Genomic DNA, 55522 nt, shown 5'->3' with positions numbered 1-55522 from the left:
TGAAAGCCGTTTACACCATCGGCAAGGCCGGGCCGGACTTCGCCGCGTTGCTGGAAGGCCGCGTGCCGGTCGAGCGGTGCGAGACACTCGACCGTGCGGTAAGCGCCGCCGCTACCAAGGCGCAGACGGGCGACACCGTCCTACTGTCCCCCGCCTGCGCCAGCTTCGACCAATATGCCGATTTCGAAAAGCGCGGCGATCATTTTCGCGCGCTGGTGGAGGGGCTGAAGTGAACGTGACCATGCAGCCCTATGTCCCCGGCAAACGACAGCCTGCGCACATGCCCAAGGGCAAGCTGTCACGCTGGTCGGAGCTCAAGATCTGGTGGCGCGAGATCGATCGTGTGCTGCTGCTGCTCGTGCTCCTGCTGATGAGCCTGGGCACGATTGCGGTCGCTGCGGCGAGCCCGGCAACCGCGAACCGCCTGTCGACTGCCAGCATAACGCTCGACCCGCTCTATTTCTTCTACCGCCACTTGGCCTGGCAGGTGCTCGCGCTGGGCACGCTGTTCGGCGTCTCGATGCTGGCGCGGGACAATGCGCGGCGCTTCGGCCTGTTGCTTGCGGCGGGCATGACCGTCCTGTTGTTCCTCGTCCCCGTGCTAGGAGCGGAAATCAACGGCGCGCGGCGCTGGATCAATCTGGGCATGCAGTTCCAGCCTTCCGAATTCCTCAAGCCGGGCTTTGCCATCGCGACCGCATGGATCCTGTCGTGGCGGATGCGCGATCCGAACATGCCCGTCGCCGGCGTCGCCACCGCCTATGTCGCGCTGATCGCCGCGCTGATGATGATGCAGCCCGATTTCGGCGGTACCATCCTGTTCGCTGGCGTATGGTTCGTGGCCATGGTCCTTTCGGGGATCGACATGAAACGAATGGGCGCGGTGATCGGTGCCACCATCGCGGGGCTGACCGCGACCTATTTCCTCTACGACAACGCCCGGCACCGTATCGACAGCTTCATCGGCGGCGGGACGGCCTACGACCAAGTCGATCTCGGTGCGCGCACGCTTACCGCAGGCGGGTGGACCGGTGCCGGATACGGTCTCGGCATCCGCAAGATGAGCCTGCCCGAAGCGCATACCGATTACATCTTCAGCGTCATCGGCGAGGAATTCGGGCTGATCGCCTGCGCGATCATCGTCTTGCTCTACCTCGCCATCGTTGGACGGGTGCTGATGCGCCTGCTCGACGAAGACGATCTGTTCGCGCTGCTCGCAGGCGCCGGTTTGATCGCGATGCTCGGGGGGCAGGCCTTCATCAACATTCTCGTCAATCTGCAGCTCTTCCCCTCCAAGGGGATGACGCTGCCGCTGGTCAGCTATGGCGGCTCGTCGACAATCGCGATCTGTCTCAATATCGGCCTGCTGCTGGCGATCACACGGCGCAATCCCTTCCTGAAAAGCCGGACCATGGGACTTGGCGACAGGCTCGGCTTCGGGCAGATGGCCCCGATGAAAGACCACACCGGTCCCGCACGTCGGGAGATCCATCCATGACCGGCGCCAGCCGCCATTTCGTCCTCGCCGCCGGCGGCACCGGCGGCCACCTGCTGCCTGCTTTCGCGCTGGCGACCGAGCTCGAACGCCGCGGGCACCACGTCGCGCTGATCACCGATGCACGCGGTGCACAGATTCCCGGCAAACCCGACTTCCTGCCCGCGCATGTTCTTCCCGCCGGACGGTTCGGCAAGAACCCGCTCAGTTGGATCAAGGGGCTGCGCGCGGTGCTCGAAGGACGCCGTATGGCCTTGCGCCTGTTCGACAGCTTCGAACCCAGCGCGGTGGTCGGCTTCGGCGGCTATCCTTCCTTGCCCGCCATCCTCGCTGCAACGAGCGCGGGTGTGCCCACCGTGGTGCATGAGCAGAACGCAGTGCTCGGACGCGTCAACCGGCTGTTCTCCGGCCGGGTCGATGCGATCGCCATCGCCTATCCCGAAGTCGAGCGGCTTGCGCCCAAACATGCGGACAAGGTGCATCTCGTCGGCAACCCCGTGCGGGCGGGGGTACTCAGCCTGCGCGACGAGCCCTTCCCGACGCTGGGCGAGGAAGGCCTGCTGCGCGTGCTGATCACCGGCGGCAGCCAGGGCGCGCGCGTCCTGTCCGAAGTGGTGCCCGACGGCCTGTCGATGCTGCCGCCCGCGCTGCGCCAGCGATTGCAGGTGACGCAGCAATGCCGCCCCGAAGATCTCGACGCCGTGCGCGAACGGTATCGCAATCACGGTATTCCGGCCGAGTTGGCCACCTATTTCGAGGACATGGCCGCGCGGCTCGCCGATGCGCATCTGTTCATCGGCCGTGCGGGCGCATCGACCATCGCCGAGCTGACCGCCGTTGGCCGCCCGGCAATCCTGATCCCGCTTCCCATCGCGACCGACGATCACCAGGCAGCGAATGCACGCGAACTGTCCAAGGCGGGCGGGGCGCGCATGATCCGCCAGGAACGCTTCACCGGCAAGGAACTGGCGAAGCAGATCAAGGCGCTGGCGGACAACCCGCAGGGCTTGGCCAAGGCCGCGCACGCCGCGTGGAATTGCGGCCGGCCGCGCGCGGTGGAGGATCTTGCCGATCTCGTCGAAAGCTTCGGCGGGGCGGAGATGATGGATGTCATCCGGGTTGGCGGCAACAACGCGCGCGGCGCCTCGCAGGGCATTCCCGCGGGGCAGGGCGCGACGCGGGAGATGAGCGAATGAGAGGCGTCCCTACCAATATCGGCACCGTGCATTTCGTCGGCATCGGCGGCATTGGCATGTCGGGTATCGCCGAGGTGATGGATAATCTCGGCTACGAAGTGCAGGGATCCGACGCCAAGGAAAGCGCAACGGTCGAACGGCTGCGTTCGCGCGGCATCCGGATCGCCATCGGGCATGCCCCCGAGAATGTCGAGAATGCGGCGGTCGTCGTGACTTCCACCGCGGTCAAACGGACCAATCCCGAAGTCGCCTATGCGCTCGAGAACCGTATTCCCGTGGTGCGCCGCGCGGAGATGCTGGCGGAGCTGATGCGGCTCAAGTCGACGGTCGCGGTTGCCGGGACGCACGGGAAAACGACCACCACCAGCATGATCGCTGCGCTGCTCGATGCCGGCAAGATCGACCCAACCGTGATCAATGGTGGAATCATCGAGCAATATGGCTCGAACGCGCGCCTGGGCGATTCCGAGTGGATGGTAGTCGAAGCCGACGAAAGCGACGGCAGCTTCCTGCGGCTCGACGGGACGATCGCGGTGGTGACCAATATCGATCCCGAACACCTCGACCACTATGGCGATTTCGACGGCGTCAAGGACGCCTTCGTCGAATTCATTCACAACGTACCGTTCTACGGTGCCGCGATCCTGTGCATCGACCATCCCGAGGTGCAGGCGGTGATCGGCAAGGTGCGCGATCGCAACGTGGTGACTTATGGTTTCAACCTGCAGGCTGACATTTGCGGGGTAAACATCCAGCCCGATGCGGGCGGCAATGTCTTCGACGTGATCGTGCGCCGTCGTGGCCAGGAAGATCGCCGGATCGAGGGCGTGCGTCTGCCGATGCCGGGCCGCCACAATGTGCAGAACGCACTGGCCGCGATCGCCGTCTCGATCGAGATGGGATGTCCCGACGAAGTGATCTGCAACGGCTTTTCCGCATTTGGCGGGGTGCGGCGGCGCTTCACCAAGGTCGGCGAAGTCCCCAGCGGCGACGGCGTGGCCACGATCATCGACGATTACGGCCACCACCCGGTCGAAATCCGTGCCGTGCTCGGCGCGGCGCGCGAAAGCGCGGGTGACGGGCGCGTGATCGCAGTCGTCCAGCCGCACCGCTACACACGGCTGCGCGACCTGATGGACGAGTTCCAGAGCTGCTTCAACGAGGCCGACGAAGTCTACGTCACCCCCGTCTACGCCGCGGGCGAGGACCCGATCGAGGGCGTCGATGCCGATGCGCTTGTCGGCGGCCTCAAGGCCCGCGGGCATCGCGCGGCGCAAACGGTCGAGGACGAGCAGGATCTTGCCTCCAAACTGGCCGACGACCTGCGTGCAGGCGATCTTGTCGTCTGTCTCGGTGCCGGCGATATCACCCAGTGGGCAGCGGGACTTGCCGATGGCATCGCCCGCGCCAGCACCGCGTGAGCACGATGACCGCGCCTGTCGACACTGCTGGCCTGCGCGGCAAGCTGACCGCCGATGCGCCGCTGGCCAAGCTGGTATGGTTCAAGTCTGGCGGAGTAGCCGACTGGCTGTTCGAGCCCGCGGATCTCGCCGATCTCGAGCTCTTCCTAGATCGGCTCGATGGCCGATTGCCGGTGATGGCTCTCGGGCTCGGCTCGAACATGATCGTGCGCGATGGCGGTGTGCCGGGCGTCGTCATCAAGCTGGGCAAGCCCTTTGCCGGGATTACGGTAGAAGATGATCACGTGCTGTCCTGCGGGGGCGGCGCGCATGGCATCCTCGTCGCCTCGACTGCGCGAGATGCAGGGATCGCCGGGGTCGAATTCATGCGCGGCATTCCCGGCACCGTCGGGGGCTTCGTACGCATGAACGGCGGTGCCTATGGCCGCGAAGTCAGTGATGTGCTGATCGATTGCGACGTGGTGCACGCGAACGGTAGTCTGGTGACGCTGCCGGCCGCCGAATTGCATTACAGCTATCGCCATTCCGACCTGCCCGGTGGCGCGGTGGTTGTGCGCGCCCGTTTCCAGGGCGAGGCTGGCGATCCGGCAGAAATCGGCGCGCGGATGAATGCAATCGGCGAAGCGCGCGAGAATTCGCAACCGCTGAGGACCAAGACCGGCGGCTCCACCTTCAAGAATCCGCCCGGTAAAAAAGCGTGGGAATTGGTGGACGCTGCGGGATGTCGCGGATTGACGATCGGCGGGGCTCAGGTGAGCGAGAAGCACACCAATTTCCTGCTCAACGTCGACAATGCGACCAGCACCGAGATCGAGCAACTGGGGGAAGAAGTGAGGCGCCGCGTGCGCGACCATTCGGGGGTCGAACTCGAATGGGAAATCCAGCGCGTGGGGCGAATCTGAGGACCAGAAATGAGCGACCTTCCCAAACTCCATATCGCCGTGTTGATGGGCGGCTGGGCCAATGAACGGCCGGTCAGCCTGATGTCGGGCGAAGGCGTCGCCAAGGCGCTCGAGGCGCGCGGCCATCGCGTGACGCGGATCGACATGGACCGGCAGGTTGCCGCGCGCATCGCCGAAGCGGCGCCCGATGTCGTCTTCAACGCGCTCCACGGTGTCCCGGGCGAAGACGGCACGGTGCAGGGGATGCTCGACCTGATGGGCGTTCCCTATACGCATTCGGGCCTCGCGACTTCGGTGATCGCGATCGACAAGCAATTGACCAAGCAGGCGCTGGTGCCGCAGGGGATCCCGATGCCGGGCGGGCGGATCGTCAAGAGCGCCGAATTGTTCGAGCGTGATCCGCTGCCGCGTCCTTATGTTCTGAAACCGGTCAACGAGGGCAGTTCGGTCGGCGTGGCGATCGTCACCGAGGATGGCAATTACGGCAACCCGATCGCGCGCGACGCCAGCGGACCGTGGCAGGATTTCGGCGAATTGCTGGCGGAACCCTTCATCAAGGGCCGCGAGATGACCACGGCAGTCGTCGATTTCGCAGATGGTCCGCGTGCGCTCGCCGTGACCGAGCTCAAACCCAAGAGCGGATTCTATGATTTCGATGCGAAGTATACCGATGGGATGACCGACCACGTCTGCCCGGCACAGGTCCCTGAAACCATCGCCGATCTGTGCCGCGAATATGCGCTCAAGGCACATCGTGTGCTCGGCTGCCGCGGAACCAGCCGCACCGATTTCCGGTGGGATGAAGAGCAGGGCGAGGACGGCCTGTTCGTGCTCGAAACCAACACGCAGCCAGGCATGACGCCGCTCAGCCTCGTGCCCGAACAGGCGCGCTACGCCGGTCTCGACTATGGAGAATTGTGCGAACTGGTGGTGGCCGCGGCATTGCGCGACCACGCGCCGAAACCGGGAACGGGCGATGGCTAAGGTCAAGCGCAAACCAACCGGTGTCCGCCGCTCCGCCGCCGCGCATAACCGCAGCCAGAAGGCGCGTGCCGCCAAACGGCATACCAGCGGGTTGCTCGATCGGGCGATGGCCGCGCTGCCCTTCACCGAAGAGCAGTGGCACCGGTTCTTCCTTGTCGCGATCATTGCCGCAGGCGCGGCAATCGCCTGGACGATCGCCAGCTTCGCGGGCATGCCCGAAATCGCGCGCACCGAACTGGCCAAATCCGCCTCGCGTTCGGGTTTCGAGGTCAGCCGCGTGCGCGTTTCGGGCGTCGAACGGATGAACGAACAGCTGGTCTACGAACGCGTGCTGGGGGAGCAGGACCGCCCGATGCCGCTGGTCGACCTGCCAGCCATACGCGAGCGGTTGCTCGACCTGCCGTGGGTCGCCGATGCGCGCGTCTCGCGCCAGCTGCCCGACACGCTCAAGATCGACATCGTCGAACGCGTGCCGCATGCGGTGCTGCGCAAGCCCGACCGGCTGATGCTTATCGATCCATTTGGGAACGAACTCGAACCGATCAGTCCCAAACAGGCCGAAGGCAAATTGCTGATCGAAGGCCCGGGTGCGGCGCGGCAGGTGCAGGAACTCGGTCGCCTGCTCGATGCGGCACCCGCGCTCAAGCCGCAGATCGCTTCCGCCGAATGGGTCGGCAACCGTCGCTGGAACCTGACCTTCAAGACCGGCCAATTGCTGGCGCTTCCCGAAGGCGATCTCGGTGCGCCCGCATTGGTCAAGTTCGCGCAGCTCGACGGGATGCATCGGCTGATCGGCGGCAAGCCGGTGGCGATAGACATGCGCGTGCCCGATCGCGCCTATCTGCGTTGCGCCGAGGGGCCCTGTCCCAAGCAGATGGCGTTGAACGGCAGGGCGAACTGATGGCGACGCAGCAACCGCGGATCACCCGCGTCTTCGGGGCAGTGAACATCGGTTCGTTCCGTGTGTCGGCGATGATCATGGGGCAGGCCGAGGGCGGCGAGATGATCATCCTGGGATCGAGCCACCGCGCCAGCGAGGGGATCAAGCGCGGCTATGTCACCGACATGCGCGCCGCGAGCCACGCGATCCGCACGGCGGTCGAGAAAGCCGAGGCCAATGCGAACACTTCGGTCCAGAGCGTCTGGATCGGCTGTGCAGGGGCGGGTCTGTCGAGCAAGATTTCGAGCGTCGAGATCGCTATTGGCGGACGGCGGATCGAGGAAGACGATATCGAGCACCTGCTCTACGCGGCGCGCGACCACCTGCATCCCGACGGGCGGATGGTGCTGCATGCGCAGCCCGCGCATTACACGCTCGATGGCGCGCATGGCGTGGCCAATCCCAAGGGCCTGCATGCCGAGGCCCTGGGGGTCGATGTCCATGTGACGCTGGCCGAGGGCGCCCCGGTCCGCAATCTGATCGAGGCGGTGCAGACCGCGCATCTCGATGTCGAAGGGGTGGTCGCAAGCCCGCTCGCCGCGGCGCATGCCTGCCTCTCCGGCGAAGAGCGCGACCTCGGTGTGGCGCTGGTCGAGATCGGCGCGCAGGTCACCAATGTTTCGGTCCATGCTGCGGGCATGCTTCTGGGGCTCAAGTCGATCCCGATCGGTTCCAACGACATCACCGATGCGATCGCTTCCTCGCTGGGCATCCGGCGCAGTCAGGCCGAGCGGCTCAAATGCGTGTCGGGATCGGCGATCGCCACGCCGACCGATCACCGCGAGATGATCGCCGTCAACGGACCTGGCGAGGAACCCGGCGGGCCGCTGGCGCGGGGCGCCGATGAGCAAAACCGCATTGCGCGCGCAGAATTGGTGGCGATCGTAACCGACCGATTGGGCGTGGCGACGGTGGAAATCGGCAAGGCGCTCAAGGCGATGGGTTTTACCGGCGCGCAGGGCGGGCAAGTGGTGCTGACCGGTGGTGGTGCGGAGCTTCATGGCATTGCCGAGTTCATGCAAGGCGCGCTGGGGCGCCCGGTGCGGATCGGAAAGCCGCCGGTGCTGCAAGGCCTGCCCGAAGCGCATGCGACCCCGGGCTTTGCGACCCTTGCCGGGCTGTGCCTCTACGCTTCCGAAGACCCGGTCGATATCCGCTCGGTCGGGCCGCGCTACCAGCCGACAAGGCGCTATCGCGGCATGGGTCTGATCAACCGTGTGTTTCAAGCGGTGCGTGAGTATTTCTGAGGCTTGATGTGCGGCGCAATCCCGCCTTTAGGCCTTGTGGATAAGGCAGGCGAGGCTTCGACCTGCGATTCGCTTTGTGCCAGAGTTGTGACATAAAGCCCGCAAGTAACTTTCGAATACCCAGGGGACTCTAGATGAGTATCAATATCGGACCGGCATCGGACGACGATCTTCGTCCCAAGATCATGGTTGTCGGCGTCGGCGGCGCCGGTGGCAACGCCATTGCCAACATGATGGAAGCCAAGATCGAAGGCGTCGATTTCATCGTCGCCAACACCGATGCACAGGCGCTCAGCACGTCCCCGTCCGAGAAGCGGATCCAGCTCGGTCCGGACATCACCGGCGGTCTCGGCGCAGGCGCGCGCCCCGAAGTGGGCAAGGCCGCTGCCGAGGAAACCGTACAGGACATCGAAGACGCGCTCGACGGTGTGAACATGGTGTTCATTGCAGCCGGCATGGGTGGCGGCACCGGCACGGGCGCGGCCCCGGTCATCGCCGAAGCGGCGCGCAAACGCGGCGTGCTCACCGTGGGTGTCGTGACCAAGCCTTTCCTTTTCGAAGGCACGCGCCGCATGCGCGCGGCCGAAGCGGGCATCGACGAGCTGCAGAAGCATGTCGACACGCTGATCGTCATTCCCAACCAGAACCTGTTCCTGGTCGCGAAGGCGGAAACCACCTTCAAGGAAGCCTTCCAGCTTGCCGATGAAGTGCTGCAGCAGGGCGTGCGCTCGATCACCGACCTGATGGTCATGCCGGGCCTCATCAATCTCGACTTTGCCGACGTGCGCTCGGTGATGAGCGAGATGGGCAAGGCGATGATGGGCACGGGCGAAGGCGAGGGCGACAACCGCGCGCTCGAAGCCGCCGAACGCGCGATCGCCAACCCGCTGCTCGACGGTGTCAGCATGACCGGCGCCAAGGGCGTGATCATCTCGATCATCGGCGGCGAGGACATGAAGCTGCTCGAGGTCGACGAAGCCGCCAATCACATTCGCGAACTGGTCGACGAAGATGCCAACATCATCTGGGGTTCGGCCTTCAATCCCGACCTCGATGGCAAGATCCGGGTTTCGGTGGTGGCGACGGGGATCGAGCCCGATGGCTCGGTTGCCGCAGCGCCAGCGCGCGCCTTTACGACCCGCGAAAGCAGCGCCCCGCGGCGTCCGGTACTCGACCTGCCCAGCGAAAGCGTGGCCGAGGACGAGCCGTTCGAACTGAGCGAGGGCCTGTCCGCCGAGCCGGAGCCCGAGGCCGGGCCGCAGCCTACGCCGGCACCCGAGTCTGCGGCGCAGCCCGCTCCGATGCAGGCGCAGGGCGATGCCCTCGACCTGACCGACGAAGCCGAGGACGACGTCACCGGTTCTTCCTTTGGCCTGTCGCCGGCATCTTCGGGTTCCTATGGCGAAGACGAAGACGAAAGCTACGACGATGTCGACGGCATCGTCGACCCGCTGGCCGGTCTGCGCAACGAGCACACCGAACGCTTTGATGCCGGTGACGATGATGCCGGGCAAGGCGGCAATTTCGCGGGTTCGGATGGTGACGGCTGGGCGCAGCAGTCCGCCCCGTCGCAGCGCGAGCCGCTCGACCTTTCGGGCGACATGCGCGAACCGTCCGCATCTCAGGACGAGTTCGAGCTTGGTGACGAGCAGGGGGCGGAGAGCCCCTTGGCCAGCAAGCCCGCGCGCAAGCCGTTGCAGCCCGGTGAAGGCGGCGGCGAACAGGGCGGCAAGGGGGGCTCCGCGGGAGGCTCGTTGCCGGGCAACACCTTGTTCGAGCGCATGGCCAATCTTTCGCGCGGCACCAGCAGTAGCGATGGTGACGCGGACGATGAGGATGACGATGGCGACAATGGCGGCGGTCTCAACATCCCGCGTTTCCTGGGTCGTCAGAACAATCAGTAAGCAGCCGTTTCAGCGCGGGTTAACGCCCGCGCTGCAAAGGGAGCAGGAATGATTGCGAAGGGTCGATATGCAGCGGCTGTTGTCGCGATGGCGGCGTCGGCCACGCTTGCGCAACCCGCGGCCGCACAGCGCGAAATCGTTCAGCCACTGCCTGCGGAAGGTGAAAGACGGCTGAGTGACGCGCTGTCGCGCCTGGCGCGCGATACCACCGATGTCGATGCCGTGCTCGATGCGGGAGAGGCTGCACTCGAACTCAACGATATCGATGCCGCGATCGGTTTCTTCGGTCGGGCCAACGAGCTGTCCCAGGGCAATTCGCGGACCAAGCTGGGTCTCGCCCGCGCCTATCTGCGTTCGCGGCGCCCGGTCGAGGCGCTGCGGCTCTTTGCGGAAGCCGAAAAGGCAGGCGTGTCCGAGGCCCGCATGGCCGAAGATCGCGGGCTGGCCTTCGATCTCGTCGGGGACGCTGCCAGTGCGCAGGAACTCTACCGGCTGGCGTTGGCCAATGGCGCCGGGGAGGAAACGGTCCGGCGTCTCGCTCTCAGCCAGGCCATCGCAGGGGATCGCGAGAAGTTCGAGGCAACGCTGTTGCCCTTGCTCGAGAAGGGCGACGTCGCGGCCTTCCGCACGCGAGCTTTCGGTCTGGCGATCCTGGGCAATCCGGCCGAGGCGAAGCAGATCGCCAATACCATGCTCCCGGCGGGGCTGGGCGCGCGAATGGCGGCCTATTTCGATTACATGCCGCGGCTGACTCAGGCGCAGCAGGCAGCGGCGGGCAATCTGGGGATCTTCCCGCGCACCGCCAGTATCGGCACGGACGATGCCCGCATCGCCGGTTACGAGCGGACCGCGCGGCGGTCGGCCCCCGCGCCGACGCCATCGGCGGTCCGGATTGCGCCCGCCGCACCCGAAGTGGATCCGCGAGCGAGCCAGGCGCGGCGCCGACCCGATTTGACGGGTAGCCCCGCGTCGGTCCCAGCGCCGTCGACCGCCCCCGAAACCCTCATGGCTTCGGAAAGGGCGGAAAGCAGCGCCGAGGCCCCGACCCCGACACCTGTAAGTTCGAACCCGGCCCCGGTTCCGACAATCGCCACCACGCTCGATGTTGCAGCCCAAGCTCCGCCGCTGCGCGAGCCGATCGTCATCGCGCGGGTCGATCCCTCGCAGGCGAGCACTGCCGCCGAAGCGGAACCTGCCGCCAGCGGCGAGCCGGCCCCTCCAACGCGGACGACTGCCTCCTTATCGCCAGCGCCGGCGGCGCAAGAAGACTCGCCGCGTTCGGTTGCCGATGCGTTCGACGGGTTCACACTCGCTCCCGCTCCGCCGCCGGCCTCTGCGAGCGGCGCGGTGGACATCACGCGTATCGCCATCCCGCGCGAAAAAGCCGAACCCAAGCCTCCACCGCCGCCTGCGCACCCCGCACGGCATTGGGTACAGGTGGCCACCGGCAAGGATCGCGATGCGCTGAAATTCGACTGGCGGCGGATCGCGCGCAAGGCCGAGGGCTTGCTCGACGGGAAGGGGCCCTTTGTTACCCCCTGGGTGGAAGCCAACCGCCTGCTGTCGGGCCCCTACGATAGCGCGACCAAGGCGCGTGAAATGATGAACCAGCTCAAGGCTTTGGGTGTTGATTCCTTCACATTCACCAGCGCTGAGGGCGAGGCTATCGAAAAGCTGTGAACCCGAGGCAGGGTTAATCGCCCACGGAAGTTTGTTCACAAGCTTTGCACAAGCCATACGGGTTCTCCCCAGTGCCGCGCGGCCAGCGCATTGCCAAGACCGACCGCAATTCGGCATCTCGAATGCATGACGGGTTCGGGACAGCTTCGATGAGATCTACGCAGGAACGCTACGAGGCGGAGCATGACGCGGCCCCCCTCGACATGCTCATGGCGCTGTTCGAAGCCCGCGGATGGCCCTGCGAGGCGACAGCGAGCGAAATGACGGGCGAGGTCCAGGGTAGCTGGACCACCTATCAGTTGCGCGGCATCTGGCGGCCCGAGGACATGGTTCTGCAGATCCTGTGCCTGCCCGAAATCCGCATTTCGAAGGACAAGCTGCCGCACGCGCATGAACTGGTCAGTCTCGTCAACGAGCAACTCTGGCTTGGCCATTTCGACATCTGGTCGAATGGCGGCGTGCTGCTTTACCGCAACGGTACCATGCTGGGCGATGACGGGATGCTCAGCCTCGACCAGGCGCAGGCACTGGTCGAGATCGCGGTTGAGGAATGCGATCGGTTCTATCCCGCGTTCCAATTCGTCCTGTGGGGCGGGCGCACGCCGAGCGAAGCGCTCGAGGCGGCGATGGTCGATGCGGCGGGTGAGGCCTGAACCCGCTTCGCGCTTCGTGTGACAGGCGTCGATAGAAGGTTAATCGACGTTCACCGATCGCGTGCCGGTTTCGCTTGAAATTGCCCGGTGAAATGCCGATATTCCCGACAGGAGCGGCGTGTATTTCCGTGCCGCCAATAGGAGTTGCTTAAGATGGCCAATTGGAACGACACCGACCAGAGGCAGGGCTTCGGCTCGGTGCCGCGCGCTGGCGACGCCGTTGCCAGGCAGGAAACTTTCGATGCGGGCCTGCGGGCTCACATGCTCAAGATTTACAATTACATGGCCTCGGGCGTTCTGCTCACCGGCCTTGTTGCCATGCTTACCGCGCGTAGCGGACTGGCGCTCGCATTCGCCAGCGGTCCGCTGATGTGGCTGGTGGCGTTGTCGCCGCTCGCTTTCGTCTTCGCCATGAGCTTCGGCGTCAACAAGTTCAGCCGCGGTACGCTGCAGATCATGTTCTGGGCCTTCGCCACGGTCATGGGTCTGTCGCTGTCGACGATTTTCCTCGTCTATACGGGCGAGAGCATCGCTGCGACCTTCTTCGCAACGGCAGGCGCCTTCGCGGGCCTGAGCCTGTTCGGCTACACCACCAAGAAGAACCTGCAGGGCATGGGGACTTTCCTGGTCATGGGCGTGATCGGCCTGATCATCGCCAGCGTGATCAACATCTTCCTGCAGTCGAGCACGCTGACGCTGGCCGTCAGCTTCCTGGGCGTGCTGATCTTCGCCGGCCTGACCGCCTATGACACGCAGCGCCTCAAGCGCGAATATCAGTACCTGCGCGGTACCGAATTCGCGGGCAAGGCCGTGATCATGGGCGCGCTGAGCCTGTATCTCGACTTCATCAATATGTTCCTGTTCCTGCTGCGCTTCATGGGCAGCCGCGAGTAATCCACTCGTCGCATACAGGATTCGCTTGAACGTGCCCGGGGCGTAACTTTCGCCCCGGGCATTTTCTTTGCCTGCGGCTGGCGCTAGGCAGCGCTTCTTCATCCTCCGTCAACACAGGGCGCGGCAGGATGGGCAGGATTATCGAGGAGGGTCACCCGCCATGAGCCGCGGTTCAAACATCACTATTCGCTTCACAACCGCCGCTGTCGGTCTCGCCGCACTGGGCGCCTGCGCCACCCCGCCGCCGCCGCCGCCTCCTCCGCCGCCCGCTGTCGAAGCCGTCCCGGTGCGCCCGCTGCCGCCCGGTCAGGCGTCCTATGTGATGAACATTCCGGAAACGAACTCGCTGGGCCTGCGCGAAACCGTCAATCTGGGTATTTCGGACGACGAGAAGGTCTGGCACTTCCGTTCGGCTTGGAACGTCGCGGCGCTCAACTGCCTCGATCCGCAGTATCAGCCGATCCTCGATGCCTATAGCAGCTACATCAAGGATTACGCGCGCCCGCTCAAGCAGGTCAACGATCGTATCGACGCCGAGTATCGCAAGGAATACGGAGCGCGGCGCACCGCGATCCAGGCACGCGAAAGCCAGATGACGATGGTCTACAACTATTTCGCGCTTCCGCCCGCCCGCGCCGACTTCTGCCGCACCGCGCTGGGCGTATCGCAGCAATATCTCGCCTCGCAGCAGGTCGATCCGCTGGCCTTCGCATTGGCCAATTTCTCCGCGCTCGAAGGGCCGTTCGAGCGCTTCTTCGTCGCCTATGAGCAGTATGAGCGGGAATCGGCAGCCTGGGATGCGCGCTACGGTGAGCGCTATGGCGCTTCGCAACCGGGCTATGTGGCGGTGAAGAACGCGCGCGGCTACCAGACGCCCCAGCCGGGTTCGGACCCGGCCTCGCTCAGCGCAACACCGCTGCAGGAAACCAAAGTCATCGATCCCGATACGGGCGCGCAGATCCCGGTCGCGCCGGTCGATGAAACGCGCTCGTCGGTCCCGGTGGTTCAGCCGATCCCCAATGATGCTGGCAACGACGACACGCCGCAAAGCTAAGCGGGGTCTTTTCAGGCGCGCCGGCTTTCGCTAAACGGCGCGCCTCGCATCCACCATGCGATGCGCCGAAAACCTGGAACGGGGCCGTAGCTCAGTTGGGAGAGCGCGTCGTTCGCAATGACGAGGTCAGCGGTTCGATCCCGCTCGGCTCCACCAGGATGCTTTCACCATTTGCCCTGTACACCGGCCCCGCCTATCGCGGCGCGCATGGATTTGCAGGCAATCGTCACCGATACGTGGAATGCCCTTGCCGACGAGCGCGGCGGGGGCACGCCCGCGCGCTATATTCCCGCCCTCGCAGCGGTCGATCCATGCAAGTTCGGGATCGCGCTGGCGACCGATGACGGACAGGTCGCCTGCGCCGGCGATGCGGACGAGAAGTTCTCTATCCAGTCGATTTCCAAGGTGTTTGCACTGGCGCTAGCGCTCGAGCGAGAGGGATCGGCGCTGTGGGACGCGGTGGGTCGCGAACCGTCGGGCGATGCCTTCAACTCGATCGTGCAGCTCGAGAAGGAGAAGGGCATACCCCGCAATCCCTTCATCAATTCGGGCGCCATCGTCACCACCGATCGTTTCATCGGCCGGCGCGGGGTGGACGAAGCGGTGCGCGACCTGATCGATCGCCTGCGGCGGATGGGACGCAATCCGCAGATCGATTTCGACCAAGATGTCGCGCGCAGCGAAAGCGAGGCGGGCGAACGCAATCGCGCGCTGGCATGGTTCCTCGCCGATTTCGGGCGGCTGCTGAACCCGGTGGAAGAGGTGCTATCGGTCTATTTCCGTCAATGCGCGCTATCGATGAGCTGTCGGCAGCTGGCCGAAAGTGCGCTGTTCCTGGCGTTCGACGGCACTGACCCGGTGACGGGACAGAAAATGTGCTCCGCCAGCCGCGCGCGGCGCATCAATGCGCTCATGCTGCTGTGCGGCCACTATGACAATTCGGGGCAATTCGCTTTCGAGGTCGGCTTTCCAGGCAAATCGGGCGTGGGCGGGGGAATCCTCGCCAGCGTTCCGGGCCGTGCCGCGATCGCGGTCTGGTCGCCCGGGCTCAATCGTGCGGGGACGAGCCTGCTCGGCGCCAAGGCACTGGCAGAAATCGCGCGGAGGACCGGCTGGTCGGTCTTCAGCGGGCAATTGCCCGAGATCTAGAACGCGCCGAAGGTCCAGCCTTCCGTGCGGGCAAGATCGGGGGTTAGCGCCCATGGCGCCCAGCGCTCCGGTTCGTCGGCTACACGCCGCAACCATGCCGCGGTCAGGAGTGCGTCGGAGGAGTGATCGTCGATCGGACCATGGCCATTGACGGGCATGCTGCCGAGACTAGCCAGCGCAGCGTTGAGTTCCTCGTGGCTGCGCATCTTCGCCTTGGCCGCGCTGCGACCTGCCTCGCGTGCGGCGAGGCTGGTGTAGATCTCGACCAGAACCGACCCTTGGCCGGGGAGAGGGTCGACCGGCCAGACCGGCAGATGATCACGCAGGCGGTGCAGCATGCGCATCCCGGTAAGGCTCGACTTGCCGACCTGCGCGGCGCCGACCAGATTGAAATTGGAATAGGGTTTGCACCCCATCTGCGCCTGCGCGTGCTCGGTTACGCGAAAACGGCCCCGCCCGTGTGCAGCGCCATCGCAGCCGAATTGCGCGCCGGTCAGGGTGCCGTTGCGAAAGTAGGGCGCGAAGTCGGGATGATCGACAAAGCTCTGCGCGGCGAGGTTCGCGTCGTCAGCACAGATCTCGTCGATCAGCGCCCACAGCTCGGGTGCATCGGGCAGCAGCACGTCGCGCCCCGGGAAATAGGCACCGCAATCGGCAAAGGGCAGGGCAATACCCAGATCGACACCGACCAGCGTATCGCGGGGTAGATCCTCGCGCAGCAGCGCCAGAACGTCGCTGCGCGACCAGCCGCGACCGCGCTCGACCAGCACGGGCGGCCCGCCGGCACCATCGGCCAGGGCGAGCGCGATGCCTTTCTGTACGGGACCTTTAGCTCCCGACCAGTCGATCGCTAGAAATTGGCGGAAGCGCGCAGTCATGGTCACTCGCGCTCGCGGCGCAGCTTGTCCCAATAGTCGAGCCGCTTCTTCACCTCGCGTTCGAAACCGCGCTCGACCGGCTGGTAATAGGCCTGCCGTTCCATCTCCTCGGGCCAGTAATCGTCACCCGAGAAGCCATCGTCCGCATCGTGATCGTAGCTGTAACCCGAGCCGTAGCCGATGTCCTTCATCAGCTTGGTCGGTGCGTTGAGGATGTTCTGCGGCGGCATCAGGCTGCCGGTTTCCTTGGCCGAACGGAACGATGCCTTCTGGGCCTTGTAGACCGCATTCGATTTGGGCGCGGTGGCAAGATAGGTACAGGCCTGGACCAGCGCGAGTTCGCCCTCGGGACTGCCGAGGAACTCATAGGCATCTTTCGCCGCCATGCATTGCACCAGCGCCTGCGGGTCGGCCATGCCAATGTCTTCCACTGCCATCCGGATCAGGCGTCGCGCGAGAAAGCGCGGCTCCTCACCCGCAGTCAGCATGCGCGCGAGGTAATAGAGGCTCGCCTGGACGTCGCTGCCGCGCACTGCCTTGTGCAGCGCAGAAATGAGATTGTAATGCCCTTCGCGATCCTTGTCGTAGACTGCGACGCGCCGCTGGAGGAACGCACCCAACCTCGCCGGGTCGAGCGGTTCGCCGATCTTCGCGTTGTAAAGCGTCTCCGCTTGGTTGAGCAGGAACCGCCCGTCGCCATCGGCGCTGGCAACGAGCGCGTCTTTCGCTTCGGCAGTGAGCGGCAGCGGGCCTTCGAGCGCCTCTGCGCGGTCGAGCAACTGGCCCAGAGCATCGTGATCGAGCCGCTGCAGGATCAGGACCTGCGCGCGGCTGAGCAGTGCCGCATTGAGCGCAAAACTGGGATTCTCCGTGGTCGCGCCGACCAGCGTCACCGTGCCGCGTTCGACGAACGGCAGGAAGCCGTCCTGCTGCGCACGGTTGAAGCGGTGGATCTCGTCCACGAACAGCAGCGTACGTTGCCCCGCTTCGGCCGCCTTGTCGGCTGCGGCGAAGGCCTTCTTGAGATCGGCGACACCGCTGAACACCGCGCTGACGCTTTCGAAACGCATGCCGACACTGTCCGCGAGCAATCGTGCGATAGTCGTTTTGCCAGTGCCGGGCGGCCCCCACAGGACCATGCTCGACAGGCGGCCCGCCGCGACCATCCGGCCGATTGCGCCTTCGGGGCCAGTCAGGTGTTCCTGCCCGATGACATCCTCCAGCGTCGCCGGCCGCAGCCGGTCGGCGAGTGGAGCGTCTTCGCGCGGCGCATCCGGGGACTGCGGTTGCGGTAGTTCGTCGGGAAACAGATCTGCCATTGGATCGCCGATGTAGGTCTTGGTCGAAGCATTGACGAGGGTCTTGTATTTCGACGTATCTACGATATATCGTAGACCTATCAGAAAGAGGAATTTTGCTATGCAACACGATCAATGTGGAGGACGCCGCCGCAATTGGCGCGTCAGTTTCGATCCATCGGCGTGGGCCGGAAAAGGCGGCTTCTTCGGCCAGAACGGGCCTTTTGGGGATCACGGACCTTTCGGTGACAGCGGCCCGTTCGGCCCCGACGGCATTTTCGGCGAAGGGAGCCGATGGTCTGGCGGCCGTCGGCGCGGGAAAGGCAGGATGTTCGCCAGCGGCGAATTGCGTTTGGTGCTGCTCTACTTGCTCGCTCAGCAGCCACGCCACGGCTACGAACTGATCAAGCACATCGAGGAGCTGACCGAGGGCGCCTATGCGCCAAGCCCGGGTACGGTTTATCCCACGCTGTCGCTGCTGGAGGACGAAGGCGCGATCGCGCACGTCGCCAGCGATGACGCGAAAAAGGCTTACGAGGCTACCCCGGCGGGTCTCGAGGAACTGAAAGAACGGGAAGACGAGGCCGAAGCGCTGCTTCATCGCCTCTCCGGTCACGGCGAGCATCGCCGGGCCTATGCCACGCCCGAGATGTTCCGTGCGGTCGGCAATCTCGCCAGCGTGCTGAAGAACCGCGCGCGTTCGGGCAAACTCGACGATGATACGGTGCGCGAAATCGTCGATCTGGTCGACGAGCTTGCCAAGAAGATCGAGCGGCTCTGACCCCTGCCATTTGGCGATCCGCGGGCAGGGCGCTAGTCTTGCCGGCGAGGTCGCCACGGAGGAGGATTGGTCATGACGAGCGCTATCAGAACGCCCTGGCATCTATGGGTGGTGGGGATTGCCACGCTGCTGTTCAATGCGATCGGCATTTACAGCTACACGATGACGCAAACGGGCAGTCTGGCGGATCTGGGCATGACTGCCGATCAGATCGCTTATTTCGATTCCTTTCCCGCTTGGGCTGACGGTGCCTGGGCGCTGGGGGTCTGGGGCGCTTTCGCGGGATCGATCCTGTTACTGCTGCGCCGCAAGATCGCATTCGCCGCATTCCTGATTGCGACGATCGGGCTTGTCGGGACAACCTATTTCGAGCTGGTGGTGTCGCAGATTCCCGAAAGCCTGCGGAACCCGGTGCTCATGGCAGCCATCTGGATCACGACGCTGTTTTCGCTGTGGTACTCGCGCCGCATGGCGGCTGCGGGCGTGCTGCGTTGAGCTAGGACCCGCGGCGACCGGCAATCAGGCGCAGATAGGTGTCGAGCACCGCCTGATTGATCGCATCCCACGTGTAGGCGCCAGCGGCTTCCTCGCCATTGGCACCATGGAGAAGCCGCAGGTTGTCGTCCGTGCAATAGGGAGCCAGCGCCTCCGCGCATGCGGGTGCGAAGACCTCTGGCCTGTCCGGTGGCACGAGGCGACCGGTCGCGCCGTCCTGCACGAGGCTGGCCGCCCCGGTTGCGCCCGCTGCGACGACCGGCAACCCGCAGGCCATGGCCTCGAGCGTGACGTTGCCGAAGGTCTCGGTGATCGACGGATTGAAGAAAATATCCCCGCTTGCCAGCGCCTGGCCCAGGTCTTTCCCGGTCTTGAAGCCGGCGAAGATCCCGCCCGGCAAGGCCTTCTCGAACCATTCGCGCGCCGGACCGTCGCCGATCACCAGCACCTTGTGCGGGACCTGCCGCTGGCGGAGCTGGACGATCGTTTCGGCGAAGACATCGAGGCCTTTCTCCATCACCAGCCGGCCGAGGAAGACGATTGCGACATCGTCATCCGCCAGACCATGCGCGCGGCGCCACTTGTGGTCGCGCTTCGACGGATGAAAGACCGTCCGATCGACCCCGCGGGACCAGATCGAGATATCGTCATGCATCCGCTGCGCACGCAATTCTTCGATCTGGCTCTGCGAGGGGGCAACCAGCGCATCGCACCGCTGGTAGAACCGCCTGAGGATCGCCTCGACCGCGGGTTCGAGGAAACCGAGTCCGTAATATCGGGGGTAGGTCTCGAACCGCGTATGGACCGATGCAAGGACGGGAATATCGCGCTCGCGCGCCCATTTCAGCGCGGCATGCGCGACAGGATCGGGCGAAGACAGGTGGACGAGATTCGGCTTGAACGTGTCCAGATCGGCGCGGACGCGATCGTCGATCCGCAGCGGGAGGCGGTATTCGCCCCGGCCCTTCACCGGCATGCGGACGTTGGGCACGTTGACCAGATCGCCGGTCGGCCGGAAATCGGGCTCGGCGACCACGGGCGCGTAGACACGCAGCCCCGCGCCGCGCTTGAGCAGGTAGCCTGCCAGGCGGTTGAGGGCTTGGTTCGCGCCGTCGCGGGTGTAATTGTAATTCCCGCTAAACAGAGCGATGCGAAGATCGGTCACATCCATTTGGGCGCGCTTTAGGGAAGTTGTGTTGTGGCGTCTATCCGCGACGATGGGCCGCGTGGCGTGTGTCAGTCGGGGCCATGGTTGGCATCGCACCGGTCGTATCACGGGTCCGCTTCATCGCAGTAAAGCTGTTTCGCATTGACTCCCCACCGCGCAACATTAGTGCGGGCGACGGGCCACGCGGTCCCAACGCCGCGCGAGCTCTCTGCAAGGAGAGAATACATGACTGCCGAACCAACGCTCAAACCCGAGCGCCCTTTCTTTTCGTCCGGTCCGACCGCCAAGCACAAAGGCTGGTCTGCCGCCAATCTCAAAACCGAATCGCTCGGCCGCTCGCATCGCAGCGCGCTCGGCAAGTCGCGGCTGAAATATGCCATCGACCTGTCGAAGGAGATGCTCGGCGTGCCTGAGGATTACCTCGTCGGGATCATGCCGGCTTCGGACACCGGCGCGCTCGAATGCGCGATGTGGACCATGCTGCGCCCCGATCGCCCGGCGACCGTCGCGGCGTGGGAAAGCTTCGGCAATGTCTGGATCCAAGATGCGGTCAAGCAGCTCAAGCTGCCGAACCTGCAGGTAATGGACGCCGATTACGGCGAGATTCCCGACTTGGCGAGCATTCCGCAGGACAATGACGTCGTGTTCACCTGGAACGGGACCACGTCGGGTGCCAAGATCCCCAATACCGACTGGCTTGCCCCGGGCCGCGAAGGCGTGACGATCAACGATGCCACCAGCGCGGTCTTCGCGATGGAGATGGACTGGGCCAAGCTCGATGCCACGACCTACAGTTGGCAGAAGGTGATGGGCAGCGAGGCGCAGCACGGTATGCTCGTCCTCAGCCCCAAGGCGGTGCAGCGGATCGAGGACTACGATCCCGAGTGGCCGCTGCCCAAGCTGTTCCGCCTGAAAAAGGGCGGCAAGATCAACACCGGCATTTTCGAAGGTGCGACGATCAACACCCCGTCGATGCTGGCGACCGAGGATTACATCGAAGCGCTCGAATGGGCGCAGGCGATGGGCGGGCGCAAGGCGATGTTCGAACGCGCCGATGCCAATGCCAAAATCGTGCTCGACTGGATCGAGGCAACGCCGTGGCTGCGCAACATGGTTGCCGATCCGGCCAAGCGCACCAACACCGGTGTGTGCTTCGTCTTCCAGGGCGAATGGTACGATGGCCTGTCCGACGACGATAAGGCCGCGGTGCCGAAAAAGATCGTCAAGCTGCTCGAAGATCGCGACGTCGGTTACGACTTCAACGGGTATCGCGACGCCCCGCCGTCCTTGCGCATCTGGTGCGGCGGCACGGTCGAGCAGGAAGACCTCAAGCGTCTCCTGCCGTGGATCGAATGGGCCTACGAGCAGGTGAAAGCGGCATAATCGGCGTCGTCCCAGCGAAAGCTGGGACCGCTATCCGCTCGCTCCGACCAAATCGAAAGCGATTCCAGCTTTCGCTGGGATGACGAGAGAAAAAATCATGACCAAACCCAAAGTCCTCATTTCGGACAAGATGGACCCGAACGCCGCACGCATTTTCGAAGAGCGCGGCTGCGACGTAGACGTGAAGCCGGGCATGACGCCCGACGAACTCAAGGCGGTGATCGGCCAGTACGATGGCCTTGCCATCCGCAGCGCGACCAAGGTCACGCCCGAGATCCTCGACGCTGCCGAAAACCTCAAGGTCATCGGCCGCGCCGGCATCGGCGTCGATAATGTCGATATCCCCTATGCCAGCGGCAAGGGCGTGGTGGTGATGAACACGCCATTCGGCAATTCGATCACCACGGCCGAACATGCCATCGCGATGATGTTCGCGCTGGCGCGGCAGATCCCTGCCGCCAATGTCCGCACGCAGGCGGGCGAATGGCCCAAGAACGACTTTATGGGCGTCGAGGTAACCGGCAAGACGCTGGGCCTGATCGGCGCGGGCAACATCGGCAGCATCGTCGCCAGCCGCGCGCTCGGCCTGCGGATGAAGGTCGTCGCCTACGACCCCTTCCTGACCGAGGATCGCGCGGTCGAAATCGGTGTCGAGAAGGCCGATCTGGAAACGCTGCTGGCAAGGGCCGATTTCATCACGCTGCACACGCCGCTGACCGATGAAACGCGCAACATCCTTTCGGCTGAGAACCTGGCGAAGACGAAGCCGGGCGTACGGATCGTCAACTGCGCACGTGGCGGGCTGATCGACGAGGCGGCGCTGGCCGACGCACTCGACAGCGGCCAGGTTGCCGGGGCCGCGCTCGACGTGTTCCAGAGCGAACCGGCCAAGGACAGCCCGCTGTTCGGCAAGCCCAATTTCATCTGTACCCCGCACCTTGGCGCCAGCACCACCGAGGCGCAGGTCAACGTCGCGCTCCAGGTGGCCGAGCAGATGGCCGACTATCTCGTCAATGGCGGGGTGACCAACGCGCTCAACATGCCCAGCCTCAGCGCCGAGGAAGCGCCCAAGCTGCGCCCCTACATGGGTCTTGCGGAAAACCTCGGAAGCCTTGTCGGTCAACTTGCGCATGGCAATCTGACCAAGATCTCGATCGAGCGCGAAGGCGCGGCAGCCGAACTCTCGGGCAAGCCGATCGAGGGCGCGGTCCTCGCCGGATTGATGCGCCAGTATTCCGACACGGTGAATATGGTCAACGCGCCCTACCTGGCAAAAGAGCGCGGGCTCGATATCCGCTCGATCCGCCATGAGAAGGAAGGCGCTTACAACACGCTGCTGCGCGTGACCGTGGGCACCGAGGCGGGCGACCGTTCGGTGGCCGGCACGCTGTTCGGTGCCGACGCGCCGCGCCTGACGGAGATTTTCGGCGTGCGAATCGAGGCCGAGCTCGAAGGGCACATGCTCTACATCGTCAACGAGGACGCGCCCGGCTTCATCGGCCGGATCGGTTCGCTGCTGGGTGAAAACGGCATCAATATCGGCACGTTCAATCTCGGTCGCCGCACGGCGGGTGGCGAAGCGGTGCTGTTGCTCAGTGTCGACCAGCCGATCCCCGACGAGGTGGTGAAGGCGGCCTGCGCGCTCGAAGGCGTCAAGACCGTCATGCCGCTGGCATTCTGACGAACGATAGGGCAGGGGGCGCGGCATCATGACCAGCCAAGACGACCTCCTGCCCGTCGGGCTCGAAGACGCGCTGCCTGCGCGGGCCCGGACCATCACCAGCGCAATGCGCGCCGTTCTCGATGCGATGGATGCGCATGGTTACGACCGCGTGCGCCCGCCGCTGGTCGAGTTCGAGCATTCGCTGGCCGGCCGCATGGATGGTGTCGCCACGCGGCGGATGGTCCGCTTCACCGATCCCGACAGCTTGCGCACTCTGGCGCTGCGTTCGGATATGACCGTGCAGGTCGGGCGCATTGCGGCGACCGGTATGGCAGCAGCCCCGCGGCCGTTGCGGCTATGCTATGCTGGCGATGTTGCGCTGCTGCGCGCCGACCAGCTGGACCCTGCACGCCAGCGATTGCAACTGGGTGCCGAACTGATCGGGGCCGACAGCGTCGCGGCGGCGAGCGAGGTGGTTTCGGTAGCGATCGACGCGCTGCGCGCTGCCGGCGTTACAAACATATCGATCGATTTCACGTTGCCCGATCTGGTTGATACTCTGGCCGCCACGTCGCTTCCGCTCGATGCGGACAAGCGCGCAGCGGTGCGGCGCGAGCTCGATACCAAGGATGCGGGCGGGCTGCGCGAAGCGGGCGGCGAGGCTTACCTGCCCTTGCTCTATGCGACGGGTCTTTTCGACGAAGCGATCGACAAGCTTTCCGCACTCGACGCGGGCGGTGCCCTGGCCAGCCGGATCGAGGGGCTACGGGCGATTGCCACGACCATCGGCGACCGCGCGCGCGTCACGCTCGACCCGACCGAACGGCACGGCTTCGAATATCAGAGCTGGTTCGGCTTCACGCTGTATGGCGAAGGAGCCCGCGGCGCGCTCGGTCGCGGCGGGACCTATACCATCAAGGGCAGCGACGAACCCGCGACCGGCTTCTCGCTTTATATGGATCCGCTGCTCGATGCGCTGGGCGGCCCAGAAGCGGATACGCGCGATCGACTGTTCCTGCCGCTGGGGCACGATCGCGATGTCGCCGCGCGGTTGCGCGCCGTTGGATGGCGGACCGTGGCGGCAGTGTCGGATGGCGACGATGCAGCCGCTCTCGGTTGCTCGCACCGGCTCGACGGGGCAGAACCCAGGCCGCTCTAGGCCGCTTTCCATTGTGCGTGCTTCGCCATCACGCCGGTGAACAATTCGGATGTGATCAGCCGTTCCAGCCAGTCTTGCAGCCGGGGTAACGACTGCGCGTCGAACCACGTGCGATCGGCATTGGCGAACTGGCGGATGAACGGGAATATCGCGATATCCGCGAGCCCGCGCTTCGCGCCGCACAGATATGTATCCGACTTCAGCCGTGTTTCCAGTCGCCGGAGAATGTCGAGCGCGGCCGACCGGTGTTCTTCCGGGTCCACCTCGGCATAGCGGGTCGCGTATTTGTACCGGTCGAGATGATGCTTGAACGGTCCGTCGTTGGCCGCGACCAGTTCGGGGTCGTCGCGCTCGAGCCAGCCTTCGGGGTCCTCCACCGCCAAGGCATGGCGCATGATGTCGAGGCTTTCCTCGATGACCTTGCCTGTCTCGGTCACCAGCACGGGCACGGTGCCCTTGGGCGAGACCTCCAGCATTTCCGGCGGCTTGTCCCGCAGCACCACCTCGCGATGTTCGTACTCCATGCCACTGCTGCTCAGCGCCATGCGCGCGCGCATTGCGTAGGGGCAGCGGCGGAAACTGTAGAGGAGCGTTTCAGCCATCAGTGGTTGGCTCCTCGCGCCTGCCGATGTGATCTTCCCCGCGCGATCGGGCGAGCTCCGCCTGACGGTGCCGTTCGGCATAGCGGGCGCGCTGCTCGTCGCTGCGTTCCGGGTAGCAGCGCGGGCAGGAAACGCCTTCGACATAATGCGCATGCGCCATGTCGTCACGGTCCAGCGGCCTGCGGCAGGCGCGGCACAGGCCGTGATCGCCCGGTGCGAGACCATGGCCCACGCTAACGCGCTCGTCGAAGACAAAGCATTCGCCGCGCCACAGGCTTTCGTCTTCGGGCACGTGCTCGAGGTAATTCAATATCCCGCCCTTGAGGTGAAAGACATCTTCCACCCCCTCTGCGCGCGCAAAGGCGGTCGACTTCTCGCAGCGAATCCCGCCGGTGCAGAACATGGCGATCTTCGGGCTGCGACCTTCGGCTTCGAGCTCGGCGCGCTTGGCACGAAACCATTCGGGGAATTCGCGGAAGCTGGTGGTCTGCGGATCGATCGCTCCCTCGAAGCTGCCGATCTGGACTTCGTAATCGTTGCGGGTGTCGATCACGATCGTGTCGGGATCGGAAATCAACGCGTTCCAGTCCTCGGGTGCGACATAGGTGCCGACGCCTGCAAGCGGGTCGAGATCGGGCTGGCCCATGGTGACGATTTCCTTCTTCAACCGCACCTTGGTGCGATGGAAGGGAAGGCCCTCGGCGCGCGATTCCTTGACCTCGATCGCATTGCAGCCGGGCAGAGCACGAATATGGCGGAGCACCGCCTCCACGCCGGAATCGCTGCCCGCAATGGTCCCGTTGATGCCCTCGCGCGCAAGCAGCAGGGTCCCGCGTACCCCATTTGCCTCGCACAGCGCGAGCAGCGGCGCACGCAGCGCCTTGGGGTCATCGAAACGCGCGAATTGGTACAGCGCAGCAATGCGGATCGGCAGGTTGGACATGTCCGCGCCCCGTTAGCAGGGCTTGCCGCCGCATACACCCCCGTGCATCAATCGAGCACGACCTCCGCCTCGACCGGGGTGGCATCGCTCAACATGCGCAGATAGCGCTCGTAATGCGGCACATGCGATGCCCCGACGATTGCCAGAACGCGCTTGCCGCCACCAACGACCACACGCAGATTTGCGATCATCCGCAAATTCCGCGTCTCCCAATAGGCGAGATATTTGCGCCCGGTGTTGCCCGGCGATTTGGAAGCTGCGGCAGCCCCGAAGTCGCCGCGCATGGCCAGTTCTGCCATGCGATCGGAATTCATTTGCCGGTACCAATCGATCACCGACAGGGTTTCGTCGACAACCGCTTCCTGCAAGCGTTCGTGCGCGGCGCGTCCTTCGGCAGCGGCCTCGTTATCCCAGATCGCGCGCATCTCGCGGCCGTAGACCTCGGGGACGATTGGATGGGCGGCAATGTCACCGGTATGGTCGTCGACCGGATAGACGCGCTCGTGACCCAGACGTGCCGCGAGATGCGCGCCGATCAGGCTCGATTCGTTCAGCCGGGTCTCGCGCTGCTCGAGCATGGCCGCTAGTTCCGCGGTCAATGCACCCTCGGCATGCCGTTCCGATGCGGGCAGGCGAAGCCATTGGACGAGCGCGGATTCGGGTTCGCCGATGGCCAGTAACAGGACCGCAAGCCTGCGCCTTTGCGCCGGGGGGCGCTCCGCCATTGCGTCGGCGAGGATTTCGCCGATCTCGCGGTCTGCCTGGGGGGCGGTCATTGCCAGCGCATCGCGTGCGGGTGCTGGATCGGGGCAGTATGTGTCTGCCGTATCGATGTGATCGTGCGCATATGCGCGCAGGAAGTCGCATTGTGCGCCGCCCAAATTCTCGATCGCGACGGCCTCGGGCTGCCATTCGGCCAGCCGGTCCATCAGCGGTTCGAAGCGCGTCCGGTCGAAGTCGTCGGGCAGCGAGCTGAGATGCGACGTGCCCAGAACGAGGACCTCGCCCTTATCGCCGCGTTCTTGCGCAGCGGCGTCCACGATCTCTACGGGATCGCTGGGTGCGGCGACGGTTTGCGGGGTGCCGGCCATGAGCACCGCCAGAATCAAGGACATGACATTCTCCCAGTTACGGGTCGGGAGGTGTCATGTCCTCATAATACAGTCAAGCGAGGGGAGATCAGCCCTCGAAATTGCCCGGTTCGGGCCCGATGCGTCCTTCGGGATCGTCGAGCGCGTCGATACGGCCCATCTGGTCGTCGGACAGTTCGAACTTGAGCGCGGCGAAATTGGCTTCGATGTGGTCGCGGCTCGATGCCTTGGGGATGGGGCACAGCCCGTGCTGCAGGTGCCAGCGCAGGATCACCGCGCTCGCAGGCTGGCCGGTTTCGCCCGCAATCGCTTCGATCGTGTCGTTCTCGATCCCAGCACCCTGGCCCAGCGGCGACCAGCATTGCGTCACGATGCCCATGTCCTCGTGCACTGCGCGCAGCTCGCGCTGCTGGAAGGTCGGATGCAGTTCGATCTGGTTGAGCGCGGGCACTACACCGGTTTCATTGACGATGCGCCGCAGGTCTTCGGCGCGGAAATTCGAGACGCCAATCGACTTCGCCTTGCCTGCATCGCGCAGTTCGACAAGCGCTTTCCAGGTGTCGACGAACTGGTCCTTCTGAGGGCAGGGCCAGTGGATGAGCAGCATGTCGACATGATCGCGGCCAAGCCGTCCGAGGCATTTGTCCGCCGCCTTGAGCGTCCGGTCGTAGCCTTGGCTGTCGTTCCAGATCTTGGTCTGCAGGAAAATGTCCGACCAGTCGCCGACGCCTTTGCCGACGCCTTCCTCATTGCCATAGATCGCTGCGGTATCGACCAGCCAATAGCCGACATCGAGCGCGGTCTTGACCGCTTGGGGGGCGTCGGCATCGTCGATCTTGTAAGTGCCGAAGCCAAGCTGCGGGATCTGGCGGCCATCGTTGAGCGTGAGCGTGGGGTAATCGGTCATGATGTCTCCTTTGGTTCACCAATGGTCGACACGGCGCATGTTTCCGCGGCTTGACGGGGCAGGCTCCGCCGCCTAACCCGCGCCCCGCATTTGAAGCGGGTGCCCGCTTCTCCATTCCATCCCTTGGTCGAGTCCTGTCGAAGGACCTCGTGGATCCCCGGGCAGGGGAAAAGGCGTACTCATGGCAAATGTTACGGTAATCGGCGCTCAATGGGGCGATGAGGGCAAGGGCAAGATCGTCGACTGGTTGGCCAGCCGTGCCGATGCCGTCGTGCGTTTTCAGGGCGGACACAATGCCGGCCATACGCTGGTGATCGACGGCAAGACCTTCAAGCTCTCGCTGCTGCCCTCGGGCATCGTTTCGGGGACGCTCAGCGTCATCGGCAATGGCGTGGTGCTCGATCCCTGGGCGCTCAAGGCTGAAGTCGAGAAGCTCGAAGGGCAGGGCGTCACGATCACCGACGACAATCTGGCCATCGCCGACAATTGCCCCCTGATCCTTCCGATCCACCGCGATCTCGACGGGCTGCGCGAAACCGCGGCGGGTTCGGGCAAGATCGGCACCACGGGGCGCGGCATCGGGCCGGCTTACGAAGACAAGGTCGGTCGCCGCGCGATCCGCGTATGCGACCTTGCCCATCTCGATGCGCTCGAACCGCAGCTCGACCGCCTGTGCGCGCATCACGACGCGCTGCGCGCCGGGTTCGACCAGGACCCGGTCGACCGCGAGCAATTGCTTGCCGAGCTGCGCGAGATCGCGCCCTTCGTGCTCAAATATGCGCAGCCGGTGTGGAAACGGCTCAAGAAGGTCCGCAAGGCGGGGGCAAAGATCCTGTTCGAAGGCGCGCAGGGCGTGCTGCTCGACATCGATCACGGCACCTATCCCTTCGTCACCAGCTCGAACACGGTCAGCGGCACCGCCGCGGCGGGCAGCGGGCTGGGACCGAACAGCACGGGTTTCGTTCTGGGAATCGTGAAGGCCTACACCACCCGTGTGGGCAGCGGCCCGTTCCCGACCGAGCTCGACGACGAGATCGGCAAGGGCATTGGCGAGCGCGGCCACGAATTCGGTACCGTCACCGGCCGCCAGCGGCGCGTCGGCTGGTTCGATGCCGTGCTGGTGCGCCAGACCTGCGCCATCAGCGGTGTCACCGGGATCGCCTTGACCAAGATCGACGTGCTCGACGGGCTCGATGAGGTGAAGATCTGCACCGGCTACCGCCTGCGCGGGCAGGTGTATGACTACTTCCCCAGCCACTCGGCCGACCAGGCGGCGGTCGAGCCGATCTACGAGACGATGGAAGGCTGGAAGGAATCGACCGCCAGCGCACGCAGCTATGCCGATCTGCCCGCCAATGCGGTGAAATACATCCAGCGCGTGCAGGAACTGATCGAAACGCCGGTGGCGCTGGTTTCGACCAGCCCCGAGCGCGACGACACCATCCTGATGCGCGACCCGTTCATGGATTGATTGCAAATGCGCGCTATGGTGATCGGCATCGTGCGCGCATTTCTCGGTTTCTGGGCGATTCTCTGTACCGCGCTGCTTCCCGCGGGGGCGGCACAGGCGCAGCAGGCGCGCGCGGGCGAACGCGCCGACTTCCTCCTGATCGACAAGTCCGATCGCCGGTTATGGGTCTATCAGGACGGGAAGGTGATCCGCTCCTATTCGGGCCTGCAATATGGTGACCAGCCGGTTGGGCACAAACGCTTCCAGGGCGACGAGCGCACGCCCGAGGGGCGCTATACGATCAGCTACGGCAACCCCCAGTCGAGCTATTACCTCAGCCTGCACATCGATTATCCCAATGCGCAGGACCGCGCCTATGCGCGTTCGCGCGGACGCTCGCCCGGGGGGCTGATCTTCCTCCACGGCCAGCCCAATGGGCTGCCCTACGAACAGCGGATACCGGGCGACTGGACCGATGGCTGCATCGCGCTGTCGAATGCCGAGATCGCCGAACTGTGGAGCCTGGTGCCCGACGGCACCCCGATCGAGATCCGGCCCTAGTCGCGACCCTGCTCGAGCAGCGCGAGTTGCAGTTGCAATCGCTTCACCTCGGCCAGGACCGTCAGCATGTTCATCCGCGCGAACATCCATTCCTTGAGGAAGCCCTGCATGACCAGCAGCGCAACACCGGTGAGGCCCCAGCCTACCAGCGCCTCGAGGCTGTCGTAGGTCAGCGCGCGATAGAAAGCATAGGCCAGCGCCAGTCCGATCACGACAGCGATTGCGAAGCTGAACTTGGCCCAGCCGCCCAGCGGTCCGTGCATGCTGTCGCCCAATTGCCTGAACATGCCGCGATCACTGTCGAGGCTGGCAAGGAATGCGTGGTCGTCCTCATCGAGGGCGCCGCGAATGCGGTTGTCGATATCGGTCATGTGTCGTCTCCTGAGAGGGCCGCCTTCAGCTTTCGGCGGGCGTGGAACAGGCGTGTTTTCGCGGTGCCGAGCGGGATGCCCTGCACTTGTGCGATCTCGGCGAGGGTGAGGCCTTCGACGAAGAACAGTTGCGCGGCGAACCGCTGGTCCGTCGGCAGCGCGGCGAAGGCGTGGCGGATCGCTACGGCATCATCGGGAGCCGCGCAGTCCGCGGGCTCGGAGGTGAGCTCGCCAACGTGCGCACGCGCGCGTTGCGCGGAGCGGATGTGATCGGCGCAGCGCCGACGCAAGATGCCAAAAGCCCATGGGGCGAAGCGGGACGGATCGCGCAACCGCCCGATGCCGCGCAGGATCGCGATCCAGCATTCCTGTACGGCGGCGGGGGCTGCTTCTGCGTCCCCCAGCAGGCGCTGGGCGGTGCGTGCGAGACGCGGATGCCAGCGGCGCGCCAATTGGTTTGCTGCCGCGCGGTCGCCCGACTGGACCATCACGACGAGCCATTCGTCATACAGTTGCGCCGCCGGCGGCGTGGCGTTCTTTCGGCCCGTCATGCAGGGATAGTCGCCGCACAAGGCCAATTGGTTCAATGGCCTACCGCGCTTTTTCGCCCCCGCTTGACCTGATCCGCATTTGTTCTCATCATGTTCTTGTTGTGTCGTACAGGGAGCGCGAGTCGATGCAGGCGGATTTCAATTACGACCCGGTGCGCGATGCTGCCGGATGCCAATTGTCGGTCACAGTGCTGGCGGATCGCGATCATATCCGCGCCGAAATGGGCGAAGACGCGCTCGCCGCGGGGTTCAGCATTCGCGAATGCTGCAGTCTCGAAGAATATGCGCAGGGGCCGCTGGCCGCACTCGGCGATCTGGTGCTCGTCGATTGTGCGGAAGCGAGTGCGGATGCCATGGCCCTGCTGTCCCGGCTCGACATGCGCGGGGGCAAGGCGGGCGCGCAACTGGTGGTGTCGACCACCATGCCCGCGCTCGACAGCGTGTTCGGCTGCTTCTCAATGTCTGCGCCGCAAATCCTCGTCGATCCGGGTCGCGCCGAACGGATCATCGCGATCGGTCAGGTGCTAGCGCGCGTGCCCAACCTGCGCCTGCGCGAAATGGGCGAGGAAGACCGGCTGATGCTGCTGCGGTTGACCGAACAGGTCGGCCGCATCGCCGAACGGCTGGAAAAACTGTCACCCGGCCAGCGCGAAGGCGGCGGCGCCTTCCGCTTCGAATCGCCATCACCGGCATGGCACGGGGATGACCGGGCCCATGCCGCTGGCCAAAGCGAAAAGGCGCGGCCGCTGCTTCCCGACGGCCCCGTTCTGCGGCGGTTGATTAAGGCGCGGCAGATGCGGCTGCGGTACTTCGATGGCTCGCTGTTCGCCGATCCCGCCTGGGATATCCTGCTCGATCTCGCTGCCGCACGCGCTGAACGGCAACAGGTATCGGTGACATCGCTCTGCATCGCGGCGGGCGTCCCGGCCACGACGGCGCTGCGCTGGATCGGCCAGATGGTCGAGGCCGGTCTGCTGGTGCGCCTGTCCGACCCGCACGACCGGCGCCGCGCCTATATCGCGCTCGCGGACAGCACGGCAGACGCGATGGCGCGCTATTGCGCTGAGGTAGGCGCAGCAGAACTGGCGGTGGTTTAAGCGCGCCTCAGGATAACGGTCAGCCCATGTGCGGGTGGATCGGCGGGCAGGGGATGGCGTGCAGCATCGGCGCGGGCGCGGATCAGGATCGATTCGGGCGTGGCGGGATCGTGCAACACCGTGTCGGCGCGGCCCAGCGCGCGTGCCTGACGCAGGGTAAGGTCTTCGGGATCGTCGCTTGTCAGCGTGATGTCGACGACTTCCGCCTCGGTCCGTGTAGTCGCCGCGCCCAGCCACTCTTCGAGCCGATCCACGCCGCCTTGGGCAAGCGGATCGAGCGGCCCGCCTTCCTGCAGGGCGAGGTCGATCGCCCGGCGGCGATCATCGCCATCGGGGAATCGTTGGCGGATCCGGTCGCGCGCGGCAGCCAGCGTGCTCGCCAGCATGCCGAGTGATTGCGGCAGCATCGTCTCGAGCCGCAGCCGCAGATGCTTGGCCAGTCCGGCGGAGGCGCCACCCGTGCTCACCGCCACCAGCACCGGATCGCGGTCAAGCAGGCTGGGCAGCGTGAAATCGCACAGCTCCGGACGGTCGGCGACGTTGACCAGCAGACCCATCCGCTTGAGACGCAGGGCAGCGGCCTCGGCCGCGCGGCCATCTTCGAGCGCGACGAAAGCGAGCCGCGCGTGGTGCGCTTCGGTTTCGGCGCAGGTCACGCCGCCCGCGCGTTCGACCAGCCGTGCCTTGGCGGCGGCCATGTCGCCTTCGCCGACCACCACCACGTGCGCACCGGCGATACGATGGAAGAGCGGCAGGCTATGCATGGCGATGAGCCGTCACGTCAGCCAGTCGGGGACGCGTTCGGCGTCCATGATCGCGTCGGCTGCGATCCGGTCGGCGACGACCGCATAACGATCGCCGTCGACCAGCGTCTCGGCTACGAAGCCGCGCGAATTGTAGGACGAGGCCATGGTCGCGCCATAGGCGCCCGCGGTGCGAAAAACGGCGAGATCGCCTGCGACCAGCGCATCGCATTCGCGGTCCATCGCGAAAGTGTCGCCGGTTTCACAGATCGGGCCGACGATATGCGCGGTCATCCGGTCGCCGGTCGGCTGTACAGCATCGAAATCGTGCCACGCGCCATACATGGCGGGCCGGGCGAGATCGTTCATCGCCGCGTCGACCACGACGAAGGGCGGGCCGTTGCCACTGCGCTTGGCGCGGATCACGCGGGTCAGCAGCACGCCGGCATTGCCCGCGATCACGCGGCCCGGTTCGAACATCAGGCGCACGCCCCAGTCCTTGGTGACGCGCGCCACCATAGCGCCGTATTCAGCCGGGGAGGGCAGTTCTTCGCCCGCCTTGTACGGAACGCCCAGACCGCCGCCGAGATCGGCATGCGTCACGCTGCAGCCGGCGGCCCGCAGCTCCTCGATCAGGGCGCCGACCTTGCCGAAAGCGGTTTCGAGCGGTTCGAGCGTGGAAAGCTGGCTGCCGATGTGCACCGCGACGCCGCGCATTTCGAGCCCGTCTTCCCGTGCGAGGCGTGCATAGATATCGGCCGCGCGATCGAGTGGGACACCGAACTTGTTTTCGCTCTTGCCCGTCGAGATCTTCTCATGCGTGCGGGCATCGACATCGGGGTTTACCCGCAATGCGCAGGCCGCGCGCTGGCCATGCCGCTGCGCGATGGCAGCAAGCTCGTAGCCCTCTTCCTCGCTCTCGATATTGAACTGGCCGATCCCGGCTTCGAGGCCCTGCAGCAGTTCGGCATGTGTCTTGCCGACGCCCGAAAAGACGATGTCTTCCGGTTTCATCCCGGCCTTTAGCGCGCGGGTCAGTTCACCGCCCGAGACGACATCGGCACCATAGCCTTCGCTGGCGAGGATGCGCAGCACCGCAAGATTGGGATTGGCCTTCACTGCGAAGGCGATGTGCGGATTGTCCAGCGCGTCCAGTGCGTCGCGAAACACGCGTGCGTGGCGGGCCAGCGTGGCGCGCGAATAGATATAGACGGGCGTGCCGACTTCCTCGGCAATGCGCCGCAGCGAAACGTCTTCGGCGTGCAATACGCCGTCCTTGAGCTGGAAATGGTCCATGGCAGGCCCCTGCCCAAACCTCCGGGGCTTGTCGAGCAAGCCTTGCTTGCTCGTTTGAAATCACTCCGGCGGGAGATCGAAGGGATCGTCCTCGCGCTCTTCGGAGCGGGTCCGCAATTCGACGCTGCGATCGGGCGCAGCTTCGGGGTCAAGCGCGAGCAATTCGTCGGCCGTCGGTTGCACTTCGGCACCGTAGGGCGCGGGCGGCAGGCTGTTGCCCGCAACCGGTTCGAGCGCGGATTTCTGGCCGCATGCCGCCAACATGGCGAGCGCCGCGAGAGCGATGGCTGTGCGCATCATTCCTCCATGCCGAGGCGCTGCTTCGCCGCGGCCACCTGCTGCCTTACGCGAACTGGCGCAGTCCCGCCATAGGAGGCGCGCGCGGCAACCGAGGCATCGACCGACAACGCATCGAAGACGCGCTCGTCGATCCGCGCGTCGATCGCTTTCAGATCGTCGATCGTCAGACCGTCGAGCGCGACGCCCTTCTCGTCCGCCAGCTTGACCGCCGCGCCGGTGATGTGATGCGCCTCGCGGAACGGGATGTCGGCCTGCCGCACCAGCCAGTCGGCCAGATCGGTGGCGGTCGCGTGTCCGGCTTCGGCCGCCTTGCGCATGCGGGGGGTCTGGAATGCGCTGTCGGCCACCATTCCCGCCATTGCGGCAAGGCTCAAATCGAGCAGCCCCGCGGCTTCGAACACCGGCGGCTTGTCGTCCTGCATGTCCTTCGAATAGGCGAGCGGGAGGCCCTTCATCGTGACCATCAGCGAGGTCGTGCAACCGATTACGCGGCCCGCGTGCCCGCGGACCAGTTCGGCGGCATCGGGATTGCGCTTCTGCGGCATGATCGAACTGCCGGTGGACAGCGTGTCGGGCAGCTTGACGAAGCCGAACGGCTGGCTGGCCCAGATGATGAACTCTTCCGCCAACCGGCTGAGGTGGAGCGAGCACTGGCTGGCCGCGGTGAGATAGTCGAGCGCGAAGTCGCGGTCGGAGACCGCGTCGAGACTGTTGCGCGTCGGCTGAGCGAAGCCCAGCGCTTCGGCGGTTATGTCGCGGTCGAGATCGAAGCCGGTGCCTGCAAGCGCGGCGGACCCCAGCGGGCATTCGTCCATCCGGTCGAGCGCATCGGCGAAGCGCGAACGATCGCGCATCAGCATTTCGAAATAGGCGAGCAAATGGTGACCGAGCGTAACGGGCTGCGCGGTCTGCAGATGCGTGAAGCCGGGCATGATGCTGTCGGCATGTTCTTCGGCGCGCGTCACGAGAGCGCCGAGCACTGCATCGATCCCCGCGATCGCGCGCTGGTTGGCGGCGCGCACCCACATGCGGAAATCGGTCGCGACCTGGTCGTTGCGGCTGCGCGCGGTGTGGAGCCGTCCGGCCACCGCACCGATGATTTCGGTAAGTCGCGCTTCCACGGTCATGTGGATGTCCTCGAGGTCCCAGTCCTCGGGCACGCCGTCGCGCTCGTATTCGGCGGCGATCTGCTGCAAGCCACCGTCGATGGTGTCGGCGTCCTGCTGCGAAACGATACCCTGCCTTGCCAGCATGGCGACATGCGCGCGACTGCCCGCGATGTCCTCTCGCCACAGCACCTTGTCGAAGGGGATGGAGGCGTTGATTTCGCGCATGATCGCGCTAGGTCCTTCGGCGAACCGTCCGCCCCACATGCTGTTGGAGTTCTTGGTGTCCCGCTTGTCGTTCACGCTTGCCATCGTCCTCGGTCTTGCTGTCGCGGGCTGCGATAGGGGCGCACCCGATGCGGCGCAAGAAAGCAGCGCTACTGCTGCGCCAACCGGGCAGATCGACTCCGCGCAGGCGGGCACGCTCATGCCCGCGCTGAACGTCAGCGATCCGTCCGGGCGCAACCTCAATCTGGGCGCGCTGCAGGGTACGCCGGTGCTGGTAAACCTGTGGGCGACATGGTGCGCGCCCTGTGTGAAGGAAATGCCGCTGCTCGATACGCTCGCCGCCGATTACGAGGGGCGGCTGCGCGTGCTCACTGTCAGCCAGGACATGCAGGGCGCCGAAAAGGTCGAACCCTTCTTCGCGCAGGCGGATTTCGCGCTGCTCGAACCGTGGATGGACCCGGGCAACGAACTCGGCTTCGCGATCGGTGGCGGAATGATGCCCACGACGGTTCTCTACGATGCGACGGGCAAGGAAGTGTGGCGCGTGCTGGGCGATTACGACTGGGGGTCGAGGGATGCGCGTGCCGCAATCGATGCGGCAATCGCGGGCTGACCCGCAGCGCTGACGTATCGGACGACTGTCGGGACGTGGTGGGCGCTGACGGGCTCGAACCGCCGACCCTCTCGGTGTAAACGAGATGCTCTACCAACTGAGCTAAGCGCCCCTACCACGGGGGCCGCCGATCCGGCGGTGCGCTGCACATAGCGTGCAAATCGGCAAAATCAATTGCCCAGATGATGGCGCGGGCGCTAGGCGGCGCCCATGACCAGCAGGCTTACCGTCCTCGCCACCGGCGGCACGATCGCGGGAATCGCGGGTTCCGCAATCCGGCACGAATATCGTGCAGGCGAAATCACCATCGACGAATATCTCGAAACGGTTGGCGGATTGGGGCTGGGCGCCGAACTGTCGGGCTCGCAGATCGCCAATATCGATTCGGCGAATATCGGTCCCGTGGAATGGCGCGCGCTGCATGGTGCCGCATCTACGGCTCTGGGCGATGGCGCCTGCACCGGCGTGATCGTCACGCATGGTACGGATACGCTTGAAGAAACGGCTTTCCTGCTTGATCAGACGCTGCCCGCGCACAAGCCGGTCGTCGTGGTCGGCGCGATGCGGCCTGCAGATGCGGTCGGCTATGACGGTCTGCGCAATTTTGCCAATGCAGTGCGCGTTGCGAGCGATCCCGAGGCGGCCGGGCGCGGAGTGCTGGTGGTCATGGGCGATCGCGTATTTGCAGCGCGCGACGTCTACAAGGTCCGGACGCGGGGCACCGAGGCTTTCCGCGGCTTTCCGCGCGAATCGGTCGGGCTTGTCACCCCGGCCTCGCTCGAATGGTTCGGTGCACCGTGGCGAAATGGCACGGCGGCGGCCTTCGCATTTCCGCAGCGTATGCCCGATGTGGCCATCGTCTACGCCTATGCCGGGCTCGATGCGACAGGGGTCAGGCGTCAGCTCGGCGAAACGACGCGGGGCGTGGTGATCGCCGGTGTGGGCGAAGGCAACATGTCCGATGCCGTCCGACAGGAACTGGTCGCGCTTGCTGCCGAAGGGGTATGCGTGGTGCGCGCAAGCCGTGCGGACGAGGGGCTGGTCGACCGCGAGGACGAGGACGATGCCAATCGCTTCGTCGCGGCGCGCGCGCTCAATCCGCAGAAAGCGCGCATCCTTTTGCAATTGCTGATCGCCAGCGGCGAAAGCGATCCCGCCGCGATCCAGCGTGCCTTCGACGGACGGTAGGGCGAGATACTCCGCGCTTATGTGTGGTCACAAGCGGTGGGGGCGAACACAAGATTACAGGTCTGGTGACGGAGGGCGGGGGTGCTCCACGGCCCTCCGCCACATTGCCTCCGGCGCCGTGCAACCTCCCCATCCGGCTGCCCGAATGGGGAGGATCGACGGGATCAGCCCTGCGGCGTAACGAGATATTTCTCGCCGGTCTTCATCTGCCGATAATCGAGGATCGCATCCTTGGTCAGCATGCCTTCCAGATCGACCTTGGTCTTGTAACCGCTGGCGAAGGTGGTGCCGAGGTTGTCGAGCACGCGCTTGCGCATCCGCATCACCGTTTCCATTCCCGCACTCTGCAGGAACGGCGTCAGCAGCCAGCCCGACAGCGTCCAGCCGAAGCCGTAGGACGGGGTCAGCGTGGTCGGCCCGAAGTCGAGACGGCCGTAGATGAACATGCGCTTCTGCTGGTTCGATCCGTAGCGCGAATATTCGCTCATCTTGCCGACCGCGACCTGCTCCATCGCCTTGAAGCAGGTATCGACCATCTTTCCGCCGCCGATCGGGTCGAAGCCGTAGAAGGCATCCGTTTCATCGATCGCCGCCTTGAGCTGTTCGAGGAAATCGTCGTCCGACGAGTTCACGACATGCGTCGCGCCCTGGTCCTTGAGCAGTTTCGCCTGCTCTTCCTTGCGGACGATATTGACGAGGCCCATGCCGTCTTCGAGGCAGATGCGGTTGAGCATCTGGCCGAGGTTCGACGCACCGACGGTGTGCAGGATCGCCTTCTGGCCATCCATTTTGGCATTCTCGACAAAGCCCAGCGCGGTCATCGGATTGACGAAGCTCGAGGCGCCTGCCTCGGCGCTGTGGTCGCCCAGCGGCAAGCACATCGCGGCATCGGCGATCGCATATTCGGAAAAGGCGGTGCCGGGGACGCAGGCGACGCGCTGGCCCATCAGCGCCTTGGCCATGTCGCTGTCGCCGGTGGCCACGACGGTGCCGGCACCCTCATTGCCGGCGGGCAGGCGCTGGCCGTGGCGGGCTTTCTGCCCCGAATTGAACGGCTCGGGCATCTTGGCGACGACCTTGCCTAGCGAATAGTCGGCATTCTCGAAATCGGCCGCGCCGGTCAGTATCGCGAGGTCCGAGGGGTTGATCGGCGCGGCTTCCATCTTGACCAGCACCTGGTTGCCGGTGGGATCGGGAAACTCGCTCTGCGCGATCTCGACGGTCAGCGTACCGTCGCTTTCAAGAGTGGTGAAAAGCTGCTTTCCGGTAGTGGTCATCTGCATTCTCCCAATTCGATTCTTAACCGATCGGGCCTATCGCTAGGCGCGCGAGAAGCGCTTGGCTAGGGTGACGTTGGGTCAATTATCCGCGGGGTAGCTCGCCGCTACGAAATACAGGCCGTGCGGCGGCGCGTTCAATCCCAGCTCTTGCCGGTCGCGCGCGGCCAGCGCTTCGGCCATGCGTTCGATGGGCCAGCGGCCCATGCCGACCAGCGCGAGGCAGCCGACCATCGAGCGGACCTGGTGATGCAGGAAGCTGCGCGCAGCAGCGTGCACGCGGACTTCCTCGCCCTCTCGTTCGACATCGAGCCGGTCGAGCGTCTTGACCGGGCTGTCCGCCTGGCAATGGACCGAGCGGAAGGTAGTGAAGTCATGCAGCCCTACCAGCGCTTGCGCCGCTTCGTGCATCGCCGCGTGATCGAGATCCTGCGACACCAGCCAGGCGCGATTCTTGTCGAGCGTGAGCGGGGCGCGCCGGTTGGCTATGCGATAGACGTAGGATCGGCCGACGCACGAAAAGCGCGCATGCCAATCGTCGGGCACCACTTCGCACCGGGTGACCGCTATCGGTTCGGGGCGCAGGTGCGCATTGAGAGCTTCCATAAGGCGGAAGGGCGCGATGTCCTTGGTGATGTCTAGATGGCTACGCATGGCGAGCGCATGCACGCCCGTATCGGTGCGGCCCGCGCTGTGCAGTCGCACCTCTTCTCCCAGCACGCGAAACGCGGCTTCCTCTACCGATTGCTGCACGCTCGGCCCGTCCTTCTGCCGCTGGAGGCCAAAGAAGGGCGTTCCGTCGAACTCGAGAGTGAGCGCGAAGCGGGTCATCGGGGGGGCGTACTCCCCAGGCCCGTCATTCCCGCGCAGGCGGGAATCCAGCCGACGTTGCGGACTGGCGAAAGGGTATCTGGACCCCCGCCTTCGCGAGGGTGACGGGCACAGTCGGCAGTCATTCGAGAATGCTTCCCTCGGCCACCGCATTGCCGCGCAGGAAAGTGTCGAGATCCATCTTCGGCTTGCCCGCGCGTTGCAATTCGATCGGGCGGATCGCGCCGTCACTGCACGCGATCGCGAGCCGGTCGTCTAGCACTTCACCGACATTGCCCGTTCCTTCAGCCTCTTCCGCGCGGAGCAGTTTCACGCGCTGGCCGGCCAGGTCGAACCAAGCCCCGGGGAAGGGGGACAGGCCGTGGACATGGCGCACCACTTCCTGCGCCGGGCGGTCCCAGTCGATCCGCGCCTCGGCCTTGTCGATCTTGGCGGCATAGGTCGCATCGGCATCGTCCTGCGCGATCGGCACGTGGATCTTGAGGTCACGCAAGGTGCCGACCATCAGCTGTGCGCCGAGTTCGGCCAGCTCCTCGGTCAATTCGCCCGTTGTCTTGTTCTCGATGGGGGTGCGCGCCATCGCCAGCATCGGCCCGGTGTCGAGCCCGGCCTCCATCTGCATGATCGTGACCCCGGTCACATTGTCCCCCGCCATCACCGCGCGGTGGATCGGCGCCGCACCGCGCCAGCGCGGCAGGATCGAGGCATGGACGTTGAGGCAGCCGTTGACCGGCGCATCGAGCACTGCCTGCGGTAGGATCAGCCCATATGCGGCGACCACGGCGACATCGGCATCGAGCGCGGCGAAGGCCGCTTGCTCCTCGGCCGACTTGAGCGATTTGGGATGGCGCACCTCTATCCCGAGGTCGCTGGCGCGCTGGTGGACGGGGGTCGGCGTCAGTTCCTTGCCGCGACGGCCACCCGGTCGCGGAGGCTGGGTGTAGACGCACACCACTTCATGCGCCGCATCGACCAGCGCCTGCAGCGTCGGCACCGCGAAATCGGGCGATCCCATGAAGATAATGCGCATGTCGGCCTTTCTCTGCTTCGCGCAGGCCCCTATCTGTCGCCCCATGGCATCGCAAGAGATCGAAACGCTCGCCGCGGCACTGGCGCGGCTGCCCGGACTGGGGCCACGCTCGGCGCGGCGCGCGGTGCTGTGGCTGGTCAAGCGCCGCGAAAGCGCGCTGCCCGCGCTGCTCGAAGCGCTCGCGACGGTGGGCGAGGCGCTGGTCGAATGCGACACCTGTGGCAATGTCGACACCACCAACCCATGCGGGATCTGCCGCGATCCGCGCCGCGATCTTAAATCGCTCTGCGTGGTCGAGGATGTCGCCGACCTGTGGGCGCTCGACCGTGCGAAGCTGTTCACCGGGAAGTATCACGTGCTCGGCGGCAAGCTGTCCGCGCTCGATGGCGTGCGGCCCGAAGACCTCAATATCGCGCAATTGCTGGCGCGCGTGGAGGCGGGCGGGGTGGACGAAGTGGTGCTGGCGATGAATGCCACGCTCGAAGGGCAGACCACCGCGCATTACCTCGCAGAACGGCTCGAGGAATTCCCGCTGCGCATCACCCAGCTCGCCCACGGCCTGCCGGTGGGCGGCGAACTGGACTATCTCGACGAGGGCACTCTGGCGCAAGCGCTGCGTGCGCGGCGACCTTTGGTTTGATCATGGGTAAGATACAGAGGTTCTTCCAGGCCATACTACCCGAGCGCATCGCGGCGGAGATGCAGTGCGAATCCGAATCCTATCGCGGAACCTGCAAGAATTGCGGAGGCGAATTCTCGATTTGGGGTGCTGGCGGCATTCGCTACAAGGCGTCGAATGCGAAAAAACACAGCTCGGCGCGTTGCCCCCTTTGCAAAACTGTACAGGTGGTTCGCTTCGAGCGTGTTTCACCCCGATCAGACTGATCGGCTTGCCAAGCTTGCGGTCGCCGCCAAGCGACACTAAATCGGCACTCATGGCTATCCGCGAAATCCTCGAAGTGCCGGACCCCCGGCTTAAGACCGTGTCGACGAAGGTCGAACCCGACGAGTTCAACGACGAACTGAACGAGCTCGTCTCCGACATGTTCGAAACGATGTATGCCGCGCCCGGCATCGGTCTTGCCGCGATCCAGGTCGGCGTGCCCAAGCGCGTGCTGGTGATCGATCTCCAGCCCGAGGACGAGGATGCGGAGCCCGAGCCATGCAATCATGACGGACACGAACACGTCCACTATCCGACGAAAAAGGAACCGCGGGTTTTCATCAACCCCGAAATCCTCGACCCTGCGGAAGATCTGGCCAGCTATCAGGAAGGTTGCCTTTCGGTCCCCGACGTCTTTGCCGATGTCGACCGGCCCGCGACCTGCCGTGTGCGCTACCAGGACCTCGAAGGCGAAACGCATGAAGAGGACATGGAAGGCCTGATGGCCACCTGCATCCAGCACGAGATGGACCATCTCGAAGGCATTCTCTTCATCGACCACCTCTCGCGTCTCAAGCGCAACATGGTGCTGAAGAAGCTGAAGAAGTTGCGCGAAGCGGCTTAACCCTTTGCCGTTCCCACCTTCGGCGTCATTCCCGCGAAGGCGGGGATCCAGCCAAGCTTTCGCCTTTGGGACAAGGCATTTGGGCCCTGCCTCCGCAGGGGCAACGCAAGCTGTTGATGGCGATAACAGATCTCTGGCGTTCACCCTCCGTTCTGCGTAGGGTCGGGCGATGGATCCCACACTTCTCGCCCTTCTCGCAATCGTGCTCGGCCTCGCGCTGGGCTATTTCCTCGGTCATCGTTTCGGCTCCGCGCCAGTCAAGGACTGGCAGGCTCGTCATGGCGAGAGCGAGGCGCGCGCGAAGGAACTCGATGAGAAATTCCGCCAGGCGATCGTCGATCTGGAAAATGCGAGCGTGCGCGCCGAGCGTGCGGATGCGCTGGACGGGGAATTGCGCGATGCCCGTCGCCAGCACGAGGCGGCGATGGAAGAATTGCGTCGTAGCAACGGGGCGTTGAGCGCCGAGCTTGCGACGCTCAAGGAAAAGACCGCCAATTTCGACGAGCAGAAGCGTCTGCTGATCGAGGCGCGCGAGGAGTTACTCAAGGAATTCCAGAACACCGGTTCTGCGGTCCTGACCAAGGCGCAGGAGGCCTTTCTGGAACGTGCCAACGAACGGTTGGGACATTCGGAGAAAACGTCCGAAGCCAAGATTCGCGAATTGCTGCAACCGGTTGGCGACCGGCTCAAGAAATACGAGGACCAGGTCGCCGCGCTGGAGGAAAAGCGCACCAATGCCTTCTCTTCGCTGGCAGCCCAGATCGAACAGATGCGGCTGGGCCAGGAGGAAGTCCGGCGGGAGGCGCAGCGGCTTGGCAACAGCCTTACCAACGCACCCAAGGCACGCGGTCGCTGGGGCGAGCGGGCGCTGCAGAACGTGCTCGAACAATGTGGCCTGTCCGAGCACACAGATTTCAATCTCGAACATTCGATCGACACCGACGAGGGGCGCCTGCGCCCCGATGCGGTGGTGCATGTTCCCGGACAGAAGAAGCTGGTGATTGACGCCAAGGTCTCGCTGAACGCCTATCAGGCCGCGTTCGAGGCCGATGACGAGAACGACCGCGTGCGGCATCTCGACCTGCATGCCAAATCGATGCGCGGGCATGTCCAGACGCTGGGCTCGAAGAGCTACCAGAGCCAGTTCGACGATACGCCCGATTACGTGGTGATGTTCGTCCCGGGCGAGCATTTCGTCGCTGCCGCGCTCGAGCACGACCCCGAATTGTGGGATTTCGCGTTCCGCAACAAGGTGCTGCTGGCCACGCCGACCAATCTGGTCGCCATCGCGCGTACGGTCGCGCAGGTCTGGCGGCAGGACAAGATGGCAGACGAGGCGCGCGCGATCGGTGCGATGGGGGCCGAGCTCTACGATCGCCTTCGCGCGGCGTCGGAACATCTCAAGCGTGTCGGTGGCGGGCTCGAAAGCGCGGTCAACAATTACAACAAGTTCGTCGGCAGTTTCGAGCGCAACGTCCTTTCGTCGGGGCGCCGGATGGCGGAGAAAGGGGTCGAGATCGGCAAGGCCGAGATCCCCGATGTGCCGCTGGTCGAAGCCACTCCCCGCTACAACGCCGATGACGCCGCCCAGATCGAGGATGCGAATACGTAAGGTTGCGAGGGTTTCTTAGATCGGAACCCTCTTTCCCCCAATTGCGTTGCTCATACGAACCGGCAATCCCCTTTCTTGCGTGGATCGCCAGCAGCGACGCAATTCGAGGAACGATTTCATGCAACGCGGTGATGGTGGAGGTGCGCGAGACACCTTCGATCAAGCCCAGCAGACAGGCCGGGGTTTCAGCCCCGAACACGATAATTTCGAAGGCTCGTCGGGCCTGCTGTTCGAGCAGGCGATGGCGCAGACCCGCATGGCGGTGTGCCTGAGCGACCCGCGGCAGGAAGACGACCCGATCGTCTTCTGCAACAAGGCGTTCGAGAAACTGACCGGCTATCGCCAGGACGAGGTCATCGGCCGCAACTGCCGCTTCCTGCAGGGGCCCAAGACCAATCAGGCGCAGGTCGCCAAGCTGCGCGAGGCGATCCGTACCGAAGACGTGCTGGTCGTCGAACTGCTGAATTATCGCAAGGACGGTTCGACCTTCTGGAACGCGCTCCACCTTGGGCCGATCTATGACGAGCAGGGCGAGCTGCGCTATTTTTTCGGCAGCCAGTGGGATGTCACCGACATCCATCTCGCGCGCGCCGAAGAAAAGCACGCCAAGGCGATGGCCCGCGAGGTCTCGCACCGGCTGAAGAATGTGTTCGCGGTAATTGGTGGTATCGTGAATATCACCGGCCGCGCGATGGATTCGCGGTCCGTGTCGAACAAGATCAACGAACGCGTACAGGCGCTTGGCCGCGCCTATGAACCGACTCTCGATGAAGCTGCCTTCGGCACGATCGAAGTGGGGCAGGCGATCCGTTCGGTGCTCTCACCCTACGACCCCGAGGGCGACCGCTTCATCTTCGAAGGCAATGGCGCGCGGACCGAACCCAATGCCGTTTCCGCAATGGGGCTGACACTGCATGAACTGGCGACCAATGCCTCCAAATACGGCGCATTGTCGGCCGAAGGCGGGACAATCGCCGTATCGTGGCACCACGAGGAAGACCGCCACGGGCGTCAGGCGTTGATCATCGACTGGAAGGAGACCGGCGGTCCGGCGATTACCCAAACGCCGACGTCGACCGGGACCGGTTTCGACATTGCCGAACGCTTGCTCGCCTATTCGCGCGGGACGCTCGATCGCAATTGGGAAGGGGATGGTTTGCGGGCTCGTATCTCGCTGCCGCTGAAAGCATGAAATCTGTTCTGATACTCGAAGACGAACCGTTCATCGCGATGGACCTGCAGCTGGCGTTCGAAGACGCGGGAGCCGAAGCTGCAGTTACCGTTTCATGCGACGAAGCCTTTGCCGCACTTGCCGAGCGCGCGATCGACGGTGCGGTGCTCGATGTGAACCTCGGTCATGGGGAGACCTGCGAGCCGATCGCGGTGGAACTGCGCAAACGCAGGATTCCCTTCCTGTTGCACACCGGGGATCTCGACCGGGCGGGCGAAGCACTGCGCGATTTCGAAGCCCCCATCATGGCAAAACCCAGCGGATCGGACGATGTCGTCGCGCGGCTGTTCGAATTGCGGGGAACGCACGAAACCGCCTGAACGAACTCAGCTTTCCAGCGAAGCGAGTACCTCATAGCCCAGTACCGCCGCAGCCACTGCGGCGTTGAGGCTGTCCGCACGGCCCTTCATGGGCATGGTGACGCGCAGGTCGCAGGCCATTTCATAGTCTTCGGGAAGGCCGCGGCTCTCATTGCCGACCATCACGAAACAGGGCGCGGCATAGGGCGCCTGGCGATAGGGCTGGGCCTCGCGCAGGCTGGCGGCCACCAATTGGCCGGTCCCGTCACGCAACCAGCCTTCGAACTCCCCCCATCGTGCCTGCGCGATGCGCTGGGTGAAGACCGCACCCATGCTGGCGCGCACGGCTTCGACGCTGAAGGGATCTGCGCAGTCGTCGATCAGGATCAGGCCGCCCGCACCGATTGCATCGCCGGTACGCAGCATCGTGCCCAGATTGCCCGGATCGCGCAGCGCTTGTGCAACCAGCCAGATATCGGCGCTCGCGCGCTCGATTGAGGCCAGGCCGGTGTCGAACTCGGCGAACACGCCGGCCACTGCCTGCGGGTTATCCTTGCCCGTGATCTTGGCCAATATGTCGGGGGAAGTCTCGATGATCTCGCCGCCACTGCCTTCGACTGCTTCCTCCAACGCAGCCAGCAGCGGGTGCGGGTCGCGTCGGTCGGACAGGACCAGCGTTTCGGGGACATGGCCGCATTCGCGCGCATCGGTCAGCAGCCGCAGCCCCTCCGCGAGGAAACGACCCGCAGCCTTGCGGTGCTTCTTCTCGCGCAGGGCGCGCAGACTTTTGACCGTGGGGTTGGAAAAGCCGGTGATGTGGCGGCGCTCGGGGCTCACCTCAGGGTTCCCCGAAGCCGTCCTCGACCATCGCGGCGAGATCGGCGAGCACGGCCTCGGCATTGTCGCCCGTCACGATGATATCGATCGAATCGCCCTTGGCCGCGCCCAGCATCATCAGCCCGAGAATGGATCCGCCCGCGGCTTCGTTGTCGCCCTTGGCCACGCGCACCGCGCAACCGTCGGGCAGTTCGGCTACCGCATTGACGAACTTCGCGCTGGCCCGCGCATGCAGGCCGCGCTGGTTGACCACCTCGATGGTGCGCCGGGCCTCGCTCAAGAGGCTTTCCGCGCGCTTTCGAGATCCTGTCCCAGGAACTCGCTGGCCACTGTGATGTAGTTGCGCCCCGCGGTTTGCGCGGCATTGACCGCTTCGACCACGTTCATGCTCTTGCGCGCACCGGCAAGGCGAATGAGCATCGGCAAATTGATCCCGGCGATTACCTCGACATGGCCGGTATCGAGCAGCGAAATCGCGAGATTGGAGGGGGTGCCGCCGAACAGATCGGTCAGGATGATCGCGCCCTGGCCATCGTCGACTTCGCGGATGGCATCGGCGATGTCGGCACGGCGCTGTTCCATGTCGTCATTGGGGCCGATGCAGATGGTGGCGACACCGTCCTGCTTGCCCACGACATGCTCCATCGCGTCGATGAAATGCTCGGCCAACCGGCCGTGGGTGACGAGGATCATGCCGATCATGCAGCTTCTGTTCCGTTACGATGCCCGAAGATTATGCCAGCGCGGCACTTAACCATTCCTTGCCCCCGGGTCTAGCGCCGCTCAAGCGGGTCGGCTGGTCGCGAACCAAGGTTTCGGTGGATGACCGTGGGCGAAAACCCCGCTTCGCGCAAGGCCTCGGCGGCGCGCTCGGCGCTGAAGACCGAACGGTGTCTCCCTCCGGTACAGCCGAACGCGATGTTGAGATAGCTGCGACCCTGCGCCGCATAGCGCGGCAGAGCCTCGCGCAGCAGGTCGAGGATACGGTCGAACACCGGGGCGAAACCGGGATCGGCCACGATGTGGCGACCGACTGCTTCGTCGAGGCCGGTTTGCTCGCGCAATCCTTCCACCCAATGCGGATTGTCGAGGAAGCGCATGTCGAACACCAGATCGGCCACGGGGGGCATGCCGCGAGAGAAGCCGAAGCTGGTGACGGTAATGCTCATCCGCGGCTCGGCCTCGTCCGAAAAGCGCTCGCGCACCACCTGCTGCAAGTGATTGGTCGAATAATCGGTGGTGTCGATCAGCACGTCGGCCCAGCGACGCAGCGGTTCGAGCAATTCGCGCTCGGCCTTGATCCCATCCATTGCTGTCCGCCCGCGTGCCATAGGGTGCGGTCGGCGGGTTTCGTTGTAGCGCCGTTCGAGTTCGCCGCTGCCACAATCGACGAACATGGTGGTGACCGAGACATCCTCGCGCTGTTCGAGCTTCTTGAACAGCGCGATGATCTCGGCGGGCGCGAAACCACGCGTGCGCGAATCGACGCCGATGGCAAGGCGTGAATTGTCCTCGCTCCCTCCGACGAGGCGTTTGAGCAGCCGGATGGGGAAATTGTCGATGGTTTCCCAGCCGAGATCCTCGAGCACCTGGAGCGCGGTGGATTTCCCCCCGCCGGATACGCCGGTGACCAGCAGAATTTCTTGTCCGGGTTGCGAATCGTCGACCATGGCCGCGTGCCTATGCCTTTTCGCACGCTTTGGGGAGGGGGAGCCCGTGCCGTTGGAGCGCTGCTTCCGCGCGCAGCGCCTGCACCGCATCGCCGGGGACGAAGGGAAGCGTGGGAACAGCAATCCCCGCCAGTGTGCGTTCGGCAATTTCGAGCGGGAAACGCGCCGCGGCGGGGTCGAGGGTAAGGATCAGGGCAACCGGACCATGCGTCGTCGGCATTTCCACGATGCCGACATTACGAATTTCGACCAGCCCGGCGGTGGTGGGTGGCGGAAGTGCGTGAACAGCTTCCCCGCGGCGGTCGAGCGTCACGGCATCGTCGCCCACCAGCGTTGCGCCGCGATCGATGAGCGCCAGAGCGAGCGACGACTTGCCCGCACCCGGCGGCCCCTCGATCAGCAGCACGCGCCCGCCGATGGCCACGCCGGTGACATTGGCAAGCACGGTCTCGCTCATCGCCGCGCGGGCAAGCCGAGCTGGAGACAGGCACCCGTCGCGCCATCGGGCCGCGAAATGGCGACCAGCGTCCCGTCATGCGCTTCGGCGATCGTCCGTGCGATGGCGAGGCCAAGCCCCGAATGGTTGCCGAAATCCTCTTCGGCAGGCCGATCCGAATGGAACCGCTGGAAAACCTTTTCGCGCTTCTCTTCCGGGATGCCGGGGCCCTCATCGCAGATGGTCAGCGTAACCCAGTCGTCGCCGCGCGCGATTTCGGCCCGGATGCGGCCTGTGGGCGGCGAGAAGGACACCGCATTGTCGAGCAGGTTCTGGATCACGCGTTCCAGCCTGACGGGGACCCCCATGACCCGGGCGGGCTTGCCGGCCCCGGTGATCTCGAGCTGCCGACCGTCGTTCTCGTCGCGAGCCGCGCGGCTCTCGGCAATCGTGCACAGCAATTGCGCGAGGTCGACTTTCTCGAACTCGGTGCGCGACATTTCCGCATCGATGCGGCTGGCGTCCGAGATCTCGGTCACCAGCCGATCGATCCGCCGCACGTCGTGCGTCGCGATCTCGAGCAATTGCGCGCGCAGGGCCGGATCTTCGACTTTGCCGAGCGACTCGGTCGCGCTGCGTAGGCTCGCGAGCGGGTTCTTGATCTCATGCGCCACATCGGCGGCGAAATGCTCGACCGCGTCGATCCGCTGGCGCAGCGCCGCGGTCATGTCGGAAATCGAGCGCGCGAGCATGCCGATCTCGTCGCGCCGCTGCGGCAATCGCGGCACTTCGACCTGCCGGTCGCGACCCTGCCGCACGCGCACCGCGGCGTGCACCAGTTCGCGCAGTGGGCGCACGATGGTCTGCGCGAGGAACAGCGACAGCAGCGTCGAAATCGCCAGTGCGAGCAGCACGATCAGCGCCACGGTGGATCGCGCTGCGCGCACGCTTTCGGTGATGTCGACCGGGTTGCGGGTCAGCAGCAGCGTGTCGCCATCCAGCCCGACCGGGGCTGCGGCATTGATGACATGCGTGCCGTCGGGCGCGTCGCGCAGCACGATCTGCGTCAGGCTGTCTTCGCGCGCTCGGGTCAGTTCGGTCCAGTCGCTCGCATCGTCGGTTTCGGGCTCGACATAGTCGGGCAGGGCAGGGGCGCCGACCACGCGGTCGAACCAGCGATCGAGTTTCAGCGCGAAAGCGTCCTGATCGATATCCTGCGCCTGCGGCAGGGTGAAGCTGGGCGGGGCGAGCTTGAAGCTGTCGGCTTCGAGCTTGCCGTCGGGGCCATAGACGCGCAGCCGCAGGCGCTGCTCCTTGCCGATCTGGATCAGCAGCGCTTCCTGCCGTTGCGGCGTCGCGCCGGCGAGCGCCTCGGCGGTGATCTGCGCTTCGACGAGCGCCAGCTTGAACCGTTCGTCGAGCAATTGCTTGCGATAGGCATCGACATAGATGACGCCGCCGCCCAGCAATACCAGCGGCAGCACGTTGACGAACAGGATGCGACTGGTGAGCGAGAGCCGGCGCGACCAGCGCAGCTTCTCGAGCCGCGGGTCGCCTTTGAGGACGCTGCCGGTCTCGGACATGACGCGGCCCCGCCTCAGCCTTCGTTGAAGCTGTAGCCTGCGCCGTAGAGTGTCTCGATCGCCGAGAACCCCTGGTCGACACTGCGGAATTTCCGGCGCATGCGCTTGATGTGGCTGTCGACCGTGCGATCGTCGACGAACACATCATCGGGGTAGGCCGCGTCCATCAGCTGGTTGCGGCTCTTGATCACGCCCGGGCGCGCCGCCAGCGCCTCGAGCAGCAGGAATTCGGTGACGGTCAGCGAGACCGGCTCGCCTTCCCACGTCACGTGGTGACGCGCGGGGTCCATGAACAGGCGGCCGCGTTCGAGCACTTCGCCCGGCTTGTCGTCGAATTGCTCGGACAACAGCAAGGGATGGTCGCCCCCGCTGCGCCGCAGGATCGCGCGGATACGGGCGAGCAGCAGGCGCAGGCTGAAGGGCTTGGCGATATAGTCGTCAGCGCCCATTTCGAGGCCCGCCTGCTCGTCGGTCTCGTCGTCCTTGCTGGTCAGAAAGATCACCGGCAGTGCCGATTTCTCGCGCAGCCGCCGCAGCAATTCCATCCCGTCCATCTTGGGCATCTTGATATCGAAGATGGCCAGATCGGGCGGGTTCGACAGCAGCGCGCCCAGCGCGGCTTCGCCATCCGAATAAACGCGCGTGTCGAAGCCCTCGGCCTGCAGCGCGATCGAAACGGTGGTGAGGATGTTGCGATCGTCGTCGACCAGCGCAATGACCGTGCGGCTGTGCCCGCCCTGCGATGTCGCTTCTGCGCCGGTGCTTTCCATTCCCCGCTGACTAGCCGCATTGGCGGGGCAAGACAACGCGCCGCGATTTCTTGCCTCAGGGTACTATTCGTCGCGTGCGTTTGACGCCGGGGCCCGCCCGGACTATTGGCAGGACAAGCGCTCACGCATTCGTATGCGCGGGCGATTCCCGGACGAACCCGCATCACGCGCTGGAGAATTCAGTGACCTTTCCGCTTTCCCACTCGCTCGCCGCGCAGGGCATCGAGACTTCCGCCACCATCCACCCCAACTTCACGTCGGAAGAACTGACCGCGGCCGCGCTGGCCAATGGCGAGGGGCGCCGCGCCAAGGACGGGCCGCTGGTGGTCGAGACGGGCAAGCACACGGGCCGCAGCGCGAAGGACAAGTTCATCGTCCGCGACGCCGAGACCGAAGACACCGTGTGGTGGGACAACAATGCTTCGATGACTCCGGCGAATTTCGCCGCGCTCAAGGAAGATTTCCTCGCCGCGGTTGCCGACAAATCCGACCTCTACGTCGCCGATTTGTTCGGCGGTTCGCAGCCCGAGCACCGCGTCAACGTCCGCGTGATCAACGAGCTGGCGTGGCACAACCAGTTCATCCGTACGCTGCTGGTGCGCCCGACCGAGGCCGAACTCGACGGCTTCGTCCCCGAATACACCATCATCGACCTGCCCAGCTTCCGCGCCGATCCCGAGCGCCACGGCACGCGCAGCGAAACCGTGATCGCGGTCAACCTCGCGGAAAAGCTGATCCTGATCGGCGGCACCAAATATGCCGGCGAGATGAAGAAGAGCGTGTTCGGCATTCTCAACTACCTGCTGCCCGCCAAGGGCGTAATGCCGATGCATTGCTCGGCCAATATCGGCCCCGATGGCAAGACCGCGGTGTTCTTCGGCCTGTCGGGCACCGGCAAGACCACGCTATCGGCCGATGCCAGCCGCACGCTGATCGGCGATGACGAGCATGGCTGGTCCGATACGGCGGTCTTCAACTTCGAAGGCGGCTGCTACGCCAAGATGATCCGCCTCAATCCCGAGGCCGAGCCGGAAATCTACGCTACCACCAAGATGGAAGGCACCGTGCTCGAAAACGTCGTGATGAACGATGCGGGCGAAATCGACCTCGACGACAACAGCCTCGCGGAAAACACCCGCGGCGCCTATCCTCTGTCGTCGATCCCCAACACCTCAAAAGAGAACATGGGGCCGCCGCCGTCGAACGTGATCATGCTGACCGCCGATGCCTTCGGCGTGCTGCCCCCGATCGCGCGGCTGACCCCCGATCAGGCGATGTATCACTTCCTGTCGGGCTATACCGCCAAGGTGGCGGGCACCGAGATCGGTGTCACCGAACCCGAGGCGACTTTCAGCACCTGCTTCGGTGCGCCCTTCATGCCGCGTCATCCCAGCGTCTACGGTAACCTGTTGAAAGAGCGGATCGCCAAGGGCGAAGTGCATTGCTGGCTGGTCAATACCGGCTGGACCGGCGGCAAGTACGGCGTTGGCAATCGCATGCCGATCAAGGCGACCCGTGCGCTGCTCAATGCCGCGCTCGATGGCTCGCTCAACGGCGCCGAATTCCGCAAGGATCCGAACTTCGGCTTCGAAGTCCCGGTCAGCGTCCCCGGCGTCGATGCGGGCATTCTCGATCCGCGGTCGACCTGGGCCGACAAGGACGAATACGATCGCACCGCGAGCAAGCTGGTGCAGCTCTTCGTAGACAATTTCGAACCCTTCGCAGCGCATGTCGACCAAGGCGTGCGCGACGCGGCACCGAACCGGTCGGTCGCCGCCTGACCCGATCCGCCCCTCACCGGGCGCACCAGTTGGAGAGGAGACCCCCGGCCGCGGCAACGCGGACCGGGGGCTTTATTGTCGGGGCCCCTGCTGCCATCGTGCGACCAGCCTTTCTTCAGGAGATTCGCGCAATGGGCCTTTTCGACAGCATCCTCAGCCAGGTCGGCGACAACCCGACCGTGACCAATATGGCCGAAAAATTCGGCATCGATCCCGAACTGGCGGCAAAGGCCGTTGCCGCGCTTGGCGAAGCGCATCAGGATCCGGGTGACACGATCGACGTGGCATCGTCCAAGACGGGGATCGATGCGCAGATGCTCGAACAGATCCGCGACGCGATCGGTGGCGAAGGCTCGCTGGGCAAGTTCGCCAGCATGCTCGACCGTGACGGCGATGGGAGTCCGCTCGACGATATTGCCGGCATGGCCAGCGGGTTGTTCGGCAAGAAGTAACCCGCGTCAGACGGCGCTGGCGGGCGCGGGCAGGCGGTCGACATAGTCCCAGATACGGCTGACGACGACCGATCCTTCACCAACCGCGCTCGCCACGCGCTTGACCGAACCCGACCGCACGTCGCCGACGGCGAAAATGCCGTGGGTGCCGGTTTCATACGGCGTCTCGCGCCCCACTTCGGCGCCGGTCCTGACGAACCCCTTTGCATCGGTCCCGACCAGCCCCGAGAGCCATTGGGTGTTAGGTGCCGCCCCGATCATCACGAACAAGGCGCGCGTCGCCATGTCGCGTGTGCCCTCGGGCCCGTCGAAGGTCACGCCCTCGAGGTGGCCCTCGCCCTTCAGCGCGGTAACCTGCGTGTCGTAATGGATAGTGATCCCCGGATCGGCTTCCAGCCGACGGGTGAGATAATTCGACATCGAGGCAGCAAGGCTGTCGCCGCGCACCACCACATGGACATGCTTGGCGGTGCGGCTGAGATACATCGCCGCCTGGCCCGCCGAATTACCGCCACCGATCACCACCGCCTCGGTGTTGCGGCAGAACCGCGCTTCCATGTCGGTGGCCGCATAGAACACGCCCGCACCTTCGAGCTTTTCCAGCCGGTCGATCGGCAGGCGGCGATACTGCACGCCGGTCGCCACCAGCACGGATTTGGCGCAGACCTCGTCGCCATCGTCGAGCTGCGCGCAGAAGGTTCCGTCCTCACGCCGGACGAGCCCCTGGACCGTGCGCGGCATGGCGAAGCGCGTACCGAATTTCATCGCCTGGATCTGTCCGCGATAGACGAGGTCGGCGCCGCTGATCCCGGTGGGAAAACCCATGTAGTTCTCGATCCGGCTGCTGGTGCCGGCCTGCCCGCCGATCGCGGTGTCCTCGATCGCCAGCGCGCACAGCCCTTCGCTGCCGGCATAGACCGCTGCGGCGACCCCTGCCGGGCCGCCACCGACGATGAGGACATCGTACAGCGTCTCACGGCACACATCTAGATCGAGATGGAGGTATTGCGCTACCTTGCGGGGTGTCGGATCGTCGAGCACGCGGTCCTTGCCGAGGATCACGCCGGGCCGGTTCTCGGCCAGCGTACATGCGGCGATCGACGCGCTGTCGCTGCCATCGAGATCGAGGCTCTGGAACGGAATGCGGTTGCGGCTGAGGAACTGTTCGACCTTCTGCACGGCGGCATCCTGGTCGGCCCCGATCAGCTTGACCGCGCTGTTGTTGAGTTCGAACTGCCGCCGTCGCCTCGCGGAGAAAACGCGGATCACGTGGTCGGACAGTTCAGGCACGCGCGCCATCAGTTCGAGCATGGCGAGCCGCGGCACTTCCAGCGTTCGCGTGCGTTTCGCCGCGCGCATCGGGAGGATATTCGCCCCGGCGTTGAGGAAGCCGATTTCCCCCATGAACTGCGTCGGGCCGAGCGAGCTTTCCATCAGCCGTTCGCGCGACCACGGATCGACAACCTCGATCTCTCCTTCGAGGACATAGACGAAGCGGTCCATCGGATCGCCCGCCTCGACCACCACCTCGCCTGCGGCATAGCTGCATTCGCTCCCGATGCGGTGCAACGCGGCCACGTGGCTTTCGGCCAAGGGGACGCGCGGCATGGTTTCGAGATTTTCGCCCAGTGCTTCCACGGCTCGGTTCGCTACTCCCAGTCGCCAGCGGCTTCCATATTTGCTATCGCGTCCGCAGCGTCAGAGGCCGCCGCCGCGGCCTCGCTTGCGGCGCCGGACCCCGATGCTCTCCCTGCGATTTCCGCCTGGACCTGCTCTGAATAGCAGAACTCATCGATCGTCGCCTCGCCGTCCTCGGTCATCTGCTTGCATCTAAAGGCCGCCATGTCCTCAGGTATCAGGCGCAGCGGTTCGCGCGAGGTATCCCCTTCGGCAATCACATCTCGCATGTTGGCGATCTGCCTTGCCAACCACAAACGGTCATGGGCTTTGCGATAGGCATTCCAGCCAGCCTCTTTCTTATCCGGGACCTCGACATCGAGGACGGCCAGCGGAATGGTCTCCAGCGTCAGGAGTGCCTCGTCGAACGACCGAGTTTCGCGGTATGCATTGGCGAGCCGGTAGCGCAGTTCAAGTGTATCGAGGTCTGCGCTATCGACCTCGACCAGCGCCGCCCGCGCGATAAAGGCTTCGAGATAACGCTGGCGCAAGGCCGGATCGTGATCGGTCTGCCAGGTTGCGCGCATGAGCAGCCAGGGCCCCGGCAGCTCGACGGCAAGCCGATCCTCAATCCACTGCGCTCGGAAATAGTCGGTTTCATCGTGCAACGCGCGGTAATCGTCGCTTGCGATCAGCGTCTTGAGCTGCGCGACCTCCTGCGGCGTGAACTCGCGGTACATAACCAGCTTGTTACCGGGACATTCGGGAAGCGGGCCGGGGAAGACCCAGCTGCCATAGGGTTTTCCATCGGGCCGCGATCCCCAGATCGAATAGCTGGCGGTCGCGGTGTGCTCGAATTGCTCCCCGCCAACCACGCAGGTCATCTCGACCTGATAGGGCGAACTGGCCGTGACCTCGCTACCAGTTGCGAGAGCGACTGCTGCGAACAATGCGGCGAGGGGCTGTGCGGGGCCGCGGAAGATCATGCGCCTGCCCTTTCGATATAACGACCGACGTTCTTTTCGAGCACGTCCATCGGGACATTGCCGCCCAGCACGACCGCATCGTTGAACGCCTTGAAGTCGTAAGCCTCGCCCAATTCGGACTGCGCCCTTGCGCGCTGGTCAACGATGCGGCTGTGGCCGAGCTTGTAGCCGGTCGCCTGGCCCGGCCAGCTGCAATAGCGATCGACCTCGC

General features: G+C 64.8%; 57 protein-coding genes and 2 tRNA genes (2 of these 59 cut by a window edge). 32 read left to right on the top strand and 27 right to left on the bottom strand.

Translation table 11 applies throughout. The annotated features are described in order from the left end of the window. From murD to FHS69_RS05850, 15 genes are all read left to right on the top strand, one after another. Positions 1–233, top strand: the 3' end of a protein-coding gene (murD, locus tag FHS69_RS05920; RefSeq protein ID WP_166776887.1) for a UDP-N-acetylmuramoyl-L-alanine--D-glutamate ligase. It extends 1063 nt beyond the left edge of the window; only the last 233 of its 1296 coding nucleotides appear in the window; its start codon lies off the left edge, out of view; it ends in the stop codon at positions 231–233. Positions 234–241: 8 nt separating this feature from the next. Beyond that, entirely contained in the window at positions 242–1498 is a 1257-nt protein-coding gene (locus FHS69_RS05915; RefSeq protein WP_208380239.1) for an FtsW/RodA/SpoVE family cell cycle protein, read from the top strand. Continuing rightward, a complete protein-coding gene (gene murG, locus FHS69_RS05910) occupies positions 1495–2691 on the top strand; it encodes an undecaprenyldiphospho-muramoylpentapeptide beta-N-acetylglucosaminyltransferase (RefSeq protein ID WP_166776886.1) in 1197 nt (398 codons plus the stop codon). The genes FHS69_RS05915 and murG overlap by 4 nt, the downstream gene beginning before the upstream one ends. Next, positions 2688–4112 carry a UDP-N-acetylmuramate--L-alanine ligase gene (gene murC, locus FHS69_RS05905; RefSeq protein WP_067462969.1) on the top strand — a complete coding sequence of 475 codons (1425 nt, stop codon included), beginning with the start codon at positions 2688–2690 and terminating at the stop codon, positions 4110–4112. Before murG ends, murC begins: the two co-directional genes overlap by 4 nt. Before the next feature lie 5 nt (positions 4113–4117). Beyond that, the gene (gene murB, locus FHS69_RS05900) at positions 4118–5014 is read left to right on the top strand and encodes a UDP-N-acetylmuramate dehydrogenase (RefSeq protein ID WP_166777082.1); all 897 of its coding nucleotides are present in this window, start codon (positions 4118–4120) and stop codon (positions 5012–5014) included. A 9-nt stretch (positions 5015–5023) separates the two neighbouring features. After that, on the top strand, positions 5024–5998 hold the full coding sequence (locus FHS69_RS05895; protein WP_166776885.1) for a D-alanine--D-alanine ligase: 975 nt from the start codon (positions 5024–5026) through the stop codon (positions 5996–5998). Further along, on the top strand, positions 5991–6899 hold the full coding sequence (locus FHS69_RS05890) for a cell division protein FtsQ/DivIB (RefSeq protein WP_166776884.1): 909 nt from the start codon (positions 5991–5993) through the stop codon (positions 6897–6899). Before FHS69_RS05895 ends, FHS69_RS05890 begins: the two co-directional genes overlap by 8 nt. Next, on the top strand, positions 6899–8185 hold the full coding sequence (gene ftsA, locus FHS69_RS05885; protein WP_166776883.1) for a cell division protein FtsA: 1287 nt from the start codon (positions 6899–6901) through the stop codon (positions 8183–8185). The genes FHS69_RS05890 and ftsA overlap by 1 nt, the downstream gene beginning before the upstream one ends. Before the next feature lie 134 nt (positions 8186–8319). Beyond that, on the top strand, positions 8320–10089 hold the full coding sequence (gene ftsZ, locus FHS69_RS05880) for a cell division protein FtsZ (RefSeq protein ID WP_166776882.1): 1770 nt from the start codon (positions 8320–8322) through the stop codon (positions 10087–10089). An 87-nt stretch (positions 10090–10176) separates the two neighbouring features. Next, on the top strand, positions 10177–11769 hold the full coding sequence (locus FHS69_RS05875; RefSeq protein ID WP_166776881.1) for an SPOR domain-containing protein: 1593 nt from the start codon (positions 10177–10179) through the stop codon (positions 11767–11769). Positions 11770–11918: 149 nt separating this feature from the next. Further along, positions 11919–12422: a type III secretion system chaperone family protein gene (locus FHS69_RS05870; RefSeq protein WP_166776880.1), complete on the top strand. Its 504-nt coding sequence runs from the start codon at positions 11919–11921 to the stop codon at positions 12420–12422. Positions 12423–12575: 153 nt separating this feature from the next. Next, positions 12576–13316, top strand: coding sequence for a Bax inhibitor-1/YccA family protein (locus FHS69_RS05865; RefSeq protein WP_067469093.1), 741 nt, complete (start codon positions 12576–12578; stop codon positions 13314–13316). A 160-nt stretch (positions 13317–13476) separates the two neighbouring features. Next, the gene (locus tag FHS69_RS05860; RefSeq protein ID WP_243844533.1) at positions 13477–14370 is read left to right on the top strand and encodes a hypothetical protein; all 894 of its coding nucleotides are present in this window, start codon (positions 13477–13479) and stop codon (positions 14368–14370) included. A gap of 80 nt (positions 14371–14450) precedes the next feature. Further along, positions 14451–14526: transfer RNA gene (locus FHS69_RS05855), tRNA-Ala, on the top strand. 51 nt (positions 14527–14577) lie between these two features. Continuing rightward, on the top strand, positions 14578–15519 hold the full coding sequence (locus FHS69_RS05850; RefSeq protein WP_067469095.1) for a glutaminase: 942 nt from the start codon (positions 14578–14580) through the stop codon (positions 15517–15519). On the opposite strand, the gene FHS69_RS05845 is transcribed toward FHS69_RS05850, so the two are convergent. Continuing rightward, a complete protein-coding gene (locus FHS69_RS05845; RefSeq protein ID WP_166777080.1) occupies positions 15516–16397 on the bottom strand; it encodes a hypothetical protein in 882 nt (293 codons plus the stop codon). The two genes, FHS69_RS05850 and FHS69_RS05845, sit on opposite strands and share 4 nt — an antisense overlap. A 2-nt stretch (positions 16398–16399) precedes the next feature. Next, positions 16400–17716: a replication-associated recombination protein A gene (locus FHS69_RS05840; RefSeq protein ID WP_166776879.1), complete on the bottom strand. Its 1317-nt coding sequence runs from the start codon at positions 17714–17716 to the stop codon at positions 16400–16402. A 100-nt stretch (positions 17717–17816) separates the two neighbouring features. Here FHS69_RS05840 and FHS69_RS05835 point away from each other — a divergent pair, with 100 nt between their 5' ends. Beyond that, entirely contained in the window at positions 17817–18476 is a 660-nt protein-coding gene (locus tag FHS69_RS05835) for a PadR family transcriptional regulator (RefSeq protein WP_166776878.1), read from the top strand. A 72-nt stretch (positions 18477–18548) separates the two neighbouring features. Next, on the top strand, positions 18549–18971 hold the full coding sequence (locus FHS69_RS05830; protein WP_166776877.1) for a hypothetical protein: 423 nt from the start codon (positions 18549–18551) through the stop codon (positions 18969–18971). Between the two features lies 1 nt (position 18972). On the opposite strand, the gene FHS69_RS05825 is transcribed toward FHS69_RS05830, so the two are convergent. Next, entirely contained in the window at positions 18973–20142 is a 1170-nt protein-coding gene (locus tag FHS69_RS05825) for a glycosyltransferase family 4 protein (RefSeq protein WP_166776876.1), read from the bottom strand. Positions 20143–20364: 222 nt separating this feature from the next. Here FHS69_RS05825 and FHS69_RS05820 point away from each other — a divergent pair, with 222 nt between their 5' ends. The 3 genes from FHS69_RS05820 (at position 20365) to FHS69_RS05810 (ending at position 24344) form a co-directional block, all read left to right on the top strand. After that, positions 20365–21522 (top strand): phosphoserine transaminase, encoded by a 1158-nt coding sequence (locus FHS69_RS05820; RefSeq protein ID WP_166776875.1) that lies wholly within the window; start codon positions 20365–20367, stop codon positions 21520–21522. A 97-nt stretch (positions 21523–21619) separates the two neighbouring features. Then, the gene (gene serA, locus FHS69_RS05815; protein WP_208380093.1) at positions 21620–23203 is read left to right on the top strand and encodes a phosphoglycerate dehydrogenase; all 1584 of its coding nucleotides are present in this window, start codon (positions 21620–21622) and stop codon (positions 23201–23203) included. A gap of 28 nt (positions 23204–23231) precedes the next feature. Further along, entirely contained in the window at positions 23232–24344 is a 1113-nt protein-coding gene (locus tag FHS69_RS05810; protein WP_166776874.1) for an ATP phosphoribosyltransferase regulatory subunit, read from the top strand. Here the strand turns inward: FHS69_RS05810 and FHS69_RS05805 are convergent. The 4 genes from FHS69_RS05805 to FHS69_RS05790 all read right to left on the bottom strand — a co-directional run bounded on the left by FHS69_RS05805 (position 24341) and on the right by FHS69_RS05790 (position 27887). Next, a complete protein-coding gene (locus tag FHS69_RS05805) occupies positions 24341–24946 on the bottom strand; it encodes a glutathione S-transferase (RefSeq protein WP_166776873.1) in 606 nt (201 codons plus the stop codon). The two genes, FHS69_RS05810 and FHS69_RS05805, sit on opposite strands and share 4 nt — an antisense overlap. Then, positions 24939–25889, bottom strand: a complete 951-nt coding sequence (trhO, locus tag FHS69_RS05800; RefSeq protein ID WP_166776872.1) for an oxygen-dependent tRNA uridine(34) hydroxylase TrhO — start codon at positions 25887–25889, stop codon at positions 24939–24941. Before trhO ends, FHS69_RS05805 begins: the two co-directional genes overlap by 8 nt. A gap of 47 nt (positions 25890–25936) precedes the next feature. Further along, positions 25937–27004 (bottom strand): DUF5694 domain-containing protein, encoded by a 1068-nt coding sequence (locus FHS69_RS05795; protein ID WP_166776871.1) that lies wholly within the window; start codon positions 27002–27004, stop codon positions 25937–25939. A gap of 64 nt (positions 27005–27068) precedes the next feature. Next, on the bottom strand, positions 27069–27887 hold the full coding sequence (locus tag FHS69_RS05790) for an aldo/keto reductase (protein WP_166776870.1): 819 nt from the start codon (positions 27885–27887) through the stop codon (positions 27069–27071). Positions 27888–28068: 181 nt separating this feature from the next. On the opposite strand from FHS69_RS05790, the gene FHS69_RS05785 reads away from it, so the two are divergent. Together FHS69_RS05785 and FHS69_RS05780 are read left to right on the top strand one after the other, a co-directional pair. Beyond that, positions 28069–29358, top strand: a complete 1290-nt coding sequence (locus tag FHS69_RS05785) for an adenylosuccinate synthase (protein ID WP_067469129.1) — start codon at positions 28069–28071, stop codon at positions 29356–29358. A 15-nt stretch (positions 29359–29373) separates the two neighbouring features. After that, positions 29374–29898: a L,D-transpeptidase family protein gene (locus FHS69_RS05780; protein ID WP_166777078.1), complete on the top strand. Its 525-nt coding sequence runs from the start codon at positions 29374–29376 to the stop codon at positions 29896–29898. On the opposite strand, the gene FHS69_RS05775 is transcribed toward FHS69_RS05780, so the two are convergent. After that, positions 29895–30269, bottom strand: coding sequence for a DUF6768 family protein (locus FHS69_RS05775; RefSeq protein ID WP_166776869.1), 375 nt, complete (start codon positions 30267–30269; stop codon positions 29895–29897). The two genes, FHS69_RS05780 and FHS69_RS05775, sit on opposite strands and share 4 nt — an antisense overlap. Further along, entirely contained in the window at positions 30266–30820 is a 555-nt protein-coding gene (locus FHS69_RS05770) for an RNA polymerase sigma factor (protein WP_166776868.1), read from the bottom strand. The genes FHS69_RS05775 and FHS69_RS05770 overlap by 4 nt, the downstream gene beginning before the upstream one ends. 125 nt (positions 30821–30945) lie before the next feature. Between FHS69_RS05770 and FHS69_RS05765 the strand changes: the two genes are divergently transcribed. After that, on the top strand, positions 30946–31917 hold the full coding sequence (locus FHS69_RS05765) for a helix-turn-helix domain-containing protein (RefSeq protein WP_166776867.1): 972 nt from the start codon (positions 30946–30948) through the stop codon (positions 31915–31917). Here FHS69_RS05765 and FHS69_RS05760 read toward each other — a convergent pair. Genes FHS69_RS05760 through argH form a run of 4 tightly spaced genes read right to left on the bottom strand, consistent with a single transcriptional unit; the run spans position 31914 to position 35629 of the window. Next, complete coding sequence (locus FHS69_RS05760; protein ID WP_166776866.1) at positions 31914–32681, bottom strand: precorrin-2 dehydrogenase/sirohydrochlorin ferrochelatase family protein; 768 nt, start codon at positions 32679–32681, stop codon at positions 31914–31916. The genes FHS69_RS05765 and FHS69_RS05760 overlap by 4 nt on opposite strands. A gap of 12 nt (positions 32682–32693) precedes the next feature. Further along, positions 32694–33956 carry a diaminopimelate decarboxylase gene (lysA, locus tag FHS69_RS05755; RefSeq protein ID WP_166776865.1) on the bottom strand — a complete coding sequence of 421 codons (1263 nt, stop codon included), beginning with the start codon at positions 33954–33956 and terminating at the stop codon, positions 32694–32696. A 60-nt stretch (positions 33957–34016) separates the two neighbouring features. Next, on the bottom strand, positions 34017–34256 hold the full coding sequence (gene lptM / locus FHS69_RS05750) for an LPS translocon maturation chaperone LptM (protein WP_067469146.1): 240 nt from the start codon (positions 34254–34256) through the stop codon (positions 34017–34019). Then, positions 34253–35629, bottom strand: a complete 1377-nt coding sequence (gene argH, locus FHS69_RS05745) for an argininosuccinate lyase (protein ID WP_166777077.1) — start codon at positions 35627–35629, stop codon at positions 34253–34255. Before argH ends, lptM begins: the two co-directional genes overlap by 4 nt. Before the next feature lie 16 nt (positions 35630–35645). Between argH and FHS69_RS05740 the strand changes: the two genes are divergently transcribed. Continuing rightward, on the top strand, positions 35646–36203 hold the full coding sequence (locus tag FHS69_RS05740) for a TlpA family protein disulfide reductase (RefSeq protein ID WP_341801725.1): 558 nt from the start codon (positions 35646–35648) through the stop codon (positions 36201–36203). A gap of 36 nt (positions 36204–36239) precedes the next feature. Here the strand turns inward: FHS69_RS05740 and FHS69_RS05735 are convergent. After that, a tRNA-Val gene (locus FHS69_RS05735) sits at positions 36240–36315 on the bottom strand. A 98-nt stretch (positions 36316–36413) separates the two neighbouring features. Here FHS69_RS05735 and FHS69_RS05730 point away from each other — a divergent pair. Next, positions 36414–37391, top strand: coding sequence for an asparaginase (locus tag FHS69_RS05730; RefSeq protein WP_166776863.1), 978 nt, complete (start codon positions 36414–36416; stop codon positions 37389–37391). Between the two features lie 164 nt (positions 37392–37555). Here FHS69_RS05730 and FHS69_RS05725 read toward each other — a convergent pair whose 3' ends face one another. The 3 genes from FHS69_RS05725 to fmt form a co-directional block, all read right to left on the bottom strand. Beyond that, entirely contained in the window at positions 37556–38668 is a 1113-nt protein-coding gene (locus FHS69_RS05725; protein WP_166776862.1) for a zinc-binding dehydrogenase, read from the bottom strand. 81 nt (positions 38669–38749) lie between these two features. After that, a complete protein-coding gene (truA, locus tag FHS69_RS05720; RefSeq protein ID WP_166776861.1) occupies positions 38750–39499 on the bottom strand; it encodes a tRNA pseudouridine(38-40) synthase TruA in 750 nt (249 codons plus the stop codon). Between the two features lie 121 nt (positions 39500–39620). Continuing rightward, positions 39621–40529, bottom strand: a complete 909-nt coding sequence (gene fmt / locus FHS69_RS05715) for a methionyl-tRNA formyltransferase (RefSeq protein WP_166776860.1) — start codon at positions 40527–40529, stop codon at positions 39621–39623. Between the two features lie 43 nt (positions 40530–40572). Here fmt and recR point away from each other — a divergent pair, with 43 nt between their 5' ends. From recR to FHS69_RS05690, 5 genes are all read left to right on the top strand, one after another. Continuing rightward, complete coding sequence (recR, locus tag FHS69_RS05710) at positions 40573–41169, top strand: recombination mediator RecR (RefSeq protein WP_166776859.1); 597 nt, start codon at positions 40573–40575, stop codon at positions 41167–41169. A gap of 295 nt (positions 41170–41464) precedes the next feature. After that, the gene (gene def / locus FHS69_RS05705) at positions 41465–42037 is read left to right on the top strand and encodes a peptide deformylase (RefSeq protein WP_067499761.1); all 573 of its coding nucleotides are present in this window, start codon (positions 41465–41467) and stop codon (positions 42035–42037) included. Positions 42038–42206: 169 nt separating this feature from the next. Next, the gene (locus FHS69_RS05700) at positions 42207–43649 is read left to right on the top strand and encodes a DNA recombination protein RmuC (protein WP_166776858.1); all 1443 of its coding nucleotides are present in this window, start codon (positions 42207–42209) and stop codon (positions 43647–43649) included. Positions 43650–43767: 118 nt separating this feature from the next. Then, positions 43768–44841 (top strand): PAS domain-containing protein, encoded by a 1074-nt coding sequence (locus FHS69_RS05695; protein ID WP_166776857.1) that lies wholly within the window; start codon positions 43768–43770, stop codon positions 44839–44841. Continuing rightward, positions 44838–45200 carry a response regulator gene (locus FHS69_RS05690; protein ID WP_166776856.1) on the top strand — a complete coding sequence of 121 codons (363 nt, stop codon included), beginning with the start codon at positions 44838–44840 and terminating at the stop codon, positions 45198–45200. Before FHS69_RS05695 ends, FHS69_RS05690 begins: the two co-directional genes overlap by 4 nt. 6 nt (positions 45201–45206) lie before the next feature. Here FHS69_RS05690 and FHS69_RS05685 read toward each other — a convergent pair whose 3' ends face one another. From FHS69_RS05685 to FHS69_RS05655, 7 genes are all read right to left on the bottom strand, one after another. Beyond that, the gene (locus tag FHS69_RS05685) at positions 45207–46016 is read right to left on the bottom strand and encodes a TrmH family RNA methyltransferase (protein ID WP_341801724.1); all 810 of its coding nucleotides are present in this window, start codon (positions 46014–46016) and stop codon (positions 45207–45209) included. A gap of 1 nt (position 46017) precedes the next feature. Then, entirely contained in the window at positions 46018–46296 is a 279-nt protein-coding gene (locus tag FHS69_RS05680; RefSeq protein ID WP_067469182.1) for an HPr family phosphocarrier protein, read from the bottom strand. Next, the gene (locus FHS69_RS05675) at positions 46293–46718 is read right to left on the bottom strand and encodes a PTS sugar transporter subunit IIA (protein WP_067469185.1); all 426 of its coding nucleotides are present in this window, start codon (positions 46716–46718) and stop codon (positions 46293–46295) included. Before FHS69_RS05675 ends, FHS69_RS05680 begins: the two co-directional genes overlap by 4 nt. Before the next feature lie 71 nt (positions 46719–46789). After that, positions 46790–47686 (bottom strand): RNase adapter RapZ, encoded by an 897-nt coding sequence (rapZ, locus tag FHS69_RS05670; protein WP_166776854.1) that lies wholly within the window; start codon positions 47684–47686, stop codon positions 46790–46792. 10 nt (positions 47687–47696) lie between these two features. Next, a complete protein-coding gene (locus FHS69_RS05665) occupies positions 47697–48143 on the bottom strand; it encodes an HPr kinase/phosphorylase (protein ID WP_166776853.1) in 447 nt (148 codons plus the stop codon). Beyond that, a complete protein-coding gene (locus tag FHS69_RS05660; RefSeq protein ID WP_166776852.1) occupies positions 48140–49705 on the bottom strand; it encodes a sensor histidine kinase in 1566 nt (521 codons plus the stop codon). The genes FHS69_RS05665 and FHS69_RS05660 overlap by 4 nt, the downstream gene beginning before the upstream one ends. A gap of 14 nt (positions 49706–49719) precedes the next feature. Next, positions 49720–50475, bottom strand: a complete 756-nt coding sequence (locus FHS69_RS05655) for a response regulator transcription factor (RefSeq protein ID WP_067501816.1) — start codon at positions 50473–50475, stop codon at positions 49720–49722. Positions 50476–50657: 182 nt separating this feature from the next. Between FHS69_RS05655 and FHS69_RS05650 the strand changes: the two genes are divergently transcribed. Beyond that, a complete protein-coding gene (locus FHS69_RS05650) occupies positions 50658–52256 on the top strand; it encodes a phosphoenolpyruvate carboxykinase (protein WP_166776851.1) in 1599 nt (532 codons plus the stop codon). Between the two features lie 131 nt (positions 52257–52387). Then, entirely contained in the window at positions 52388–52708 is a 321-nt protein-coding gene (locus tag FHS69_RS05645) for a hypothetical protein (RefSeq protein ID WP_166776850.1), read from the top strand. A gap of 6 nt (positions 52709–52714) precedes the next feature. On the opposite strand, the gene FHS69_RS05640 is transcribed toward FHS69_RS05645, so the two are convergent. The 3 genes in view from FHS69_RS05640 to FHS69_RS05630 are tightly spaced (at most 11 nt apart) and all read right to left on the bottom strand, a layout consistent with a single transcriptional unit that may run on beyond the window. Beyond that, complete coding sequence (locus FHS69_RS05640) at positions 52715–54346, bottom strand: FAD-dependent oxidoreductase (protein ID WP_166776849.1); 1632 nt, start codon at positions 54344–54346, stop codon at positions 52715–52717. An 11-nt stretch (positions 54347–54357) separates the two neighbouring features. Then, positions 54358–55311: a hypothetical protein gene (locus FHS69_RS05635; protein WP_166776848.1), complete on the bottom strand. Its 954-nt coding sequence runs from the start codon at positions 55309–55311 to the stop codon at positions 54358–54360. Continuing rightward, positions 55308–55522, bottom strand: partial view of a DUF885 domain-containing protein gene (locus FHS69_RS05630; RefSeq protein WP_166776847.1) — the 3' end only. 1639 nt of this gene lie beyond the right edge of the window; only the last 215 of its 1854 coding nucleotides appear in the window; its start codon lies beyond the right edge, outside the window; its stop codon occupies positions 55308–55310. Before FHS69_RS05630 ends, FHS69_RS05635 begins: the two co-directional genes overlap by 4 nt.

The sequence above is a fragment of the Qipengyuania flava genome, from assembly GCF_011762005.1.
Classification (GTDB): Bacteria; Pseudomonadota; Alphaproteobacteria; order Sphingomonadales; family Sphingomonadaceae; genus Qipengyuania; species Qipengyuania flava.
The sequence above is the reverse complement of the archived record's forward strand: the minus strand, read 5'-3'. Positions and strand labels throughout refer to the sequence as shown.

Coding starts and splice junctions, on each gene's coding strand:
- FHS69_RS05915 (WP_208380239.1), top strand. CDS start 242: ATGCAGCCCTATGTCCCCGGCAAACGACAGCCTGCGCACATGCCCAAG.
- murG (WP_166776886.1), top strand. CDS start 1,495: ATGACCGGCGCCAGCCGCCATTTCGTCCTCGCCGCCGGCGGCACCGGC.
- murC (WP_067462969.1), top strand. CDS start 2,688: ATGAGAGGCGTCCCTACCAATATCGGCACCGTGCATTTCGTCGGCATC.
- murB (WP_166777082.1), top strand. CDS start 4,118: ATGACCGCGCCTGTCGACACTGCTGGCCTGCGCGGCAAGCTGACCGCC.
- FHS69_RS05895 (WP_166776885.1), top strand. CDS start 5,024: ATGAGCGACCTTCCCAAACTCCATATCGCCGTGTTGATGGGCGGCTGG.
- FHS69_RS05890 (WP_166776884.1), top strand. CDS start 5,991: ATGGCTAAGGTCAAGCGCAAACCAACCGGTGTCCGCCGCTCCGCCGCC.
- ftsA (WP_166776883.1), top strand. CDS start 6,899: ATGGCGACGCAGCAACCGCGGATCACCCGCGTCTTCGGGGCAGTGAAC.
- ftsZ (WP_166776882.1), top strand. CDS start 8,320: ATGAGTATCAATATCGGACCGGCATCGGACGACGATCTTCGTCCCAAG.
- FHS69_RS05875 (WP_166776881.1), top strand. CDS start 10,177: ATGGCGGCGTCGGCCACGCTTGCGCAACCCGCGGCCGCACAGCGCGAA.
- FHS69_RS05870 (WP_166776880.1), top strand. CDS start 11,919: ATGAGATCTACGCAGGAACGCTACGAGGCGGAGCATGACGCGGCCCCC.
- FHS69_RS05865 (WP_067469093.1), top strand. CDS start 12,576: ATGGCCAATTGGAACGACACCGACCAGAGGCAGGGCTTCGGCTCGGTG.
- FHS69_RS05860 (WP_243844533.1), top strand. CDS start 13,477: ATGAGCCGCGGTTCAAACATCACTATTCGCTTCACAACCGCCGCTGTC.
- FHS69_RS05850 (WP_067469095.1), top strand. CDS start 14,578: ATGGATTTGCAGGCAATCGTCACCGATACGTGGAATGCCCTTGCCGAC.
- FHS69_RS05845 (WP_166777080.1), bottom strand. CDS start 16,397: ATGACTGCGCGCTTCCGCCAATTTCTAGCGATCGACTGGTCGGGAGCT.
- FHS69_RS05840 (WP_166776879.1), bottom strand. CDS start 17,716: ATGGCAGATCTGTTTCCCGACGAACTACCGCAACCGCAGTCCCCGGAT.
- FHS69_RS05835 (WP_166776878.1), top strand. CDS start 17,817: ATGCAACACGATCAATGTGGAGGACGCCGCCGCAATTGGCGCGTCAGT.
- FHS69_RS05830 (WP_166776877.1), top strand. CDS start 18,549: ATGACGAGCGCTATCAGAACGCCCTGGCATCTATGGGTGGTGGGGATT.
- FHS69_RS05825 (WP_166776876.1), bottom strand. CDS start 20,142: ATGGATGTGACCGATCTTCGCATCGCTCTGTTTAGCGGGAATTACAAT.
- FHS69_RS05820 (WP_166776875.1), top strand. CDS start 20,365: ATGACTGCCGAACCAACGCTCAAACCCGAGCGCCCTTTCTTTTCGTCC.
- serA (WP_208380093.1), top strand. CDS start 21,620: ATGACCAAACCCAAAGTCCTCATTTCGGACAAGATGGACCCGAACGCC.
- FHS69_RS05810 (WP_166776874.1), top strand. CDS start 23,232: ATGACCAGCCAAGACGACCTCCTGCCCGTCGGGCTCGAAGACGCGCTG.
- FHS69_RS05805 (WP_166776873.1), bottom strand. CDS start 24,946: ATGGCTGAAACGCTCCTCTACAGTTTCCGCCGCTGCCCCTACGCAATG.
- trhO (WP_166776872.1), bottom strand. CDS start 25,889: ATGTCCAACCTGCCGATCCGCATTGCTGCGCTGTACCAATTCGCGCGT.
- FHS69_RS05795 (WP_166776871.1), bottom strand. CDS start 27,004: ATGTCCTTGATTCTGGCGGTGCTCATGGCCGGCACCCCGCAAACCGTC.
- FHS69_RS05790 (WP_166776870.1), bottom strand. CDS start 27,887: ATGACCGATTACCCCACGCTCACGCTCAACGATGGCCGCCAGATCCCG.
- FHS69_RS05785 (WP_067469129.1), top strand. CDS start 28,069: ATGGCAAATGTTACGGTAATCGGCGCTCAATGGGGCGATGAGGGCAAG.
- FHS69_RS05780 (WP_166777078.1), top strand. CDS start 29,374: ATGGTGATCGGCATCGTGCGCGCATTTCTCGGTTTCTGGGCGATTCTC.
- FHS69_RS05775 (WP_166776869.1), bottom strand. CDS start 30,269: ATGACCGATATCGACAACCGCATTCGCGGCGCCCTCGATGAGGACGAC.
- FHS69_RS05770 (WP_166776868.1), bottom strand. CDS start 30,820: ATGACGGGCCGAAAGAACGCCACGCCGCCGGCGGCGCAACTGTATGAC.
- FHS69_RS05765 (WP_166776867.1), top strand. CDS start 30,946: ATGCAGGCGGATTTCAATTACGACCCGGTGCGCGATGCTGCCGGATGC.
- FHS69_RS05760 (WP_166776866.1), bottom strand. CDS start 32,681: ATGCATAGCCTGCCGCTCTTCCATCGTATCGCCGGTGCGCACGTGGTG.
- lysA (WP_166776865.1), bottom strand. CDS start 33,956: ATGGACCATTTCCAGCTCAAGGACGGCGTATTGCACGCCGAAGACGTT.
- lptM (WP_067469146.1), bottom strand. CDS start 34,256: ATGATGCGCACAGCCATCGCTCTCGCGGCGCTCGCCATGTTGGCGGCA.
- argH (WP_166777077.1), bottom strand. CDS start 35,629: ATGTGGGGCGGACGGTTCGCCGAAGGACCTAGCGCGATCATGCGCGAA.
- FHS69_RS05730 (WP_166776863.1), top strand. CDS start 36,414: ATGACCAGCAGGCTTACCGTCCTCGCCACCGGCGGCACGATCGCGGGA.
- FHS69_RS05725 (WP_166776862.1), bottom strand. CDS start 38,668: ATGACCACTACCGGAAAGCAGCTTTTCACCACTCTTGAAAGCGACGGT.
- truA (WP_166776861.1), bottom strand. CDS start 39,499: ATGACCCGCTTCGCGCTCACTCTCGAGTTCGACGGAACGCCCTTCTTT.
- fmt (WP_166776860.1), bottom strand. CDS start 40,529: ATGCGCATTATCTTCATGGGATCGCCCGATTTCGCGGTGCCGACGCTG.
- recR (WP_166776859.1), top strand. CDS start 40,573: ATGGCATCGCAAGAGATCGAAACGCTCGCCGCGGCACTGGCGCGGCTG.
- def (WP_067499761.1), top strand. CDS start 41,465: ATGGCTATCCGCGAAATCCTCGAAGTGCCGGACCCCCGGCTTAAGACC.
- FHS69_RS05700 (WP_166776858.1), top strand. CDS start 42,207: ATGGATCCCACACTTCTCGCCCTTCTCGCAATCGTGCTCGGCCTCGCG.
- FHS69_RS05695 (WP_166776857.1), top strand. CDS start 43,768: ATGCAACGCGGTGATGGTGGAGGTGCGCGAGACACCTTCGATCAAGCC.
- FHS69_RS05690 (WP_166776856.1), top strand. CDS start 44,838: ATGAAATCTGTTCTGATACTCGAAGACGAACCGTTCATCGCGATGGAC.
- FHS69_RS05675 (WP_067469185.1), bottom strand. CDS start 46,718: ATGATCGGCATGATCCTCGTCACCCACGGCCGGTTGGCCGAGCATTTC.
- rapZ (WP_166776854.1), bottom strand. CDS start 47,686: ATGGTCGACGATTCGCAACCCGGACAAGAAATTCTGCTGGTCACCGGC.
- FHS69_RS05665 (WP_166776853.1), bottom strand. CDS start 48,143: ATGAGCGAGACCGTGCTTGCCAATGTCACCGGCGTGGCCATCGGCGGG.
- FHS69_RS05660 (WP_166776852.1), bottom strand. CDS start 49,705: ATGTCCGAGACCGGCAGCGTCCTCAAAGGCGACCCGCGGCTCGAGAAG.
- FHS69_RS05655 (WP_067501816.1), bottom strand. CDS start 50,475: ATGGAAAGCACCGGCGCAGAAGCGACATCGCAGGGCGGGCACAGCCGC.
- FHS69_RS05645 (WP_166776850.1), top strand. CDS start 52,388: ATGGGCCTTTTCGACAGCATCCTCAGCCAGGTCGGCGACAACCCGACC.
- FHS69_RS05635 (WP_166776848.1), bottom strand. CDS start 55,311: ATGATCTTCCGCGGCCCCGCACAGCCCCTCGCCGCATTGTTCGCAGCA.